The sequence below is a fragment of the Flavobacterium sasangense DSM 21067 genome (genome assembly GCF_000686885.1).
GTDB lineage: Bacteria > Bacteroidota > Bacteroidia > Flavobacteriales > Flavobacteriaceae > Flavobacterium > Flavobacterium sasangense.
This window is the reverse complement of record NZ_JMLU01000006.1, coordinates 57672-115342: the sequence shown is the minus strand read 5'-3', so window position 1 is coordinate 115342 and position 57671 is coordinate 57672. Positions and strand designations below refer to the sequence as shown.

50 protein-coding genes and 1 tRNA gene (2 of these 51 cut by a window edge) are annotated in these 57671 nt (G+C 32.2%); 25 read left to right on the top strand and 26 right to left on the bottom strand.

What is annotated here, in order from left to right:
- The 4 genes in view from BP92_RS0106640 to BP92_RS0106625 are tightly spaced (at most 54 nt apart) and all read right to left on the bottom strand, a layout consistent with a single transcriptional unit that may run on beyond the window.
- A protein-coding gene (locus BP92_RS0106640; protein WP_026725345.1) for an alpha-amylase family glycosyl hydrolase crosses the window boundary here: on the bottom strand, positions 1-1476 show its 5' portion. It extends 1413 nt beyond the left edge of the window; only the first 1476 of its 2889 coding nucleotides appear in the window; its start codon is at positions 1474-1476; its stop codon lies beyond the left edge, outside the window.
- Between the two features lie 54 nt (positions 1477-1530).
- Entirely contained in the window at positions 1531-2619 is a 1089-nt protein-coding gene (locus BP92_RS0106635; protein ID WP_026725344.1) for a SusE domain-containing protein, read from the bottom strand.
- 17 nt (positions 2620-2636) lie between these two features.
- Positions 2637-4187, bottom strand: a complete 1551-nt coding sequence (locus tag BP92_RS0106630; protein ID WP_026725343.1) for a RagB/SusD family nutrient uptake outer membrane protein — start codon at positions 4185-4187, stop codon at positions 2637-2639.
- A gap of 11 nt (positions 4188-4198) precedes the next feature.
- Positions 4199-7279: a SusC/RagA family TonB-linked outer membrane protein gene (locus tag BP92_RS0106625; protein ID WP_026725342.1), complete on the bottom strand. Its 3081-nt coding sequence runs from the start codon at positions 7277-7279 to the stop codon at positions 4199-4201.
- 224 nt (positions 7280-7503) lie between these two features.
- Here BP92_RS0106625 and BP92_RS0106620 point away from each other — a divergent pair, with 224 nt between their 5' ends.
- The 9 genes from BP92_RS0106620 (at position 7504) to BP92_RS0106580 (ending at position 20819) form a co-directional block, all read left to right on the top strand.
- Positions 7504-8526 carry a LacI family DNA-binding transcriptional regulator gene (locus BP92_RS0106620; protein WP_026725341.1) on the top strand — a complete coding sequence of 341 codons (1023 nt, stop codon included), beginning with the start codon at positions 7504-7506 and terminating at the stop codon, positions 8524-8526.
- A gap of 205 nt (positions 8527-8731) precedes the next feature.
- The gene (locus BP92_RS0106615) at positions 8732-10078 is read left to right on the top strand and encodes an MFS transporter (protein ID WP_026725340.1); all 1347 of its coding nucleotides are present in this window, start codon (positions 8732-8734) and stop codon (positions 10076-10078) included.
- A gap of 3 nt (positions 10079-10081) precedes the next feature.
- On the top strand, positions 10082-10732 hold the full coding sequence (pgmB, locus tag BP92_RS0106610) for a beta-phosphoglucomutase (RefSeq protein WP_026725339.1): 651 nt from the start codon (positions 10082-10084) through the stop codon (positions 10730-10732).
- 44 nt (positions 10733-10776) lie between these two features.
- Entirely contained in the window at positions 10777-13059 is a 2283-nt protein-coding gene (locus tag BP92_RS0106605; protein WP_026725338.1) for a glycoside hydrolase family 65 protein, read from the top strand.
- A 102-nt stretch (positions 13060-13161) separates the two neighbouring features.
- On the top strand, positions 13162-15276 hold the full coding sequence (locus BP92_RS0106600; protein WP_026725337.1) for a glycoside hydrolase family 97 protein: 2115 nt from the start codon (positions 13162-13164) through the stop codon (positions 15274-15276).
- 8 nt (positions 15277-15284) lie between these two features.
- On the top strand, positions 15285-17120 hold the full coding sequence (locus BP92_RS0106595; protein WP_026725336.1) for a glycoside hydrolase family 13 protein: 1836 nt from the start codon (positions 15285-15287) through the stop codon (positions 17118-17120).
- Entirely contained in the window at positions 17120-18058 is a 939-nt protein-coding gene (locus tag BP92_RS0106590) for an alpha/beta hydrolase (RefSeq protein ID WP_026725335.1), read from the top strand. Before BP92_RS0106595 ends, BP92_RS0106590 begins: the two co-directional genes overlap by 1 nt.
- Before the next feature lie 11 nt (positions 18059-18069).
- Positions 18070-19506, top strand: coding sequence for an alpha-amylase family glycosyl hydrolase (locus BP92_RS0106585; protein WP_026725334.1), 1437 nt, complete (start codon positions 18070-18072; stop codon positions 19504-19506).
- Positions 19507-19595: 89 nt separating this feature from the next.
- Positions 19596-20819 (top strand): BaiN/RdsA family NAD(P)/FAD-dependent oxidoreductase, encoded by a 1224-nt coding sequence (locus tag BP92_RS0106580; protein WP_026725333.1) that lies wholly within the window; start codon positions 19596-19598, stop codon positions 20817-20819.
- Here the strand turns inward: BP92_RS0106580 and BP92_RS0106575 are convergent.
- Together BP92_RS0106575 and BP92_RS0106570 are read right to left on the bottom strand one after the other, a co-directional pair.
- Positions 20797-22155: an LPP20 family lipoprotein gene (locus BP92_RS0106575; protein WP_026725332.1), complete on the bottom strand. Its 1359-nt coding sequence runs from the start codon at positions 22153-22155 to the stop codon at positions 20797-20799. The two genes, BP92_RS0106580 and BP92_RS0106575, sit on opposite strands and share 23 nt — an antisense overlap.
- Positions 22155-23789, bottom strand: coding sequence for a tetratricopeptide repeat protein (locus BP92_RS0106570; RefSeq protein ID WP_026725331.1), 1635 nt, complete (start codon positions 23787-23789; stop codon positions 22155-22157). The genes BP92_RS0106575 and BP92_RS0106570 overlap by 1 nt, the downstream gene beginning before the upstream one ends.
- A 158-nt stretch (positions 23790-23947) precedes the next feature.
- Here BP92_RS0106570 and BP92_RS0106565 point away from each other — a divergent pair, with 158 nt between their 5' ends.
- Complete coding sequence (locus BP92_RS0106565) at positions 23948-24532, top strand: hypothetical protein (protein ID WP_026725330.1); 585 nt, start codon at positions 23948-23950, stop codon at positions 24530-24532.
- Between the two features lie 66 nt (positions 24533-24598).
- Here the strand turns inward: BP92_RS0106565 and BP92_RS0106560 are convergent, their stop codons facing one another.
- Entirely contained in the window at positions 24599-25075 is a 477-nt protein-coding gene (locus BP92_RS0106560) for a TspO/MBR family protein (protein ID WP_026725329.1), read from the bottom strand.
- An 82-nt stretch (positions 25076-25157) separates the two neighbouring features.
- Here BP92_RS0106560 and BP92_RS0106555 point away from each other — a divergent pair, with 82 nt between their 5' ends.
- The 6 genes from BP92_RS0106555 (at position 25158) to BP92_RS0106530 (ending at position 30130) form a co-directional block, all read left to right on the top strand.
- Positions 25158-26234 (top strand): diphosphomevalonate/mevalonate 3,5-bisphosphate decarboxylase family protein, encoded by a 1077-nt coding sequence (locus BP92_RS0106555; RefSeq protein WP_026725328.1) that lies wholly within the window; start codon positions 25158-25160, stop codon positions 26232-26234.
- 46 nt (positions 26235-26280) lie between these two features.
- Complete coding sequence (locus BP92_RS0106550; protein WP_026725327.1) at positions 26281-27219, top strand: mevalonate kinase family protein; 939 nt, start codon at positions 26281-26283, stop codon at positions 27217-27219.
- The gene (locus BP92_RS0106545) at positions 27219-27845 is read left to right on the top strand and encodes a hypothetical protein (RefSeq protein ID WP_026725326.1); all 627 of its coding nucleotides are present in this window, start codon (positions 27219-27221) and stop codon (positions 27843-27845) included. Before BP92_RS0106550 ends, BP92_RS0106545 begins: the two co-directional genes overlap by 1 nt.
- A complete protein-coding gene (locus BP92_RS0106540) occupies positions 27832-28752 on the top strand; it encodes a geranylgeranylglycerol-phosphate geranylgeranyltransferase (protein WP_026725325.1) in 921 nt (306 codons plus the stop codon). The genes BP92_RS0106545 and BP92_RS0106540 overlap by 14 nt, the downstream gene beginning before the upstream one ends.
- Positions 28753-28780: 28 nt before the next feature.
- Positions 28781-29674: a pseudouridine synthase gene (locus BP92_RS0106535; RefSeq protein ID WP_026725324.1), complete on the top strand. Its 894-nt coding sequence runs from the start codon at positions 28781-28783 to the stop codon at positions 29672-29674.
- 96 nt (positions 29675-29770) lie between these two features.
- Entirely contained in the window at positions 29771-30130 is a 360-nt protein-coding gene (locus BP92_RS0106530) for a nuclear transport factor 2 family protein (RefSeq protein ID WP_026725323.1), read from the top strand.
- Positions 30131-30159: 29 nt separating this feature from the next.
- On the opposite strand, the gene dusB is transcribed toward BP92_RS0106530, so the two are convergent.
- Positions 30160-31155 carry a tRNA dihydrouridine synthase DusB gene (gene dusB / locus BP92_RS0106525; RefSeq protein WP_026725322.1) on the bottom strand — a complete coding sequence of 332 codons (996 nt, stop codon included), beginning with the start codon at positions 31153-31155 and terminating at the stop codon, positions 30160-30162.
- 157 nt (positions 31156-31312) lie between these two features.
- Between dusB and lepA the strand changes: the two genes are divergently transcribed.
- From lepA to BP92_RS0106505, 4 genes are all read left to right on the top strand, one after another.
- Positions 31313-33109 carry a translation elongation factor 4 gene (gene lepA / locus BP92_RS0106520; protein WP_026725321.1) on the top strand — a complete coding sequence of 599 codons (1797 nt, stop codon included), beginning with the start codon at positions 31313-31315 and terminating at the stop codon, positions 33107-33109.
- Between the two features lie 125 nt (positions 33110-33234).
- A complete protein-coding gene (locus tag BP92_RS0106515) occupies positions 33235-37524 on the top strand; it encodes a T9SS type B sorting domain-containing protein (RefSeq protein WP_150111880.1) in 4290 nt (1429 codons plus the stop codon).
- A gap of 60 nt (positions 37525-37584) precedes the next feature.
- Positions 37585-38850 carry a Y-family DNA polymerase gene (locus BP92_RS0106510; RefSeq protein ID WP_026725319.1) on the top strand — a complete coding sequence of 422 codons (1266 nt, stop codon included), beginning with the start codon at positions 37585-37587 and terminating at the stop codon, positions 38848-38850.
- Positions 38841-39278: a LexA family protein gene (locus BP92_RS0106505; RefSeq protein ID WP_026725318.1), complete on the top strand. Its 438-nt coding sequence runs from the start codon at positions 38841-38843 to the stop codon at positions 39276-39278. The genes BP92_RS0106510 and BP92_RS0106505 overlap by 10 nt, the downstream gene beginning before the upstream one ends.
- Before the next feature lie 52 nt (positions 39279-39330).
- Here BP92_RS0106505 and BP92_RS0106500 read toward each other — a convergent pair whose 3' ends face one another.
- From BP92_RS0106500 to BP92_RS0106470, 7 genes are all read right to left on the bottom strand, one after another.
- Positions 39331-41388 (bottom strand): peptidylprolyl isomerase, encoded by a 2058-nt coding sequence (locus tag BP92_RS0106500; RefSeq protein ID WP_026725317.1) that lies wholly within the window; start codon positions 41386-41388, stop codon positions 39331-39333.
- Positions 41389-41487: 99 nt separating this feature from the next.
- The gene (locus BP92_RS0106495; protein ID WP_026725316.1) at positions 41488-42753 is read right to left on the bottom strand and encodes a hemolysin family protein; all 1266 of its coding nucleotides are present in this window, start codon (positions 42751-42753) and stop codon (positions 41488-41490) included.
- Positions 42754-42760: 7 nt separating this feature from the next.
- Positions 42761-42949: a hypothetical protein gene (locus BP92_RS0106490; RefSeq protein WP_026725315.1), complete on the bottom strand. Its 189-nt coding sequence runs from the start codon at positions 42947-42949 to the stop codon at positions 42761-42763.
- A 47-nt stretch (positions 42950-42996) separates the two neighbouring features.
- Positions 42997-43557, bottom strand: a complete 561-nt coding sequence (gene lptC / locus BP92_RS0106485) for an LPS export ABC transporter periplasmic protein LptC (protein ID WP_026725314.1) — start codon at positions 43555-43557, stop codon at positions 42997-42999.
- Position 43558: 1 nt separating this feature from the next.
- A complete protein-coding gene (locus BP92_RS0106480) occupies positions 43559-44920 on the bottom strand; it encodes a tetratricopeptide repeat protein (protein ID WP_026725313.1) in 1362 nt (453 codons plus the stop codon).
- A gap of 19 nt (positions 44921-44939) precedes the next feature.
- Positions 44940-46205, bottom strand: coding sequence for a porin family protein (locus BP92_RS0106475; RefSeq protein ID WP_026725312.1), 1266 nt, complete (start codon positions 46203-46205; stop codon positions 44940-44942).
- Positions 46198-46932, bottom strand: a complete 735-nt coding sequence (locus BP92_RS0106470; RefSeq protein ID WP_026725311.1) for a type III pantothenate kinase — start codon at positions 46930-46932, stop codon at positions 46198-46200. The genes BP92_RS0106475 and BP92_RS0106470 overlap by 8 nt, the downstream gene beginning before the upstream one ends.
- 122 nt (positions 46933-47054) lie before the next feature.
- On the opposite strand from BP92_RS0106470, the gene BP92_RS0106465 reads away from it, so the two are divergent.
- The 4 genes from BP92_RS0106465 (at position 47055) to BP92_RS17015 (ending at position 48608) form a co-directional block, all read left to right on the top strand.
- Positions 47055-47127: transfer RNA gene (locus BP92_RS0106465), tRNA-Phe, on the top strand.
- Between the two features lie 260 nt (positions 47128-47387).
- Entirely contained in the window at positions 47388-47663 is a 276-nt protein-coding gene (locus BP92_RS0106460) for a hypothetical protein (protein WP_026725310.1), read from the top strand.
- A 179-nt stretch (positions 47664-47842) separates the two neighbouring features.
- Positions 47843-47995, top strand: a complete 153-nt coding sequence (locus BP92_RS17090) for a hypothetical protein (protein WP_160169118.1) — start codon at positions 47843-47845, stop codon at positions 47993-47995.
- A gap of 385 nt (positions 47996-48380) precedes the next feature.
- On the top strand, positions 48381-48608 hold the full coding sequence (locus BP92_RS17015; RefSeq protein WP_150111879.1) for a hypothetical protein: 228 nt from the start codon (positions 48381-48383) through the stop codon (positions 48606-48608).
- Positions 48609-48692: 84 nt separating this feature from the next.
- Here the strand turns inward: BP92_RS17015 and BP92_RS0106440 are convergent, their stop codons facing one another.
- The 4 genes from BP92_RS0106440 to BP92_RS16705 all read right to left on the bottom strand — a co-directional run bounded on the left by BP92_RS0106440 (position 48693) and on the right by BP92_RS16705 (position 51448).
- Positions 48693-49190, bottom strand: a complete 498-nt coding sequence (locus BP92_RS0106440; protein ID WP_026725307.1) for a hypothetical protein — start codon at positions 49188-49190, stop codon at positions 48693-48695.
- Positions 49191-49825: 635 nt separating this feature from the next.
- Positions 49826-50503 carry a hypothetical protein gene (locus BP92_RS0106425; RefSeq protein WP_026725305.1) on the bottom strand — a complete coding sequence of 226 codons (678 nt, stop codon included), beginning with the start codon at positions 50501-50503 and terminating at the stop codon, positions 49826-49828.
- Between the two features lie 17 nt (positions 50504-50520).
- Positions 50521-50955 (bottom strand): hypothetical protein, encoded by a 435-nt coding sequence (locus BP92_RS0106420; RefSeq protein WP_026725304.1) that lies wholly within the window; start codon positions 50953-50955, stop codon positions 50521-50523.
- A gap of 10 nt (positions 50956-50965) precedes the next feature.
- On the bottom strand, positions 50966-51448 hold the full coding sequence (locus BP92_RS16705) for a DUF1566 domain-containing protein (protein WP_051604410.1): 483 nt from the start codon (positions 51446-51448) through the stop codon (positions 50966-50968).
- A gap of 396 nt (positions 51449-51844) precedes the next feature.
- On the opposite strand from BP92_RS16705, the gene BP92_RS0106405 reads away from it, so the two are divergent.
- Complete coding sequence (locus BP92_RS0106405; protein ID WP_026725302.1) at positions 51845-52084, top strand: helix-turn-helix domain-containing protein; 240 nt, start codon at positions 51845-51847, stop codon at positions 52082-52084.
- On the opposite strand, the gene BP92_RS0106400 is transcribed toward BP92_RS0106405, so the two are convergent.
- The 7 genes from BP92_RS0106400 to BP92_RS15885 all read right to left on the bottom strand — a co-directional run.
- On the bottom strand, positions 52081-52263 hold the full coding sequence (locus tag BP92_RS0106400) for a hypothetical protein (protein WP_026725301.1): 183 nt from the start codon (positions 52261-52263) through the stop codon (positions 52081-52083). The genes BP92_RS0106405 and BP92_RS0106400 overlap by 4 nt on opposite strands.
- A 1-nt stretch (position 52264) precedes the next feature.
- Positions 52265-52888 carry a recombinase family protein gene (locus BP92_RS0106395; protein ID WP_026725300.1) on the bottom strand — a complete coding sequence of 208 codons (624 nt, stop codon included), beginning with the start codon at positions 52886-52888 and terminating at the stop codon, positions 52265-52267.
- A 108-nt stretch (positions 52889-52996) separates the two neighbouring features.
- A complete protein-coding gene (locus BP92_RS0106390; RefSeq protein WP_150111878.1) occupies positions 52997-53314 on the bottom strand; it encodes a hypothetical protein in 318 nt (105 codons plus the stop codon).
- A gap of 74 nt (positions 53315-53388) precedes the next feature.
- Complete coding sequence (locus BP92_RS0106385; RefSeq protein ID WP_026725298.1) at positions 53389-54855, bottom strand: site-specific integrase; 1467 nt, start codon at positions 54853-54855, stop codon at positions 53389-53391.
- A gap of 198 nt (positions 54856-55053) precedes the next feature.
- Entirely contained in the window at positions 55054-55968 is a 915-nt protein-coding gene (locus BP92_RS0106380) for a GYDIA family GHMP kinase (protein ID WP_026725297.1), read from the bottom strand.
- Positions 55968-57284, bottom strand: a complete 1317-nt coding sequence (locus BP92_RS0106375) for a hydroxymethylglutaryl-CoA reductase, degradative (RefSeq protein WP_026725296.1) — start codon at positions 57282-57284, stop codon at positions 55968-55970. The genes BP92_RS0106380 and BP92_RS0106375 overlap by 1 nt, the downstream gene beginning before the upstream one ends.
- Positions 57285-57329: 45 nt before the next feature.
- Positions 57330-57671, bottom strand: the 3' end of a protein-coding gene (locus tag BP92_RS15885; protein WP_026725295.1) for a PAS domain S-box protein. Its footprint extends 3999 nt past the window's final position; the window shows 342 of its 4341 coding nt (coding positions 4000-4341); its start codon lies off the right edge, out of view; it ends in the stop codon at positions 57330-57332.

Here is a 57671-nt window from a genome sequence, read left to right as displayed (position 1 = left end):
ATCGTTCATCCACATTCTTATCATTGGATTTCTTCCAAATGCATGATTGAAAGCAACATCAAGAATAACTGCGATACCATTTTGATGACATAAATCTACCAATTCTTTCAGTTTTTCTGGTGTTCCATAGAATTTATCTAAAGCCATATGAAAAGCGGTATTATAACCCCAACTTTCATTTCCTTCAAATTCCATAATAGGCATTAGCTCAATGGCATTAATCCCTAAATCTTTAAAATACTGAATTTTATCAATTACATCTTGAAAATTTCTATCAGCATCAAAATCACGAATTAATAGTTCGTAAACCACTAACTTATCTTTGTTAGGTTTTATAAAGTTAGTTACTTGCCAGTTGTACGGAGTTGCTCCAGTTTTAAACCAAGTTACTTCTCTTTCCTGTCCAGATGGATATGTAGGTAAATTTGGAAAAGTTGAATTTGAAATCCCTGTATCATCATAAGGAGATAATACTAATGTAGAGCATGGATCTGCAACTTTTACAAATGATGGGGAATTTGCAATAGGAGTTTGATCTACAACCCAATATTGATAGGTATTATTAACTCCAGGAGTTAAACCTGTAAGTTCTAACCAAAATTTACCAGTTATAGGATCTTTTTTCATTGCATAACTAGAATTTGGATTGTAGTTGTTAAAACTACCAGCAACATAGACAAAATCCTTACCAGGTGCTTCTAAAACTAAGGTGGCTCTAGTATTGTCTGAAGTGTTATAGTTGATTCCATTAACTAAATTTGCGGGAATGGCTTGTAAAGTACTTCCAGGATTAATAATTGCTGAAAATCTTCTTGTAATTGTAGAAACTCCTAGAGTTACTTCTAACTCATAACTAGTATTTGTTGTTATATTGGTATGATTAAACGTGTAGCTTGATGTTGTACTTGTATTAATGCTAGTTCCATTTGCTTTTAAGTTGTAAAAAGCATTTCCACCCGTATTGGTTGCAGTAATGTTTAGGTTACCTCCTGAGTTAATAATAGTAGCACTATTATTAGCAGGAGCAGTTAAGTTTACTTGAAAAGTACCTACATTAAAGATGAAATCTCCACAAGATGGAGGTAGTTTTAAAGTTTGACTTCCACTAGCATTTCTGAAAACCATTCCAAGTTTTTTGGCATTAGCTTGTTGAGTAGCATTTAAACCAAAGTAAGTACTAGGAGTTAATGTAATACTCCACGTGCCATTTCCGTTATTAGTCATTAAACCAACGCTATCGTCTTGCCCCCAGTTGCCTATAACGCTAAATCCAAACGCATTACTGTCATCTCCAATTCCTGCATGCATATACACTTTTGCAGGAGAAGTTCCTATTAGATTGCAAGATTGAGCAGCTGTAGAAACAGTAATTGTAATTTGATCTGTTACATTAAAACTACTTGGTGTAATGGTAACCTGAGCTTTGACAATAAAAGCTGTAAATAGTAATAATATTGAAAGTATTTTTTTTCTCATAGCTTGTAAATTGGAAAAAGGGCTGCTTTAAGGCAGCCCTTTTGTATTTAATAATTAAAGAGCGATTAACTCGTAAGTATATCTTCTTGGATTTGATAAGTCTAAGATGACTTTATAGTTTCCAGCAGCGCCAGAGAATGTTAAATCTCCACCATCTACTAAATAACCATCAGCATTTACAGTTCCTAAGTCAAAACCATTGCTCCAAGCATTATTTCCTCTGAATTTGAAATTCCCTGGAACTAAAGCAATACTAGCAATTTCTAATTTTTTAGTTGTTGGATTGTATGTGAAGTCAGTGTCTGAATCCCAACCTGTTGGAGTTGCGGCTCCTATGATACCCCAACTTACAGCAGTTGTTGAGTAAGTCATTCCATCAAGATTTTGAGCTGTAATAGCACCGGTATTTGCTCTTACTCTGTAATAACCTGCTATAGCAGTACAATTTGATTCTCCTGTTTCAGCTAAGATTCCTGAGAAATCACCATTGTCTCCATAATCAGGTCCGCCAGCGGGAGGGAAGTTAAATGTTCCATCAGCACTTTGAGCAACAAATTTAAACTCACCATCTAGCCAAACATATCCTTCAAAGTCAGTTCTTCCAAAATCTGAAGCTGCTATTAGAGGAGCATTTCCAGCATTCCAACCTTGATGATTACCAGCTACGGCAAGTTTTGGTAAATCTGTAGGATATGGAGTTACGGTAATAGTAACAACATTTGAATAAGCAACAACATCGTCGTTTGTTCCTAAAGACGATTTAATTCTTACATCTAAATCTCCAGCTGTATAAGGTACTAAACCAGCTGCTAAGGCAATTGTATTTAAAGACTCATGTGTGTAAGTATAAAAACGACTATTTGTTAAACCACCTGAAGTAATTACTGCAAATTCTGTATCTGCTAAAGAAAATTCAACCTCATAATTTATTTCAGTTTGAACACCATAATCAGCGTGATCCCAAACTAAAGTTGTTACTTCAGCTGATGGAGTACTACGATTTAAAATATATGAACTTCCAGTTAATGGAGTTAATAATTCTGGTCCGCCACTAGGGTTAATAATTGTTTGATCATCATTTTCACATGACACATTTGCTATAAATAAAATTGCTAATACACCTATTTTTAATAAATTTTTCATTTGATATACTTTTTATATTAATAACCTGGGTTTTGTGTTAGATTAGGATTTGCTTGTAATGCTGTTAAAGGAATAGGGAAAACATTATAAGTGCTTGGAATACTAGTGCCTGTTTGAGTATTTCCTTTCCAAGGCCATAAGTAAGATCCTCCAGTAAATTTACCAAAACGGATTAGATCACTTCTTCTGTGTCCTTCTAAGTTAAGTTCTCTAGCTCTTTCGTCAATTAAAAAATCTAGAGTTAATTGACCAGGAGTTATTGTTGATGCATTTGCTCTAGTTCTAACTGCATTAACATAATCAGTTGCTTGATTAATAGTTCCTCCAGAAGCTCCTCTTACAACGCATTCTGCAAACATTAAGTAGGCATCAGCTAATCTGAATAAAGGGAAATCTGTTCCAGAGAATACAGTAGGGGTTGATGCTGAAAAATAATTACTATTTCTAAATTTAACAGATGGATAACCATGTGTCCATTCTTTATAGTCTACCATTTCATATTGATGACCAGAGGTCCAAAACAATTGTGCTCTATCGTCAGTTGAAGTGCCTAAATCACCGAAAAGTCCATACCAAGATTTTGTTGCTCTGTGTCCAGCCCATGCATCATTCCCACCAGGATTTCCAAATGCAATAGTGTTCATAGTAGCACTATTCATACTTCCATTAACAATGTATGTAGTATTACCAAAACTTTGACTTACTAAAGCATCAGCAATTAGAGGGTAGATGATTTCAGGAGAAGTTCTATTGTCTCCTGAAAAGTTACTTACAAAATTTGTAGCAAGTGTATATCCACCTTCATCAATTACCTTTTTAGTATAAGTTAATGCTTCTGTATAGTGAGCAGTTCCTGTATACACTTCTGCGTTCAAGTAAAGTTTAGCTAATAACATTCTTACGACTGCTTTGTTTGCTCTTCCGTAATCGTTAGAAGTAGCGATTGAATTTTCAATAGCTAATAATTCCGATTCAACAAAATCAAATAATTGTTGTCTTGAAGCTTCTGGAAGTGGAGCAGATTGACCTACGTTTGCTTCCGTTACTAAAACTCCTTTTCCAAAACAATCTATCATGTAATAATATGCTAAAGATCGTAAAAAACGAACTTCACTTATTACAGATTGTTTATTAGGTACATCTACATTGTTTAAGACTAATAACAAGTTATTACATTGTGGAACAGTATAGTACACGCGATTATATAAATATCTGAAAAATTTGTTGTTTTCATCCCAATTTGAAGCTGTTGTTAATTGGTCTAAACCATTGTCTCCCCAACGGTTTTTCATTCCGTCAGCTGTAAATTCTTGAAGATTGATAATTCCTCTTAAGAATGGAGATTCTCCTGGGTCATCACTAATATCTGAACTTCCTGGGCCATTAGGACCTGAAAGTGCAAATGAGCCATATAGTTTTGACATAATTCCAGTGATAGCATTAGGGTCTTGTTGTAGCAATTGCTCTAAAGACAATTCTACTCTTGGTTCTGTATTTAAGTCATCGGTACAAGCAGATAACGAAGCAAGTAGCAGTACACTTAAACCAAATAATTTAATTCTTTTCATATTTCTTTTTATTAAAAGTCAAAGTTTAAACCAAATGTGAAACTAGTAGGTCTTGGATAAAAATTATTATCAATTGCACCGAAGTTTTCAGGATCTTGTCCTGTATATTTAGTTAAAATAAAAGGATTGTTTATTGCTCCATAAACTCTCATTGAAGAGTTTTTATAGAATTTGTTAAAACGGTAACCGAGAACAATGTTTTCACAACGTAAGAATGTAGCGTCTTCTAAGAAGTAATCTGAAAATGTTGCATTTCCGTTGTAGTTTTGAAATTGTATATCAGCAGCTCCATTATAAAAATCTAACACGTTCGATAAGCTATTTGAGTTTGTAGGAATAGATCTGTCAACCCAACCAGATGTTAATTTTCTTGCGTTATACACTTGTCCGCCTAATTGTCCTCTAAAACTAGAGCTGAAATCCCATTGTTTGTAGTTGAAGTTAATTCCAAAGCCAAAAGTCCAGTTTGGAGTTACAGCTTTATAATATCTGTCGTCATTAGTAATTACGCCATCAGCATTTCTATCAACAAACGCACCAGGAATAGCAGCGCCATTTCCATCATATAGTTGTTGGAAAACCCAGAAAGAATATGGTTGGAAGCCAACGGCATTTTGCGCAATGTTTACATTTGTTCCTGTAGGTAAACTTCCTCCAGCTGATAAAGTAGTTACATCTTTAAGATCTGTAATTTCTACATAACTGTAAGCTACGTTTGTAGCGATTTCTAAGTTGAAATTATCTGTTTTTACAGGTTTGAAATTTAAGCTTAATTCAAAACCTTTACTTTCGGTACTACCAACATTTTTTATAAAAGTATCAGATAAACCTTGTCCAGGAGGTAAAGGAACTCTTGCTAATAAATCAGTTGTTTCTCTTCTGTAAATATCAAAACTACCTGATAAGAAGTTGTTTTTGAATAAATCAAAATCAATACCTAAGTTATAAGTAGTAGTTTTTTCCCAAGTTAAATCTTCATTAAATACTAAAGCAGAGTAAAGATTTGAATTATCTAAATATTGACTATTATTGCTACCGATTGTAAACAATGGAGTTGATGGGTAAAATCCTACATTTCCTGTAATGTCTTGTTGACCAGTTTTACCAACTCCTAATCTAACTTTAACATCGTTAATGAAATTAATGTTTTTGATAAATTCTTCTTCTTTTAATTTCCACGCTAGAGCTGCAGCTGGAAAATATCCCCATCTTTTGTCTTCTCTAAATAATGAAGAACCATCTGCTCTCAAAGAAAGTGTTACAAGATATTTGTTTGCCAAATCAAAATTTGCTCTTCCAAAGAAAGATTGTAAATTTAATACGTTGTAATATCTGTTATTTGGATTGTTATCATTAGGTAGAATTTCTCTTACACCAGTTGTTTCATTATAACGATAAATTTCTTTATTACCATCGTTTTTAAAATTTTGGTAAGAATAACCTCCTTGAACATCAAATTTTGTTAAAAAGCCATTTAAACTTTTAGTATATACTAAATAAGAATCAAGTGTAGTGTTGGTCATGGTTTGATTTTCCTCGTAGTTTTTACCAGGATTGAAAACATAATCAGCTCCAGAGTTTATTACACGATATGTTGCCATAGCATTATTACTGAATCTTTCTTTGATTTGTGCTTCTGAAGCATCAAGACCTAAGTTTACTACCGCTCTTAATTCTGGTAAGAAATGCATTTTATAGTCAAATTCAATATTTCCAAGGAAACGAACCGCTCTTTCTGGTCTAGTTCTTTGCATTAATAATGCTACTGGATTATATTGTCCACTGATTGTGTTTGTTGGGTTTCCACTGCCGTCAAGAACAAAATCTTGATAATAGCCTCCAAATCTGTTTGTAGATGAGTTATCTCGGATTGGTTTAGTAGGGTCCATGTTAATCGCACCACCTAAAGCACCACCTTCATCAATTGCATTTTTATTAGTAAAAATTCCTTTTGCATTTGCATCAATCTTTAAATGATCACTAAAAACTTTAGGAGTCATTTTTAATGAATAACTCAATCTTTCATAATCATTGGTTTTAACTAAACCTTCATTTTTAGTATATCCAATTGAAGCTCTGAATGGAATTTTGCCATATAAATTAGCTTTTGCACTGAAGTTGTGATCAGTCGAAATAGCAGTTCTGTAGATAGCATCTTGCCAATCCGTGTTGTAAAGTATTCTTCCTTCAATTTCAGGAGTACTAGGGTCATCAGTAGCTGTAGTTGTAGGATCGTCAATTCCAAGGAAATTTGTGTACGATGGGTGATAAGTTTGAATGAAGTTTTTAAATTGTTCTCCATTCATTACATCAATTTTTTTACCTACTTTCCCAATCGTAACATTAGATGAATAGTTAAATTCTGGTGTTCCATTAGTCCCTTTTTTAGTTGTAATTATAATTACACCATTAGAAGCTCTTGATCCATAAATTGCTGTTGCAGAAGCATCTTTTAAAATTGTAAAACTTTCAATGTCGTTTGGATTGATTAAGTTTAATGGGTTACTAACACCAGCTGGAGTTGTATTGTCTACAGGTATCCCATCTATTACTATTAAAGGACTACTATTTGCGTTTAATGATGCACCACCTCTAATTCGGATGTTAGGTGAAGAGTCTGGTTGACCCCCATTATTTGTAATTCTAACACCTGGTGACTTTCCTACAAGTAATTGGTCTGCAGAAATAATAGCACCTTTATTGAAATCTTTAGTTGTAATTGATTGCAAAGATCCGGTGGCATCTTTTTTTGTTGTTGTCCCATACCCAATTACCACAACATCTTTTAATTCTTTTTGATCTTCTTTTAAAGTAATTGTGATAGTTTTCTGATTTTCATAAATTAGTGTTTCATCTGTGAAACCAATATAAGAAAATGAGATCTTTTCTCCTTTTTTGATGTTTGTTAAAGTGAAATTTCCATCAAAGTCGGTAGTAGTTCCATTAGTTGTGCCTGTGACTAATACGTTAACCCCTGGTAATGGCTGGTTGTTAGTGCCATCTAAAACAACTCCTTTGAGAGTGTTTTGTGCCAATAAGCCAAAGGGTAACATCAGTAGCAAAAGCAATAACTTTTTTTGCAGTGTTTTCATACAAATTGTTTAGGTTAAATTGTTTTTTAATCGCTTGTAAATTCACTTCTAATGTTAAATTTATGTAAAAATCTATACAAAAAAAATTGAGTTTTGCGAAAAACCTTTCGAAAACGTTTTCGTGTTGAAAACTTTATGGATTTGAGCTATTTTTTAGCATAATATTGCAAGACCCAAAAAAATAAGTTACATTTATTAAAAAATTATAACCGACTAAAATTCTTATGAGAAGAAAAGTTACTTTAAAGCAAATCGCAAAAGAATTAGATGTATCTATTTCAACTGTTTCAAAATCCCTTCGTGACAGCCCAGAAATCAGCGAAGATACTCGCTTAAAAGTACAAGCTTTTGCTAAATTATACAACTATAAGCCTAATAATATTGCGTTAAGTTTAAAGAATAAGAAAACTAAGACAATTGGTATTATCATTCCTGAGATTGTACATCACTTTTTTGCTACAGTAATTAGCGGAATTGAACAAGTGGCAAACGAATGTGGTTATAACGTTATTGTGTGTTTATCTGACGAGTCTTTCGACAAAGAAGTCATCAATATGGAAATGTTAGCTAATGGCAGTACTGATGGATTTATCATGTCGTTATCAAAAGAAACCCAACAAAAGAAAGATTTTCACCATCTTCAAGAAGTGATTAATCAAGGAATGCCTGTGGTGCTTTTTGATAGAATTTCTAATGATATTTTGTGTGATAAAGTAATTATAGATGACCAATTGGCAGCTTATGAAGCAACTAATTTCTTAATTTCAAAAGGATTGAAGAAAATCGCCTTACTAACTACAGTAGATTACGTTAGTGTTGGGAAATTAAGAACAGATGGTTATCTAAATGTTTTACACGATCACGGAATTGAGGTAGACGAAAGCTTAATAATTCGAATTGAAGATACTGAGCATTGCGATGAAAAAATTAATGAATTATTAGAAAACAAGTCGGTAGATGCTATTTTGGCGGTTAATGAGTTATTTGCTGTAACCGCAATAAAATTAGCGATGGCTAAAGGGATCAAAATTCCAGAAGATTTATCAGTTGTTGCTTTTACGGATGGAATTATCTCTAAATATTCCACTCCAACCATTACCACCATCAGTCAAAATGGTATTAAAATGGGAAGAAAAGCTGCCGAAATGCTAATCAAAAGGTTGGAATTAGAAGATGAAGAAGACGAACATTACAAAACCGAAATCATCGAAACGAATCTAATAATTCGAGAATCTACGAAATCGTGATAGTTGAGTTTAATTTATTGAAAATCAATTAGTTAAAATTTTAATTTACACTATTCGAATAAAAAATATTTGACAAAAAGCGATTATTTATTAAAAATAACCTTTTATATTTGTGAAATCAAAGCTTGTAAGTTCACTTCTAAAAACATAAGTTTTGATAAGTACATAGAACGCTTATCGATTTATTAATCAATAAATTACGATAATGGAAAAGCGTAAATTAGGTTTCTGGGAAATTTGGAACATGAGTTTCGGTTTTTTGGGAATCCAAATGGGTTTTGCCCTACAAAATGCTAACGCAAGTAGAATTCTTCAGCTCTTTGGTGCCGATGTTCATGAGTTGTCATGGTTTTGGATAATTGCTCCTTTAATGGGATTAATTGTACAACCTATAATCGGACATTATAGCGATAACACTTGGTCTAAATTTGGTAGAAGAAAACCTTATTTCTTAGCAGGAGCAATCTTAGCATCAGTTGGTTTAATTTTAATGCCGCAAGCCGAAATTTTCATTGCTTTCATGCCTGCTCTTTGGGTGGGTGCTGGAATGTTGATGATTATGGATGCTTCTTTTAACATTGCAATGGAACCGTTCCGTGCTTTGGTAGGAGATAATTTAAGAGCAGACCAACACACATTAGGTTTCAGTGTTCAAACTGCTTTAATTGGAATAGGTGCCGTGGTAGGATCATGGTTGCCTTATGTTTTAACTAATTGGTTTGGAATTAGTAATCAACCTTCAGAAGCTTCTGCAGTTCCACTAAACTTAATTTATTCTTTTATTATTGGAGCTATTATTTTAGTTGCTTCAATATTAATTACCATTTTCACAACTAAAGAATATTCTCCTGAAGAATTAGAACAATTTAGAGACGAGAAAGAACACAAAGAAGCTATTGGTGAAACCAATGAAGCCAAACTTTCAGATGTTTTTTCAGATTTTGCAAAAATGCCAGAAACGATGCGTCAACTAAGTTGGGTACAATTCTTTTCTTGGTTTGGATTGTTTGGAATGTGGGTTTTTACAACTCCGGCAATTGCCCAACACATTTATGGGTTATCAGTAGGTGATACTAAAAGTCCAGAATTTCAATCTGCTGGAGATTGGGTAGGAATTATTTTCGGAGTTTATAATGCAGTTTCTGCTGTAGTAGCATTTGCGTTGCCTTACATCGCAAAACAAATTGGACGAAGAAAAACACACGCACTTTCTTTAGTTTTAGGTGGAATCGGATTGATTTCTGTTTACTTTATGCCAAATAAAGAAGCTTTAATCTTCTCAATGATTTTAGTCGGATTCGCTTGGGCAAGTATTTTGGCTATGCCTTATGCTATTTTGGCGGGTTCTATTCAACCTAAAAAAATGGGTGTTTACATGGGAATTTTCAACTTCTTTATTGTAATTCCACAAATTATTAATGCTTTAATTGGTGGTCCTTTAGTGAAATACGTTTATAACGATCATGCTATTTATGCTATTGTTATGAGCGGTGTGAGTTTCCTATTGGCTGCCCTTTTGGTATTAAAAGTTAAAGATCAAAAAGATATTTAGACCATGAAAAAAGCATTCATATTCGACCTTGACGGCGTAATTGTTGACACGGCTAAATATCATTTTTTAGCTTGGCAAAAGTTGGCCAACCAATTAGGAATCGAATTTACGCACGAACATAACGAAAGTTTAAAAGGTGTAAGCCGTGTCCGTTCATTAGACATTATTTTAGAATTGGGAAATGTTCAAGCTTCCCAAGAAGATAAAAACAAATGGTTGGTTCAAAAAAATGAAGAATACCTTTCCTATTTAGTAGACATGGACGAAAGCGAAATTCTTCCAGGTGTACTAAAAGTATTGGAATATCTGAAAAGTAAAAACCAATTCATTGCTTTAGGTTCGGCAAGTAAAAACGCGCGTCCTATTTTAGAAAAAACCAATATCATGCACTTTTTTGATGCTATTGTTGACGGGAATGACGTTTCAAACGCAAAACCTGATCCAGAAGTATTTTTAAGAGCAGCACAATTGGTAGTAGTTTTAAATGAAAACGCTATCGTTTTTGAAGATTCAGTAGCGGGAATTCAAGCGGCTAATATTGCCAACATGATAAGTGTAGGAATTGGCGATGCCACCGTCTTACATGAAGCAAAGTACAATTTTAAAGATTTCACTTTTATTGATGAAGCCTTTTTATCGCAATTAATTGGTTAAGAAATTGACTAATTGACACATTAACAAATTGACATATTACAAAAATGAATCAAGATTATATACAACCCGACAATTGGTCGATTATTGAAGAAGGATTTGATGCAGAGCGAGTTAAATCTTCTGAAAGTTTATTTAGTATCGGAAACGGTGCTATGGGGCAACGCGCTAATTTTGAAGAACACTATTCGGGCAAAACGTTTCAAGGAAGCTACATTGCCGGAATTTATTATCCCGATAAAACAAAAGTAGGTTGGTGGAAAAACGGTTATCCTGAATATTTCGCTAAAGTATTAAACGCGCCAAATTGGATTGGAATTGACATTGAAATCAATGGCGAAAATTTAGATTTAGCCAAATGTCAGTCGGTTTCTAATTTCCGTCGTGAATTGAACATGAAAGAAGGAATTTATTATCGTTCTTTTAATGCCACTCTAGCAAATGGAATCGAAATCGCTGTAAAAGTACAACGTTTCTTATCATTAGATTTGGACGAAGTCGGCGTTATCAATTATGAAATAACGGCTTTAAATTCGGATGCAAAAATTGTTTTCAAACCTTATGTTGACGCTGGAGTTCATAACGAAGATGCCAATTGGGAAGAAAAATTTTGGGAACCAATAAGCGTAAAACATTCAGGAAACGAAGCTTTCGTAACGGCTAGAACTTTCAAAACACATTTTACAGCTACAACGTTTATGCAAAATAGTATTTTGTTAGAAGGTTCTAATTTGAGTGTTGCTCCAGTGAGTGTTGAAGAAACGAAAGAAAAGATTCAATTTTGCTATCAAGTTGCGGTTACAAAAGGGCAGTCGACTACTATTCAAAAAATTGGGGGTTACACCGTTTCAATGAATCATGAGGACACGATTTTAGCTGCTAAAAAAAGCATTGCAAAAGCATTAGAAATTGGCGTTGCTCAATTAACTGAAAACCAAAAAGAAGCTTGGGGTAAAATTTGGGAAATGAGCGATATTACTATTGATGGCGATGTAAAAGCCCAACAAGGAATTCGTTTCAATATTTTCCAATTGAATCAAACTTATTTAGGAAAAGATTCCAGATTAAATATTGGTCCAAAAGGATTTACAGGTGAAAAATACGGAGGTTCTACATATTGGGACACCGAAGCCTATTGTATTCCTTTTTATATGGCAACCAAAGACCAACAAGTTGCTAGAAATCTATTAGCTTATCGATACAACCAATTGGACAAAGCCATCGAAAATGCAGAAAAATTAGGTTTCAAAAATGGAGCTGCCTTGTATCCAATGGTAACGATGAACGGAGAAGAATGTCATAATGAATGGGAAATTACTTTCGAGGAAATTCATAGAAATGGTGCCATCGCTTTCGCTATTTTCAACTATTACCGATTTACAGGTGATTATTCCTATATTCCAGAAAAAGGCTTAGAAGTTTTAATCGGAATTGCGCGTTTTTGGCATCAAAGAGCTACTTTTTCAACATATAGAAATCAGTATGTGATTCTTGGTGTTACGGGGCCAAATGAATACGAAAACAACGTAAACAACAATTGGTACACAAATTATATAGCAAAATGGTGTATTGATTACACTGTTGAACAAATCAATAAAATTGAAAACGAATATCCATCGGATTATACCCGAATCATGAATAAAGTGAAATTATCACAAGCCGAAATTTCTGCAATGAAAAAGGTGGCAGATAATATGTATTTTCCTTATTCCGAAGAACACGGTGTATATTTACAGCAAGATGGTTTCTTAGATAAAGAATTGATTACCGTAGCGGATTTAGATAAATCGCAACGACCAATTAATCAAAAATGGTCTTGGGATAGAATTTTACGTTCACCATATATCAAACAAGCCGATACGTTACAAGGATTCTATTTCTTCGAAGATCATTTTACTAAAGAACAATTAGAAAAACATTTCGATTTTTACGAACCGTTTACCGTTCATGAAAGTTCGCTTTCGCCTTGTGTACATTCCATTCAAGCGGCTGTTTTAGGTAGAATGGAACAAGCGTATACGTTTTATTTAAGAACTTCGCGTTTGGACTTAGACGATTACAACAAAGAAGTCGAAGAAGGTTTGCACATTACTTCAATGGCGGGAACTTGGATGAGTATCGTTGAAGGTTTTGGTGGAATGCGTGTTAAAAATAACCAATTGCATTTTGAACCAAAAATTCCAGCACAATGGAAAGGCTATTCTTTCAAAGTGAATTTCAGAAACGCTATTGTAAAAGTAGAAGTAAAACAAGAAGGAACATACGTTTCTATTGAAGGAAATTCAGATGTGGATGTTTTTGTAAACGGAGAATCGCAATTAATAAAATAGTAAGACATGAAATCGCCATTAACAAAAAGTTTGCATAAGCAAACACCTATGATTAAAAAAGGCGATACCATATGTTACCGCTAAAAAATAAAATTTAAACATATGAATAAATATTTTGTTTCAGTATTAGTAATGGTTTTTTCGATTCTTGGGATGAATGCTCAAGAATTAAAATCGCCAAATGGGAATTTCAAGATGATTTTCGCTTTAGAAAATGATGGTACACCAACGTACCAACTTTTCATGAAAAACAAAGAAATCATCAAAAAAAGTAAGTTGGGTTTAGAACTTCAAAAAGATAAAAAGTCGTTATTAAATGACTTTAAATTGGTAAACGAAGTTCGTAACACTTTCGATGAAACTTGGAATACCGTTTGGGGTGAGGAAACCGAAATCCGCAACCATTACAACGAATTAGCGTTAACTCTGAAACAAAACGAAACGGAACGACAAGTAATCATTCGTTTTCGATTATTCAATGATGGTTTAGGTTTCCGTTACGAATTCCCTGAACAAAAAAACCTAACGTATTTTGTAGTAAAAGAAGAACGTACCGAGTTTGCTATGACTGGTGATCACACCGCATTTTGGATTCCTGGTGATTATGATACACAAGAATACGATTTTACAGAAAGTAAGTTGACTGAGATTAGAAAGTTATTCCGAGGTGCTGTTTCTGAGAATGCATCACAAAAACAATTTTCAGATACAGGAGTACAAACTTCTTTGATGTTAAAAACTGCGGACGGAATTTACATCAACATTCACGAAGCGGCATTAATCAATTATTCTTGCATGCATTTGAATCTTGACGATAAAAATTTAGTTTTTCAATCGCATTTAACTCCTGATGCTAAAGGAAATAAAGGACATTTACAAGCGCCATGTGTTTCGCCATGGAGAACGATAATTGCAAGTGCAGATGCTCGTGATATTTTAGCTTCTAGAATGACATTGAATTTAAATGAACCTTGTAAAATAGAAGATACTTCTTGGATTAAACCTGTAAAATACATCGGAGTTTGGTGGGAAATGATTACCGGAAAAAGCTCTTGGGCATACACCGATGAAATTCCATCCGTACAATTAGGAGTAACGGATTTCACCAAAGCTAAACCAAATGGTAAACACGCAGCAAATACCAAACACGTAAAAGAATATATCGATTTTGCTGCTAAACATGGTTTCGATGCGGTTTTAGTAGAAGGTTGGAACGAAGGTTGGGAAGACTGGTTCGGTCACGAAAAAGATTATGTATTCGATTTCGTTACTCCTTACCCTGATTTTGATGTAAAAGGAATTCACGAATATGCGAAATCTAAAGGTGTGAAAATGATTATGCATCACGAAACTTCTGGTTCAACTCGAAATTATGAGCGTCATTTAGACAAAGCATTTCAATTTATGAATGATAATGGATATGATGCTGCTAAAACGGGTTATGTAGGTAACATTTTACCTTTAGGCGAACATCATTATAGTCAATCGATTTTAAATCATTATCAATATGTGATTGAAAAAGCAGTCGATTATAAAATCATGATTAATGCGCATGAAGCGGTTCGTCCAACAGGAATTTGTAGAACGTATCCTAATATGATTGGTAACGAATCAGCTCGTGGAACAGAATTCCAAGCGTTTGGTGGTTCAAAAGCAAATCATACTACTTTATTGCCCTTCACGAGATTACTTGGTGGTCCAATGGATTACACACCAGGAGTTTTTGAAATGGATATTGCCAAATTAAATCCAAACAACAATTCACATGTGAATACAACCTTAGCGAATCAATTGGGATTATATGTGGTAATGTATTCGCCACTTCAAATGGCTGCCGATTTACCAGAAAACTACAATCGATTCTTAGATGCGTTCCAATTCATAAAAGATGTTCCTGTTGAATGGTCAACTTCGAAATATTTAGAAGCTGAGCCAGGTTATTACATCACCATCGCAAGAAAAGATAAAAATTCTAACAATTGGTTCGTTGGAAATTCAAACGGATACAATGCTAGAACATCCACTATTACTTTAGATTTCTTAGAAAAAGGAAAAAAATACGAAGCCATTATTTACGCTGATGCTGCCGATGCGGATTACAAAACGAATCCACAAGCTTACAAAATTTCAAAACAAAAAGTAAACAATAAAACTAAATTGAAATTAAGAACGGCAGCTGGCGGTGGCTACGCTATTAGTATTGTTGAGGTTAAATAATATAAGCTATGAAAAAAATAATTTTCTCTCTAATTACCTTATTCACACTTTCGCTTTCGGCACAAATTGATCGAATGGAACCACCGTTTTGGTACGAAGGAATGAATAAAAGCGAAATTCAAGTATTATTTTACGGAAAGAATATCGCACAAAATTCGGTACAAGTTTCTAATAATGTAATAATTACGAATGTAACTAAAACCGAAAATCCTAATTACCTTTTCGTGACAATTGATACTAAAAATGTAAAAGCACAAGAATTGCAATTTACGTTTACCAATGGTAAAAAATCTTTCAAAAGGAATTTCGAAATCAAAAAAAGAAAACCAAATTCAGCGCTTCGTAAAAGTTTTGATGCTTCTGATGTGATGTATTTATTGATGCCGGATCGTTTTGCAAATGGAAATCCAAATAACGATTCTTCGCCTGAATTACAAGAAAAAGCCAATAGAAGTTTACCAGGAGGAAGACATGGTGGCGATATTCAAGGCATTATCAATAACTTAGATTACATCAAAGAATTAGGAGCAACAGCAATTTGGAGCACACCAATGTGTGAAGATAACGACAAAGGCTATTCCTACCATACTTATGGTCAATCGGATGTGTATAGAATCGATCCGCGTTACGGAACCAATGAAGAATATAAAAAGCTTGCCGATGAAATGCACAAACGCGGCATGAAATTAATCAAAGATTATGTGACGAATCATTGGGGTGCCGAACATTGGATGTTCAAAGATATGCCAACTTACGATTGGTTTCATCAATTTCCAGGTTACAAACAAAGTAACTATCGCATGACCACACAATACGACACAAACGGTTCAAAAATAGACGCTAAATTATGTATGGATGGATGGTTTGTGCCAAGCATGCCCGATTTAAATCAGTCGAATCCTTTGGTGTTGAATTATTTAATTCAAAATGCGATTTGGTGGATAGAATATGCCGATTTAGATGGATTTAGAGTAGATACGTATTCCTACAACGATAAAGAAGGAATCGCAAAATGGACCAAAGCCATAACCGATGAATATCCTTATTTCAATATTGTAGGGGAAGTTTGGATGCACGATCAAGCCCAAATTTCGTATTGGCAAAAAGACAGTCCAATTGCTAAAATTCAAAGTTATAATTCCTACTTACCAAGTGTAATGGATTTTACATTGCATGATGTTTTTGGAAATGTTTTCAATGAGGATAGAGCGGATTGGAGCAACGGAATGATTAAATTTTACGAGAATTTCGTAAACGATTTCTTATATGCCGACCCAAATAATCTATTGATTTTCTTAGAGAATCACGATACTGGGCGTTTTAATCAAATTTATCAAAACGATTTCAAAAAATACCAATTAGGAATGACCCTTATGGCAACCATGAGAGGAATTCCGCAATTGTATTATGGATCTGAAATTGGAATGGCAGGAGACAAAGGAAAAGGAGATGCCGATATTCGTCAAGATTTCCCTGGTGGTTGGAAAGGCGATACTAACAATGCATTTTCTGCTAGTGGAAGAACAGCAGAGCAATCAAAATATTTCAATTTTTCAAAGAAAGTTCTGAATTGGAGAAAAAACAAAGAAGTCATTCATACTGGAAAACTAACGCATTACATTCCTGAAAATAATGTATATGTATATTTCCGTCACAATGACAAAGAAACGGTTATGGTGGTTATCAATAATGCTCCAGATTCTCAGAAATTGAATCTTACTCGTTTTCAGGAAAATATCAAATTGTTTACTTCTGGAAATGATATTCTTTCAGGAAAAACCATCGATTTAAAAACTGAATTAGCGATAGATGGAAAATCGGCAATGATTTTAGAATTGAAATAATGAAACAACTATTACTCTTTATATTATGCTCTTGTTTTGCTTTTTCTCAAAGTAAGATAACATCTTATGCTCTTGAAAATTCAGGAAAATTTGAAGGAAATATAGAAAGAGTAAAAAGTTTTCCATCAAAATATATTGTGCCAAGAACGGTTGATGTTTGGTTACCAAAAACCTATTCTAAAACAAAAAAGTACAATGTTTTGTATATGCATGATGGGCAAATGCTTTTTGATTCAACTAAAACTTGGAACAAACAAGAATGGAAGGTTGATGAAGTGGCATCCCAACTGATGCAAGAAAATAAAGTAAATGATTTTATTGTTGTGGCTATTTGGAACATTCCAAATTTACGTCACATGGATTTGTATCCAAAAAAACCTTACGAATCGCTTTCAAATGAGTTAAAAGAGAAAATTCAAATTGAAGCTAAAAAATCGCAATTTCCATTTGATGACAGCAAAATAAATTCGGATCACTATTTGAAATTTATTGTGGAAGAATTGAAGCCTTACATTGATAAAAAGTATTCGGTTTTTATTACTGCTAATCACACAGCCATTATGGGTTCGAGTATGGGAGGCTTGATTTCGATGTATGCTTTGTGTGAATATCCAAATGTATTTGGAAAAGCAACTTGTTTGTCAACGCATTGGATTGGATTTAGAGAATTTGAAAACAATCCCATTCCGGAATCTTTTTTCGCGTATATGGAAAAGAAATTACCCGAAGCTAAAAATCACAAAATATATTTTGATTATGGTACGGAAACTTTGGATGCTTTCTACTTAAAATACGAATATCGAGTTGATGAAATTTTAAAAGTAAAAGGATATACAGAAGTAGATTCTCAAAATTTAAAGTTTGAAGGTGAAAACCATTCCGAAGCTTCTTGGCAAAAAAGGATTCATATTCCGTTAGAATTTATGTTTGGAAAATAAAACTATAAAAAATGAAAAAAACAATCGTTACTGCATTAGCTGTTTTAACTTTGTTTAGTTGTAAAAACGAAACAGAAAAAACGGCAGAAAATTCAAAAACTGAAATCGCAAAATTTTCTCCTGAAGTAGAAGAAAGTGCTGTTATTTATGAAGTAAATATCCGTCAGTATTCGCCAGAAGGAACTTTTAATGCCTTTACTAAAGACATTCCACAGTTAAAAGAATTGGGAGTAAAAATCATTTGGGTGATGCCAATTTTCCCTATTTCACAAACGAAAAGAAAAGCAACAGGTGGTGATGATAGTAAGTTTGCTTCAGAAATGCCAAAAGAAGAACAACACAAATACTTAGGAAGTTACTACGCGGTTTCCGATTTCAAAAAAGTAAATCCGGAATTTGGAACAATTGAAGATTTCAGAAATTTAGTAAAAACAGCGCATGATAATGGCATGTATGTGATTTTGGATTGGGTACCAAATCACACAGGTTGGGACCACGTTTGGATCAAAGAACATCCAGAATATTACACAAAAAATGCCAAAGGAGAAATCATTGATCCAATCAATCCAGAAACGGGTAAATCTTGGGGTTGGTCTGATGTTGCTGATTTAAATTATGATAATAAAGAACTTCGCAAGGAGATGACTTCTGATATGTTGCATTGGATAAAGAACGAAAATATCGATGGTTTCCGTTGTGATGTGGCAGGAAATGTACCTTTAGATTTTTGGCAACAAGCTATTCCTCAATTAAGAAGAGAGAAAAATATTTTCATGTTGGCAGAAGCTTGGGAGCCAGAATTATTAAAAGATGGTTTGTTTGATATGGCATATGGTTGGGAAGCGCATCATACCATGAATAGAATCGCACAAGGCAAAAATACCGTGAAAGAATGGGATGCATATATTAAAAAGGTAAATAAAGATTATGAAGCGGATGATATTTTGATGAATTTTGTTGACAACCATGATGAGAATTCTTGGAACGGAACGATTAAAGGAAGATTAGGTAAAGGAGAAGAAGCGATGACAGCTTTGTCTTATGTGATGCCAGGAATGCCATTAATTTACAGCGGAAATGAATATGGTTTGAATCACAGTTTGAAATTTTTTGAAAAAGATTCAATTCCAAAAACAAAAGGAAAAGATTGGGAATTAAGAGCAAAATTAGGAAAGCTTAAAGCTGAAAATCCTGCGTTAAACGGAGGGAAAAATAAAGCGAATTATAGCCGAATCAAGACAGATGATGATACGAATGTTTTAGCTTTCACTCGTGAGAAAAACGGTAAAAAAGTAGTTTATATTGCGAATTTTTCAAGCAAACCAATTAATTCAAAAGTAGCGATAAAAGGAGATTTTACTAATTACATGACGGGAAAGCCAATGAGTTTAAAAGATAACGAAGTCATCACGCTACAACCTTTTCAATATTTCATATTAAACAATTAAGAATCCTTATAAAACAATACTTAAAGTCCTATTGCAAGTCGATAGGATTTTTTATTTTGAAATTACCGATATTTGCAAAAACAAATTCATTGAACTCAAATTACGACATCATTATAATCGGCGGAGGTGCTGCCGGATTTTTCACTGCAATTAATATTGTAGAGAAAAATTCAAAATTGAAAGTAGCTATTTTAGAACGTGGAAAAAGCGTTTTAGAAAAAGTGCGTATTTCTGGTGGGGGTCGTTGTAATGTTACCCATGCGTGTTTTGTGCCAAATGAATTGGTTAAATTTTATCCAAGAGGTGAAAAAGAATTAAAAGGACCATTTCATCAATTTTGCTCTGGAGATACTATTGAATGGTTCGAAAAACACGAAGTAGAACTCAAAATCGAAGACGATGGAAGAATGTTTCCCGTTTCTAATTCGTCTCAAACCATAATCGATTGTTTTTTAAAAGCCACTCAAAAATTAAAAATTGATGTTTTAACTGGGCAAAGTGTTCAGGAATTATATCAAGGTGAAAATTATTGGAAAATTTCTACGAATCAAGAGGTTTTTAGTTCCCAAAAAGTGGTAATGACAACAGGAAGTAATCCTAAGATGTGGGAATTACTACAAAATTTGGGGCATTCCATTATTGAACCTGTTCCGTCATTATTTACTTTCAATGTCAAAGATGTTCGAATCAAAGATTTGATGGGACTTTCCACTTTGGCTTCCGTAAAAGTAAAAAAATCAAAATTACAAGCATCTGGACCTTTATTAATTACGCATTGGGGCATGAGCGGCCCTGGAATTTTGCGTCTTTCGGCATGGGGAGCTCGAGAATTAGCAGATAAAAAATATCAATTTGCTATTCAAGTCAATTGGTTAAACGAAATTGATTTTGAAGAAGCCATCGATTTGTTGAAAAATATCAAAGAAGAAAATTCTAAAAAATTAGTTTCAAAATACGCGCATTTCGAATTGCCAAAACGTCTTTGGGAAAATCTTGTAAAAGCAGCAGGAATTACAGAAGAAACCAAATGGGCAGATGTGAATAAGAAACAATTGAATACGTTAGCTGAACAATTAACCAATGGCGAATTTCAAGTTAACGGAAAAAGTACGTTTAAAGAAGAATTCGTTACTGCTGGCGGAATCGACTTAAAAGAAGTGAATTTCAAAACCATGGAAAGCAAAATTTTACCCAATATGTTTTTTGCTGGCGAAATTCTAAATATCGATGCGATTACTGGAGGTTTTAACTTTCAAAATGCTTGGACAGGCGGATTTATTGTGGCTAATGCTATAACATCGATTGAACCATAACAGTATAATTTACCATTTTAATTTTATCCATCAACGATTGCAAAGCATCTTGTTCGGCTAGTTCAGTGCTAGAACCTATTCCGATGATGTTGTACAAGATTTCTTGATATACAATGTGGTTGCTAGAATTTGTAATTTTAATTCGGCTTTCTAGTTTCGTGGAAATTTTACCGTTTACTTGTAAGTTTTCAATTTTTTTACTTTCGATAGTAATGGTAAAATCTTTTTTTGCTTTTCTTGAAGCTAAGGTGAAATAATCAGCAGAAAAAATCTGAAACAATTCGTCTTCTAAGGCATTTAAATTTTTCTTAGATTTATCAATTAAAAATATATCTAATTCAATAACAGGTAATTGTTTTGCAATGGATAGTTCAAACTTTTTAGATTGATAATTTTCAAATATCTTTTGAACCACTCGGTTTTGACTTAAATTTTTAACTAAAGAGTACGTATCTAAAATTGCTGTGATTTTTTCCGAATTGTTTTTACTACAATTTCTCGGAATTACTAATGAAATTGTACCATTGCTTTCTGAAACCAAATCCAAACTTTGTCCTGGTTGCCAAGAATAAGAAATAGAAACAGGAATGTTGCTAAGTGTCTTGTTTTGCGATTTAATGGTTATAGATTCGATGTTGATGTCTTTTGGGTCAGCAGCATGTTTAATGTTCAGTTGTTTTACTGGAAACAATATTTCAATTTGATTTAAATTAGTGAAAATGGTGTTCATCAAAAGACTAACATAGGGCTTTTCTATCTGATTTTCAGTGTAGCGTAAATCTTCGTTTAAAAACTCACTAATATCTTCTAAGGCTAAAATTTGTTGTTTGATCGCTTCAGAAAAATCTTTTTCAGCAGTCAGTTTTTTTGCGTAATCAAATTTGAAAATCGAAGCTTCTAATGCTTTATTAATTCGGGCTTTTCTTAATTGTTGGTGTTTTTGTTTTGATAAACTTAAATAGGTGTAATAATAATTTTCAGTTTCAAAAATATCCACGATATCATAACCTTCTAAAAAAGCAGCACTAGAAACCATGCTGTTCATGCGATAAAACTCATTAAAAGTATCATCATATTGAAAAACGTTTAGCGAATTGTTACTAGAAACGGTAACCGAAATGCTATTTGAAATTTCAGTCAGCGCCATTTTTTGTGCTTTTTCTCTATAATCAGATGATGATTTTGGAGCCATACCAATTCCGATATAATTGAAATTACTCAAAGGAGTTTTGGAAACCCATTCTGGAGCATTTTCAGGAATTGTGGAATTGTTTTTAGAACTTCCACATGAGAAAAAAACAAAAAAACTAGTAAGTAAAACGATATATTTAAGCATTATTCTTCAGGGTTAAAAAGCAAAATTTCGGAAACAATTCGTTTTCTAAAATCGGTTAAAATGTTCTCAGCTAGAGATTGACTGTTAATTTGATCGCTAGTTTGGAAAAGCGCTTGCAAGTTTTTATAGTTCGATTCGTCTCTCATTATTCGGTCAGCAATGGTGCGCGTAGGATAAATCAGTTTATAGTTTGAATTATTATTTCGAGCGTATCGAATTTGTTTTTCATCATTTTTTTGGATGGTTTTTTGCATCAAAATTTTGCCTGTTGTAATTTCAACTAATCGATACGTAATGTTGGATTGTAACGTACTTCTTTTTTCATATTCTTTATACACTACTGATTTTTCAACAAGCGAATCGGAACCATTACGAGCCTTTAATTTTTTTACTTCTAATCCATTAACATCATAACTTCTAACAGGTTCGTCTTGTAACTGATATTGATTAATATGTATTGTTAAAACCGCTTTTGCATTTGTTCTTACATAAAAATTTTCTATATATCGCTTCAATTGTGTGTTGTTTTTGCTTGTCTCCGAAATATTATAATACGGAGAAGAAATGTCATTGCTCCCTTTAATGATTTTTACAAACGGATTTTTACTTGCTAAAATATCTTCAATAACCGCATTTTGAATGTTACTTTCAAAACCACTTGAGTTTCTTCCTCTATATGATTCTACAATAATTGGATATTCTGCACATACTAAAGCATCCGATTTTAACTCATCTGCATTTTTATAACTATCGAATCTTTGAATAATGTCATCCAATCCTAAATAAGCGGTTCTGCATTTTCCCTTCTTCAAATCTTTAATCGCTTTACGATAAATAGGTTCACTAGCAGCTTCACGATGAAGATTTTTTACATCTAAATAGTTGTTGTTGATATTTTTAACTTGCTCAAAAGCCAATTCTGCTTCTTTGAAGTTTTCTTGCATTAAATAATAACTTCCTTCTTTGTAACGCTCGTTTAATGCTTGTTGCAATTTGTTTTTTACGTCTTTATAATTAGCCTCACGAGTGTAAATTTCATTCCATTTATCATAAGCAGGCATGTATTTTTTTTCTCCAAAAAGTTGAATTCCGCTCAAATAGACAGGCTCATTTATGGCAATACTTAGTTGTTTTGGAGTGTCTTTGTAATTAGGGTTAAAACGAGAAATATCATTAAAAACACTTTCAGCTTCTGCGAATTTTTTCTCAGAAAGATATTTGATTCCTAAATCATATTGCCCCATTAAATATTGATCTAAGTTTTTGTTGTAAATCGCTTTCGTTTGTTGATCAATATCAAGATTTTTTGTGAAAGCATTTACTTGATTTACAAAACCATTCAGATTGTAATATTCATTTACAACACCTTCTTTATCTCCTTTTTCGTTTTTTGTGGCAATTGTGAAAGCTGTTTCAGAAATATGCAATTGAGCACTTCTTCTCAATGCGTTTTCAATTTCTGGAAGATTTGGTTTTCGGTATAAAACACCCAAATACAATTCTGAGGCTTGTTTGAAGTTGCCTAATTTTTCCATTTCAGCACCTTTTTTTAAGGTAGAGTTTTTTACACTACAAGAAATTATAAATAAGAATAAGAATACGATTAAATATTTTGGAGTAATGTTTATTTTCATAAATTGGCACGTATTTTGTAAAATGTGTTAAAGTTCAGTTGACAATTTTAAAACAAAAATAACAAACAAACGTTTTTTCGAGTTGTTTTTTTTGTTAATATTGACAAATCTTTCAAATTTAATACCAAAAATGAGTGTTTAACAATAATTATACAAAAATGAGAAAAATTACAAACATGAGAAATACAATTTTAGTAGGTTTATTAGTCCTTGGTGCAGCTTCTTGTAGAAGTAAAAAAGAAGAAAAACCAGTAGATGCTCCAAAAGGAGAAGTTAAAGTAGAAGTTTTATGTAGTGGACCAAAATACTTTACTGATAAAGATTTTTTTAGAGCTAATAGTGTTGGCGAAAGTCCAGATCAAGCAAACTCTAAAAGAATGGCATTAAGTAATGCGCGTTTAGAATTAGCAGGTCAAATAGAAGTAACATTAAAAGCAGTTATTGATAACTACTTTAACGATGTAAATTCTGGTGGAAAACAAGAATATATTGCTAAATATGAAGGGTTAAGCCGTGAGGTAATCAATCAGTCAATTTCTGGAACTAAAACAATTTGTGAGGAATTAACTAAAACAGCTGCAGGTAAATACAAAACATATATTGCAATTGAGTTAAATAACGCTGCTTTATTGAATACTTTAAACAATAGAATTTCTGCTGATGATCGTTTGAAAGTAGATTATAACTACGAAAAATTCAAAGAAACTTTCTATAAAGAAATGGAAGAAATGGGAAATAAATAATCCTTTTCAAAATATAAAAAAAGGCGATTTCAGTTTGAAGTCGCCTTTTTATTTTATAAATGTTGATTATCGATTTAACCAATATATCGTTCCAGTTAAAATTGTTGCAAACCCAACCCAAGACAAATAAGGAATCAATAAATAAGAAGCTCTCTTGTCTATTTGTTTGAAAACAAGATATGTTTCATAAATGATTAACCAAAGTAAAATGATCTCGATAAATGCTAATAAAATATTATTCAGTCCAAAGAACAAATACGACCATAAAGCATTTAAAAGAAGTTGTGCCGTAAAAAACAACAATCCTTTTTTTACCAATTCTTTGTTCGATTCTAACTTATTCCAAACCATTCCTGCAGCAATTCCCATTAGGATGAAAAGCATGGTCCAAACCGGTGCAAAAACCCAATTTGGGGGATTGAAAATTGGTTTTTCAATTGTTGGGTACCAGGTTTTTATACTAGATTGTGTTACATTACTAGATAAGTAACCAACAGCCAAACAAATGGCAACACAGTATATGATTTTAAGATATTTACTCATGTTTTCAATTTTATAGGCAAATTAACGAAATATCAAGGGAACAAATCAATCAAAATCGGTATTTTTGTCAAAATTTTAAGCTATGCTTACCGAAAAAGATTTTATCGCCAACTCATATAATTCTATTGAATCCGCTAGTTTCGAATGGAGCGCGCCTAGTAATATTGCCTTAGTGAAATATTGGGGCAAGAAAGAAAACCAAATTCCAGCGAACCCATCGATAAGTTTTACGTTAAACAATTGTAAAACAATTACGAAGTTGGAAGTAGTTAAAAAATTAGAAAATAATAGTTTTTCATTCGATTTACTTTTTGAAGGAAAACCAAAAGAAGATTTTAAACCAAAAATTCAAAAATTCTTCGAAAGAATCGAAAAATATTGTCCGTTTTTAAAAGAATATCATTTTAAAATCGATACCCAAAATACATTTCCTCACAGTTCGGGAATTGCTTCTTCAGCCTCAGGAATGGCAGCTTTGGCAATGAATATCATGAGTTTGGAAAAAGCAATTAATCCTTCAATTTCTGATGATTATTTTTACTCAAAAGCTTCTTTTTTAGCGAGATTAGGAAGTGGAAGTGCGTGTAGGAGCATCAAAGGCGAAGTAGTAGTTTGGGGTAATCATGCAGAAATTAACGGAAGTTCTGATTTGTTTGGAGTGGAATTTTCAGAAATTCATTCCAACTTCAAAAACTATCAAGACACTATTTTATTAGTGGATAAAGGTGAGAAGCAAGTTTCGAGTACCGTTGGGCACGATTTAATGCACGATCATCCATATGCCGAAAGACGTTTTGCTCAAGCACACGAAAATTTATCCCAAATAAAAGCAATTTTAACTTCCGGAAATGTTGAAGAATTTGTCAAAATTGTAGAAAGTGAAGCTTTGACGTTACACGCGATGATGATGACTTCGATGCCGTATTTTATATTAATGAAGCCCAATACATTGGAGATTATTAATAAAATTTGGAAATTCAGAAATGAAACGCAAATTCCTGTTTGTTTTACGTTAGATGCAGGAGCGAATGTTCATGTTTTGTATCCTGAGAATGTGAAAGAAAACGTGTTGCAATTTATTCAAGATGAATTAGTTGGCTATTGTCAAAATGGGCAGTATATTTGTGACCAAATTGGGAATGGTGCCAAATCAAAATAATTTTGTACATTTACTCATTGTTTACTGAAAAAGAAAACTGAAATTTATGAAAGGACCACTTTTTTACTCAAAAATATTACTTTTCGGAGAATACGGAATTATCCAAGATTCGAAAGGACTTTCAATTCCTTATAATTTTTACAATGGTGCTTTAAAGAACGATGGAAATTCGTCTGAAAGCGCTATTAAATCTAACGAAAGTTTAAAAAAATTCGTTGTTTACTTGGAGCAATTACAAGTTGAACAACCTAAGTTAGTAACTTTCAATTTAGAAGTTTTAAAACAAGATGTAAACAACGGAATGTATTTCGATTCGAGCATTCCACAAGGATATGGAGTAGGAAGTAGTGGTGCTTTAGTAGCAGCTATTTACGATAAATATGCGAATGATAAAATCACGGTTTTAGAGAATTTAACGCGTGAAAAATTATTGCAATTAAAAACGATTTTTTCTCAAATGGAATCGTTTTTCCACGGAAAAAGTTCAGGTTTAGATCCTTTGAACAGTTATTTGAGTATTCCAATTTTAATCAACTCAAAAGATAATATTGAAGCAACTGGAATTCCAACACAAAGCACACAAGGAAAAGGTGCGGTTTTCTTAATTGATTCAGGAATTGTGGGCGAAACAGCTCCGATGGTTTCGATTTTCATGGAAAACTTAAAGGATAATGGTTTCCGTACGATGTTAAAATCACAATTCATAAAATATACCGATGCTTGTGTGGAAAATTTCTTGCACGGCGACGTAAAATCGTTATTAGAAAACACCAAGCAATTATCAAAAGTAGTGTTGAACAACTTCAAACCGATGATTCCAGAGCAATTTCACCAAGTGTGGCAAAAAGGAATCGACACCAACGATTACTATTTGAAATTATGTGGTTCTGGCGGTGGCGGTTATATTTTAGGATTTACACAAGACTTAGATAAAGCAAAAGAATCGTTGAAAGACTATAAATTAGAAGTGGTTTATAATTTTTAATGGAATATTACATTGTTTTTTTAAAGTGTTTTTCTTTAGCTTATTTGTTTTTTTACAACAGTTGGAGTAAAGCCTTTTTTAAAAAAGAAATTTTCAACAATGAATTTTTAAATCCTTTAGAAAGTTCCTATTTTTCTTTTGTGGATAATGGTTTTAAGTATTCTAAAATAATAATTAAATATTGGAGTTTGCTTTCGTTGATTCTTTTGTTTGTTTTACTGAATTATGAATACCTATTACAGCTATTTTTATATCATACGATTGATAAAAACCAAGATGATAATTCTTTTTATTTTTCAAGCTATTTAGAGTTTTTTTTACCGTTCATTTTGCCTTTAGTGGGGTTGTTGTTTTTTATTAAAAGAATTTCAAATAGTTTTATTTGGGTTACAATTCTTTCATTAGTATTTTTAATTCCTTTAAACGAGTTATTGCTTATCGAAGTTTATAAATTAAGATACAATTACTTGATATACGATACCATTCCGAAGGAATTACAAATTAATTTTTGGAATTATTTTACAGATCCATTCGATTATTTGATTCCTTATTTAATTTGTATGATGATTTTGGTCGCAGTTGTTAAATTCATAAAAGAAAAAATAAGCAAAAATGCTCACCCGTAAATCCAAATTAGTCCTTACTAAAATCTTCAGCTTCTTTTCTGTGATTAGAGGATATAATATCTGGGTCGTGGCGTTAGCGCAATATCTTTCAGCAATATTTATTCTTGCTCCCGAGAAACGAGCGTTGGATATTATTCTCGATTGGCGTTTGTTTTTAATCGTTGTTGCTTCTACTTTAACCATTGCTTCAGGTTATATCATCAATAATTTTTACGATGCCAAAAAGGATTTAATCAATCGTCCTAAAAAAGCCATGATTGACCGTTTGGTGAGTCAGGAAACCAAGTTGAAAGTATATTTCGGAATTAATTTCATTGTTGCTTTATTGATGTTTTTCATTTCTTGGCGCGCGGTTTTGTTTTTTTCGACTTACATTTTTCTAATTTGGTTTTATTCGCATAAATTAAAAAAAATGTTCTTGATTGGTAACATCACGGCTGCTGTTTTAGCGGTTTTGCCTTTTTTTGGGATTTTGATGTATTACAAAAACTTTTATCACGTCATTTTTGCTCATGCGACTTTCTTGTTGTTGCTGATTTTAATTCGCGAATTAATCAAAGATTTAGAAAATATTGAAGGCGATTTAATAGCTGATTATAAAACCATTCCTGTTGTCTTTGGAGAGAAAATGGCTAAATCTATTATTTCGGTTTTAACGATTTCTACTTTAATTCCAGTTTATTTTTTAATTGAAGTTTATGATGTAGGTTACATGGATATTTACTTCTATTTAAGTTTGATTGGGTTGTTGTTTTTTGCTTTACTTTTATGGAAAGCAACTTCTAAGACGGAATATCTAAAACTTCATTTTTTATTGAAATTTATTATTGTTTCAGGTGTTTTTTGTATTGTTTTAATCGAACCATCAGTTTTAATTCACGGCAAAAAATTGATTTCCATATATTAGTTATATCTTTGCACAAATTGTTTATAATATGTCACGTCATCAAGATAATGATAAAAGTCGTCCAGGTTCAGGAAGACAAGGAGGTTACAAAAAAGATAGTAATTCAAGAGGAAATGCGCCAATTCGTAAAGCGCCTTCAAAGTTTAAAACGAAACCAGAAGCTGCTAAAGAAGCGCCTAAAGCTCCAAAATCTCCAAAAAAACCATCTAATCCAGATGAAATTCGTCTAAATCGTTATATTTCTAATTCGGGAATGTGTAGCCGAAGAGATGCGGATATTTACATTCAAAGTGGAAATGTAAAGGTAAACGGTGAAGTAATTACCGAAATGGGTTACAAAGTAAAATTAACCGATTCAGTACAGTTTGATGGTGTGAACATTACGCCAGAAAAGAAAGAATATATCTTATTAAATAAGCCAAAAAACTTTTCTACAGCAGGAGATGATTCGCAAGGTTCTGCAAATGTTTTAGATTTAGTTCGAAATGCAACTAAAGCCAAATTGCAACCTGTAGGAAGAATGGATAAAACCACAACCGGTTTGTTGTTGTTTACCAATGATACTGAAATTATCCAAAAATTTACTGCTCCTAACCAGCGTTCATCGAAAGTATATCAAGTTACTTTGGATAAAAACTTAAAATTTGAAGATTTAGAACGTATTCAAAAAGGATTAACGATTGATGACCACAGAGTTTATGTGGAAGAAATCACTTATATCGAAGATCAGCCAAAAAGTGAAATTGGTTTAAAAATGAAAACTTCAAACGTAAAAATCGTTCGTAGAATTTTCGAACATTTAAAATACGATGTTTTAAAAGTGGACCGCGTAACATTTGCTGGTTTAACTAAGAAAAATTTACCAAGAGGCGATTGGAGATTCTTAACGGAACAAGAAATAATCAACCTTAAAAATGCTTAAACGTATTTTTTGAAACACATAGGCACATTGGATTTTTTCTTTGTGCCTTTTTTATTTAGTAATCTTTGCGAACTTTGCGTTTTAATCTTAAACTTTATGCCAAATCAACTACAACAAATCGCCATTAAATGGTTCGATGCTTTCAATACCAAAAACTTAGAGAAATTATTAGAATTATACGACGACGAAGCCCAACATTTCAGTCCGAAATTGAAAATTCGTCAACCCGAAACTAATGGTTTAATCATTGGAAAAGAAGCTATGCGCGTTTGGTGGCAAGACGCTTTTGATAGATTACCAACATTACACTACAAAGTAACCTCATTAACCGCGAACACTGATCGTGTTTTTATGGAATACACACGTCAAGTAGCAGGTGAAGCCGATATGTTAGTAGCTGAAGTTTTAGAAATTAAAGAGGGAAAAATTGTGTTTTCTAGGGTTTATCATGGATAAAAAAAGCGACTTATTTAAGTCGCTTTTTTTTATTCTGAAAATGTATAATCCGCATACACCTGCTCAATCTCAGTAAATACATCCAATAATTGATTGATGCCATCTGTGGTAACCAATTTTTGTTTGTATTCTTTAAAACCGTGAATGCCTTTGAAATAATTGGTATAATGACGACGCATTTCGTTAATACCTAAACGTTCGCCTTTCCATTCGATACTCCAAATCAAGTGGTTTCTTGCGGCTTCAATTCGGTCGTTCATGCTTGGTGGTGCTAGTTTTTTTCCTGTGGCGAAATAATGTTTAATTTCATTAAAAATCCAAGGATAACCAATCGCAGCACGACCAATCATCATGCCATCTAAACCATATTTGTTTTTGTATTCCAATGCTTTTTCAGGTGAATCAATATCACCATTTCCAAAAATTGGCATTGTAATTCTCGGATTATTTTTTACACGTTCGATATGACTCCAATCAGAATGTCCTTTATACATTTGAGCGCGCGTTCTGGCATGAATGGTTAAAGCTTGCACGCCAATATCTTGCAAACGTTCCGCAACTTCATCAATATTAATAGAACTTTCGTCCCAACCCAAACGTGTTTTTACCGTAACAGGTAAACTCGTTCCTTTGATAACGGCTTTGGTTAAACGCACCATCAAATCAACATCTTTCAAAACGCCTGCTCCAGCACCTTTACAAACGACTTTTTTTACAGGGCAACCAAAATTAATATCCACCAAATCAGGTTGAACGGTATCTACGATTTTAGCACTCATTTCCATTGCCTCTTCATCACCACCAAAAATTTGAATTCCAACTGGGCGTTCGTAATCAAAAATATCCAATTTTTGTTTGCTTTTCATCGCATCACGAATCAATCCTTCCGAAGAAATAAATTCAGAATACATCAAATCAGCACCATGTAATTTGCATAAACGACGAAATGGTGGGTCGCTCACATCTTCCATTGGGGCTAATAATAAAGGGAAATCGGGTAGTATGATGTTACCAATTTTAGGCATGGTGCTTCAATTTTTTTGCAAAAATACAAATTTTTGTTGGTTTCAAGTTTAAGGTTTCAAGTTTCAGCCTTATAAATCAAAACTTTGCTTTATATTTGCAGATTAATTGTTCGAAAGAATTGCTATTGAAATTTGAACTTGACATTGAACTTGAAGAATGAAACACATTAGAAATTTCTGCATTATTGCACACATTGACCACGGAAAAAGTACGTTAGCTGACAGATTGTTGAGTGCTACACAAACCGTTTCGGCTCGCGAAGAAAAAGCTCAGTTACTTGATAACATGGACTTAGAGCGCGAACGTGGTATTACCATAAAAAGTCACGCCATTCAAATGGAGTACAAATACAAAGGAGAAGATTATATTTTGAACTTAATCGACACTCCGGGTCACGTGGATTTCTCGTATGAGGTTTCTCGTTCTATTGCGGCTTGTGAAGGAGCTTTGTTGATTGTAGATGCAGCTCAAAGTATTCAGGCACAAACGATTTCGAACTTATATTTGGCGTTAGAAAACGACTTGGAAATTATTCCAGTTTTAAATAAAGTAGATTTACCAAGTGCTAATCCTGAAGAAGTTAGTGATGATATCATTGATTTACTTGGTTGTGATTTAGAAGATATTATTCACGCTTCTGGAAAAACAGGTTTTGGTGTTGAAAATATTTTGGCAGCTATTATTGAGAAAATTCCAGCTCCAAAAGGAGATAAAGATGAACCGCTTCAAGCGTTGATTTTCGATTCACATTACAATCCTTTTAGAGGAATTGAGGTTATTTTCCGTGTTCTTAACGGAGAAATCAAAAAAGGTCAGAAGATTAAATTCATGGCGACTGGAAACGAATATTACGCGGATGAAGTTGGGACATTGAAATTAAATCAAGTTCCAAAAAATGTAATTTCGACGGGAGATGTTGGTTACTTAGTTTCTGGAATTAAAGAAGCTAAAGAAGTAAAAGTAGGAGATACAATTACCGATGCAAAAGAGCCTACTACAAATGCTATTCAAGGATTTGAAGATGTAAAACCAATGGTTTTCGCTGGAATTTATCCTGTAGATACAGAAGATTACGAAGACTTACGTGCTTCGATGGAAAAATTACAGTTGAATGATGCTTCGTTGGTATTTGCTGCGGAAAGTTCGGCTGCTTTAGGATTTGGTTTTCGTTGTGGATTCTTAGGAATGTTACACATGGAAATTATCCAAGAACGTTTAGAGCGTGAGTTTGATATGACGGTTATTACAACGGTTCCTAACGTTTCGTATCATGCGTACACTAAAAAAGAACCGGATACGATCTTAATTGTAAACAATCCATCCGATTTACCAGAACCTTCAAAATTAGATAGAGTAGAAGAGCCATATATCAAAGCTACGATTATCACAAAATCAGATTTCGTAGGAAACGTAATGAGTTTGTGTATCGAAAAACGTGGTTTAATTACAAATCAAACTTATTTAACTACCGAACGTGTGGAATTAAATTTCGATATGCCGTTAGCGGAAATCGTATTTGATTTTTATGATAGATTAAAAACAGTTTCTAAAGGATATGCTTCTTTTGATTACCATCCAATAGGAATGCGCGAATCAAAATTAGTACGTTTAGATGTATTATTAAACGCACAACCAGTAGATGCACTTTCGGCTTTAATTCACGAAAGTAATGCGTACAATATTGGTAAAAAAATGTGTGAGAAGCTAAAAGAATTAATCCCAAGACAACAGTTTGATATTCCAATTCAGGCTGCCATTGGTGCAAAAGTTATCGCTCGTGAAACTATTAAAGCTTTGAGAAAAGACGTAACAGCAAAATGTTATGGTGGAGATATCTCACGTAAACGTAAACTTTTAGAAAAACAGAAAAAAGGTAAAAAACGTATGCGTCAGGTAGGAAACGTAGAAATTCCTCAAGAAGCGTTTATGGCTGTTTTGAAGCTTAACGATTAGATAAAAACTAAATAATTAACTAAAAGTTTGAATATTTAATAATATTCAAACTTTTTTGCATTTAATAATAGTTGGTTTTTCTTTTTTAGTTATATTTATGTCAATGATTTAAACCCCCATAAATCTTGAGAAACTTATTTTTTATATTCGCCTTTTTATATTCAACTTGTTTGTTTTCACAAGGGATAACAGTTGATAATACTACAAATTCACCCGCACAATTAGTTGATTTGTTGTTAGGAAATTCTTGTGTTCAAGTTTCAAATATTTCGGTTTCTTCCACCCAAGCGGTTGCCTATTTTAATCAAAATGGTTCTAGTTTTCCTATTTCGGAAGGAATAATTATTAGAAATGGTGTGGCGACTTTTACACAGGGTCAATATTCTGGTGCTAATTTGAGTAGTTCTGTCACAAATTCAGGGGATGCTTTTTTACAAACTTTAAGTAATACTAATGGCGGAACAAGTTCAATTGTAAATGCCGAATTTTTAGAATTTGATTTTATTCCGCTTTCGAATAGTTTTAGTTTTAATTTCTTGTTTGCTTCTAATGAGTATGGTTTTTATCAATGTGAATTCAGTGATGTTTTTGCTTTTGTTTTAACCGATTTGTCTTCTGGAGTTTCAACAAACCTCGCTGTGATTCCGGGTACAAGTACACCAGTTTCGGTAACTACAATCAGAAATAGTACTTACAACGATCCTTCGAGTCCAAATAATAGTTGCGCTTCTGTAAATCCGACTTTTTTTGGAACATATAATGTTGGAAATCCAACTTCTGCTTTAAATATGAGAGGTCAAACTGTGGTTATGAATGCTTCTTCGGCGGTTATTCCTAATACACCTTACAAAATTCGATTGGTAATCGGGGATTATGCCAATACTGGTTTTGACTCAGCAGTTTTTATAGCGGCGGGAAGTTTTACCACTACTTTAGATTTGGGTCCAGATCAGATTATTTGTTCGGGTGATGAGGTTCTTTTGAATACCAATTTAGATAATACGTTTACTTACACTTGGTACGAAAATGGAAATCCCATTCCAGGGGAAACAAATTCTAATTATACAGTAACTCATGCCGGAACTTACACTGTTGAGGCAATTAGAGGTACTTGTGTAATTACAGATACAATCGTCTTTACCGATTTGGCTGTAACAAATCCGTCTGACTTGCTTACATGTAATACGGGAGCGGCAACATATAATTTTAATCTTACTTCAAATAATGAAGCTGCTTTAGGAATTGATACCACTATTTATGATGTTTTTTACTTTGAAACTCCTGCCGATATTGTTGCTAATAATCCAATTCCTAGTGCGAATTTGACTTCTTACCCAAGTGCAGGTGCTCAAACAATTTACATTAAAATATTTAATACGGTTTCAGGTAATTTCTGTGATGCGGAATATTCTTTTGATTTGATTGTTAACAATGCAGCGGTTGCAACTGCACCTAGCCCAATTTCAGTTTGTGAAGGGCAGGGAAGTACTAATTACACTTTTACTGCTACAACTACAAATGAGGTTTTAAATGGACAATCGCCAGCTAATTATACAGTTACTTATTATAATTCAGTTGGAGAAGCTTCTTCGGGAACAAATCCAATAACTTCTATTACAATTCCAAACGGAACCACTACGGTTACTGTTGGAATCCGAATTCAAGACAATTCTAATCCAATTTGTTTTGATGTTACATCGGTTACGATAACGGTTAATCCGTTACCATTAGTAGATGATATTCCAGATCCAATTGAATGTAGTCAATTTACTTTGCCAACGATTGTGAATGGGACCTATTATCTTTTACCAGGTGGTCCAACAACGCCAGGTCAAGTGCAATTTAATATCGGAGATATTTTAGTTGATGGTGGAACGTATTACATTTTTGCTGGACCAGATGCAAATGGCTGTACTAATGAATCTAGTTTTAATTTAACGTTGATTGACGAGTATGTTCCGCAATTAGATCATTGTGGAAGATTCGTGGTGCCAACTCCTCCTGAAAATATCGGTAATTATTATACACAACCAGGAGGTCCAACAGGTACTGGTGTTATTGTTCCAACAGGAACTGAATATTTGAATACAACAGCTGCGACGATTACCGAGACCTTGTATTATTATGCAGAGGTTAATGGGGTGTTTTGTAGAGATGAGCAATTTATTTTCTTTATACATCCAGTGCCATTGGTAGATGATCCTGCAGATGTTACAACATGTGATTCTTATGTTTTGCCACCATTAACTAATGGAAATTATAACACAGATCCAAATGGAGGAGGAACGGCTTTGAATGCAGGAGATGTTATTAGTGTTGCTGGGCCCAACTTCCCAGGAACCTACTATGTAGTTAATTCTTTAGCGCACACAACAAGTCAAGGTTTGCCAGGAACTTGTATTGAGTCGAATGATATTGTGATTAATTTAGTAGATACTACATTATTTTCTACGGTTTATGCGTGTTCTCAACAAGGGTATGTTCTGCCTCCAGTTACATTTGGAGGTTATTTTACGGGTCCTAATGGGTCAGGTGTTTCGGTAGATCCTAATATTCCAATAACATCAAACCAAGTGGTTTATTATTTTACAAACACCTCTGTTTTGCCTAATTGTACTAGCAATTTAAATTACAATATTGTTATTCATCCCACGCCATTAGTTGACAATATTCCAGATGGACCTCGATGTGGAGAATTTGTTCTACCTGTTTTGTTAAATGGAACTTATTACACATTGTCAGGTGGTCCGACAGCATTTGGACAGCAACAATTATTTGCTGGTGATATTATTGATTTATCTGGAACTCATTTAAATCCTGGAACTTATTATGTTTATAATGAACAAACATTTAATAATCCAGATGGTTCAGTTACATTATGTTCTAATGAAGATTCTTTTACCATAAGTATTAATCCATTTCCTGCTGCAGATAATATTATTGGTAGAACAGAATGTAATCCTTACACGATTCCAGCACCTGTAAACGGAACAATTTATACAGCACCAGGAGGTCCAAGCGGAGGAGGAACAGTTGTGTCTTCTTCTCAAACGTTTGATACCACGCAGACCTTCTATTTGTATAACATTGATACCACAACAGGTTGCGAAATCAATCGTCCTTTTACAATCACTTACAACGGTATTAATTTACCAGATTATCGAGATGAACTACATTGTGAATTTGAAAATTTTCAATTGCCAGCATTAACACATGTGGCGCCGACACCGTTTAATTATACCATTGGTTATTTTTATGATCCAAATGGAGTAAATCCTGTGCCGCCAGGGACCATTTTTAATACACCAAATACGACTACAACAATTTATGTTTACGCAGTAAACGGAGATAGAATTATCTGTACACAAGAAGATAGTTTTAATGTTGTTATTTCTGAAACACCAAATTTAGCTACTTTAGGATTGGTTTTCGATAACGAAGAATGTGGAACTTATGTGTTGCCAACGTTGCCAATAACAACTTATAACATTGGTTATTATTCACAATCGGGAGGTAATCCAGCAGATTTAATTACGAATTTAAATATAACAACTCCTGGAACGTATACCTATTATGTTTATGCTTCAGCAATTGGGAACCCAAATTGTAACGACGAAATTTCGTTCACATTCACAGTTCATCCTCTTTTGAACATAACAATTCAAGGTGGAATTATCTGTGTGGATTCTCAGACAGGTGATGTGTTACGAACCTTTACCATGAATTCAGGTTTAAATCCTGCATTTTTTACCGTGAATTGGTATTTGAATGGAACTTTAATGGGAACCGGTCCAAGTTATACCGCTTCGCAAGCGGGAGTTTATACGGTTGAATTTATTAAACTAACACCTGATGTAGGAGCTAATTGTAATTACAACACAACTACGGTAACTATTGTACAATCGAGTCCGGCTGTAGCTGATTTTACGGTAAGTACTCCGTTTGAAAACAATACTTTCATTACAGTGAATTTAACAGGTGGATTCGGAGATTATTTGTATCAATTGGTTTATCCAGATGGAAGTGTGACCGAATATCAATCGAGTAATGTGTTTGCTAATTTGCCAACAGGCGAATATTATGTGAATATTTATGATATTTTAGGGGGATGTAATCCAACAATTGTAGGTCCAATTTATATTATTAATTATCCTAATTATTTTACACCAAATGCAGATGGAGTCAACGATAATTGGAATATTTGGGATTTAAGCCATCAACCTGATGCAGTGATTAATATTTTTGATCGTTATGGTAAATTCTTGAAACAAATGTCGCCTGCTAGTTCAGGTTGGGATGGAATTTACAATGGTGAAAAGCTACCTTCTACGGATTATTGGTTTACGGTGGAATATTTGCCTCAGAATGGAACGACTAAACAAATTTTTAAAGCTCACTTTTCTTTAAAACGATAATTTATTAACATTAACAATTGACTCATTTCCTTTTTGTGAAAGTTGAAGTAACTTTACAAAATGTATGCTTTAGTTGATTGTAATAACTTTTACGTTTCTTGCGAACGTGTTTTTCAGCCTCAGTTAAATGGCAAACCTGTTGTGGTTTTGTCTAATAATGATGGTTGTATTATTTCGCGTAGTAATGAAGCTAAAGCATTAGGAATTCCTATGGGCGCACCTGAATTTCAATTTCGCGATTTGTTAAAGCAACATGATATTCACGTTTTCTCTTCCAATTATGCGTTGTATGGCGATTTAAGTCATAGAGTGATGAAAATCTTAGAAAATTATACGCCAAATGTTGAGGTGTATAGCATCGACGAGGCTTTTTTGAATTTTTCAGGAATGACAATTCCTGATTTCAATGCTTATGGTGCCGAAATCCAACACAGAATTTTGAAATGGTTAAGTATTCCAATCGGAATTGGTTTTGCGCCTACAAAAGCACTTTCAAAAGTAGCTAATAAAATTGCTAAGAAGTTTCCAGAACGCACAAATGGAATTTATGTTATCGATACCGAGGAAAAACGAATCAAAGCCTTAAAATGGACTAAAATTGAAGATGTTTGGGGTATTGGTTTTCGTTTGACCAAAAAAATGCAAGCGAAAAATATTAAAACGGCATATGATTTTACACTTCCGCATAACGAAGCCTTTATTCGCAAAGAAATGGGTGTTGTAGGAATGCGTTTGAAGTATGAATTGGAAGGGAAGTCAGTTTTAGAAATGGAAGAACCTAAAGCAAAAAAAAATATCGCTGTAACGAGAAGTTTCGAAAAAGATATTACTGATTTTAATGAACTCAAAGAGCGAGTAGTAACTTTTGCCAGTGTTTGTTCTGAGAAATTGCGTAAACAAAATTCCTGTTGCAATGCGGTTACTTTGTATTTGCGAAAAGATCCATTTAACGCTAATGGTGAAAAGTATAGTTTTTATCGCATGCAAACTTTATCTTTCCCTTCCAATACTTCTTTTTCAATTAGTCAAACCGCTATTATGATGTTGAAAGATCTGTATCAAGAAGGAACGGCTTATAAAAAAGCAGGTGTTATAGTTTCAGAGATTGTGCCTTCTTCACAACGCCAATTTAAACTTTTTGACGAAGAGAATCCAAAGTACCAAAAACTTATGGAAGTTATGGATGCGGTTCAGGCGAAAACTGGCGAACGTAAACTTCGATTAGCTTCACAAGATTTAAAACGCACTTGGAAAATGAAACAGAATCATTTATCCAATCGATATACTACGAATTTTAACGAATTACTAGAAGTAAAATGCAAGTAAATTCCAAAATAACTTTCTTCGTTCCTGATTTTGAAAATCCGATCGAAACCTCATTTATTTCGAGTGAAATTAAAGCGGGATTTCCTTCGCCTGCAGCTGATTTTGAAGAATCAAAAGTAAGTTTAGATCATTTGTTGATTAAGAATAAAGAAGCAACCTTTTATGCCAAAGCAAGTGGAAACTCCATGACAGGGGCAGGAATTGATGATGGCGATATTTTAGTAATTGATAGAAGTCTTGAGCCAAGAAATAATGCTGTAGCGGTTTGTTTTATTGACGGTGAGTTTACAGTAAAACGAATCAAGAAAACTGATGAAGCTGTTTTCTTAATGCCCGAAAATCCAAGTTATGCTCCCATTCAAATTAAGCCGCATAACGAATTTATAATTTGGGGCATTGTGACTTACGTTATAAAACAAATTAAATAAAAAAAGGCTATCACGATTTTCGGATAGCCTTTTTTATTATATGAAACTCTTCTTAGAAGTTAGCTCTGTTATCTTTGATCTCTGCTTTATCTTTTAAAGCTGTGTATGCTTTAGAGATAGCGTATGATTGATTTTGAGTTCTATCTTGAGTAATGTAAGTTGTGTAACTTGGTACTTCAGGTGCTTTAGTTACAGCTTTAGCTCTTACCATAAACATACCTGAGTTTCCTTCAATAACTTCAGAAGTTTTACCTGCAGCTAATCCAAAAGCTTTACCTACAACTTTAGGTTCATTGCCGATGTTAGGAATAACTGGCATTTTTAATGAAACTCCCATAGCAGGTTGAACAGAAGCTCCAGAAGCTTTTGCAACTGCTTCTAAAGAAGCACCACTCATTTTTTTCTTAATAATTTCAGCTTTTTTCTGATTTTTAATGATTGGTTCAACTTGTTGTTTTGCTATGTCAATTGGTAATAAACCACTTTCGTTTTTGTCTTTTAATTTTGCAATAACAAAACCTTGAGGAACTTCAAAACGTCTAACATCACCAATTTCTGTATCTTTATTGAATGACCATCTGATGATTTCTCTTTGAGAACCCACTCCTTGAACGTACTCGTCGAATCCTTTTAAGTTGGTAGCTGGTATTACTTCTAATCCTGCTTTTTTAGCTAAAGCTGCAAAATCTGTATTTTCATTAGCATCAGCTTCTAATTGACTTGCTTTTGTGTAAATAGCGTCAATAGTTGTCTCAGATGGTTGAATTTTTTGAGCTACAGTCCCCATTAGAACGGCATCATATTTATCGGTAACTTTGATTACGTGGAAACCAAAATCAGTTTCAACAACACCGATAGAGCCTACAGGATTATTGAATACGAAGTCATTAAATTTAGGTACCATTTGTCCTGGAGTGATATTGTCATATTCACCACCATTATTTTTAGATCCTGGATCGTCTGAGTTTGTCATTGCTAACATAGCAAAGTTTCCTGGATTTGCTTTTGCTTGAGCTAATAAGTCATTTGCTAAAGCTTGAGCTTCTTCTTTTGTTCTGGTTGCAGTAGATTGAGGAGCTCCTTTGTAAGCTAATAAAATATGACTAGCTTTAGCGCTAGCATTTCCTTTTTTAGCAATCATTCTAGAAATACATTGGTGTCCGTTGAAAACGTATGGTCCATAAACACCTCCAACAGGTAAATTGAATAATGCTTCTTGGTAATCAAGAGGTAAATCTTTTTTCGCTAAATAAGTAGAATCAAATTTAATATCTGAATTGGCATTTACAAATTCTCCAACATTTGCAACTGAGTCAAATTTTACTTTAACATCACCAATTGAAGATAACATTGCTTGTTCGTCTTCTTTTGATGGTTTGTTTTCTACTAAAACGAAATCAATACTTGTTGTATTTTCAGATTTGTATTTTTTAGGAGATTTTTTCATAAAGTCGATAATCTCAGCATCAGTAACTTTAACTTGATCATCATTTACAGTTGAAAAAGCAACAGTTACATATTCGAAATCTACTTTGTCGTTTTCTAATTTGTATTGGAATTTACCTTCTGCTTTGGTAGTGTAAACACCAGATTTTATCATAGTGTTGTACATTTGCTCTACAGCATATCTTTCAACATTTTTTTCAAACGCTTTCCATTCTATCCATTGAGATTGGTCTGGAGCATTTTTGATTCCCTTCAAAAATTCTTTGAATTTATTTTCGTCAAATTGACCAGCAGCATTCAAAAATTGAGGATTTTGAGCTAAGTTAGGATTTTGTTTGATAACGTTAATTAATTGTTCGCTACCAATTTTTAAACCTAATTTATCGAATTCTTCTGTAAGGATAATTCTTCTAACTTCTTGTTCCCAAGCGCTATTCATTGCTTGAGTAGTGCTAGTGCCTTGACCTTGTTTTTCAATGTTTGAAACATTTTGCATAAATTCTTGTGCTTCAATGTCTGTTCCGTTAACCGAACCTACATTGTTAGCTCCTGCGCTAAATGTGCCACTTTGAATTACATCTGCTAATACAAATGAAAACAATGCTAAAGCAATGATAATAATTAGGAAGAATGAACGTTGTCTAATTTTAGATAAAACTGCCATTTTTATTTGTGTTTAATTTTTTTCAGAGGGCGAAAATACAATTATCTATTTAATAATAAAATAGTAAAGTCATATTTTACTTCAAATTTTTAAAGATTTTTATCTTTTTTCTTCTTTTACCGAAAAACGAACCAATTCTATTTTTTTATTACTTGCCGAATGGATGATAATTTCAAAATTCTCGATTATGATTTTTTCTTCATTTGTTGGAATTTCCTTTGTGTGATTTACAATGTAACCGCCTAAAGTTGTGTACGAATCCGATTCTGGAATTTGTAAGTTGTACTTTTCATTTAAGAATTCAACTTCTAGTCGGGCAGAGAACAAATATGTGTTTTCTTCTATGATTTCGTCTATTAATTCTTCGTCTAAATCATGTTCGTCTTCAATTTCTCCAAAAAGTTGCTCGATAATATCTTCCACGGTTATGATTCCAGATGTTCCGCCGTATTCATCTAAAACTACTGCAATACTTTTTCTCTTTTTGGTTAGTAAATCTAAAGCATCTTTAATGTAAATTGTTTCTGGAATATATTCAACGGGAATCATTATACTTTTGATGGTTTTTGGTTTTTTAAACAGTTCAAATGAATGCACATAGCCTAAAATATCATCAATAGAATTTTGGTAAATAAGTAATTTTGAGTAGCCTGTTTTAATAAAATTTTCTTTAAGTTCAGCAACCGAATCTAATATATCAACACCGCTAATCTCGGTTCTCGGCGTCATAATATCTCTTGCTTTCAAATCGGAAAACTCAAGTGCATTTTGGAATATTTGAATTTCGGAATCGATTTCATTGTCTTGCGAAACATTGTTCATTTGTTCCGTAATATAGTTTTCTAATTCTACTTTGCTGAAATATTCTTTTACTTGATCGCCTGGTGTTTTAAAAAAGGTTCTTAAGATAATGTCTGAAATCCAAATGATAAATTTTGTTGGCCAAAAGAATAATTGATAAAAGAAATAACTTGGAACGGCAAAAAACTTAATAAAAGAATTGGCATAAATTTGAAAGAAAACTTTTGGTAGAAATTCTGCTGTTAATAAAATGATTGCAGTAGAAATTAACGTTTGAAGCAGTAATCCAATAAATGCTGTAAATTCAAAAAAGCCTTCTAACCAATTGATGATTAAATCTCCAGAATAAATACCATATACTACTAATACTACATTGTTTCCAAGGAGCATTGAAGTTATAAACTGTGAAGGTTTTTCTGTAAGTTTATTGAGGATAGAGGCATTAAAGTTTTGTTGTCTTTTCTCAATAGATAAATATACTTTGTTTGAAGAAACATAAGCGATTTCCATTCCAGAAAAGAAAGCCGAAAGTAGTAAGCAAATTACAATAATGGCTATCTCCATTTAATGTTTATTTTTTTTGGTATTTGTTGTGAAAATGTCTTCTAAAGAAAAACATTCCTACTGAAACACCAGCAATAATTAAACTTAAACCTATGTCACTTAATTCTTTTCCTTCTTGATATTTTCTAAAAGCATCGTATAGAAAGAAAACTGCAAAAATTAAATAGATATATTGGATAAATTTTAAGTATGTCATGGTAAATTAATTTTATCAAATGTAATAAAAAGGAGATTGAAAAACAATTATTTGTCAGTAGTGTTTACTTCGCCACTACTTTGTTGCATGTTAAAAATTTTAAAGTCTTTGCTGAAATCAACACCAGGTCCTTCTAAATAACCTCCTGCTTCGTCTGTGTATTTAAAGTGTTTTTCTGTAAAAAACCATTCGTTTTTTTGATCAAAATACAATTGAGAAGTTTCTAGTTTTTTACCATTTTGAGAGCTAATAATTACATTGCCTTGAAGATCAATGATATTCGTTTTTTTGTAGGAAATGGCGTAGTTTGCAACAACGGTGGTAGTATTTCCTTTATTATCAATTAATGTAACATGGATGCCTTTTGGGAACTCTGTAAATGGATTTGTGATGTTACTGTAATCTAACATTTTTGGACTTTTTAAAATAGATTTAATTTGTCCAGAATCGGTATACTTTAAATTGATGGTGTCGGCTTCTCCAGTAGGTATAAAACTTGTTTCACTAAGTTGTTGTACTTTTTTGATGTCGCTTTCACATGAAAAAAACATAGTCACGATAAAAATCGTGACCATGTTTAGAATATTATTTTTAATGAATAACTTCATTTTACAAATTTGGAACTACAATACTTTCTCCAACCCAACAGTTAAAGGCAACTCTTTGTCCAGCTTTTCCAGATTGGAAAATTTCTGTTTTAGATGGAGCAGCGGCTCTATAACTTGCAGCTGTTTTACTTGCAGTTGCTTTGATTGATGAATCAACTGCTCCTGCTTTATCACAGTATTGAGCAGCTAACCAGTACATAGCTCTTTTTTCAAATTGGTCATTTCCGCAATCATTGATGCTGCTTCCATAAAGTTGAGCAATCAATAAATAGGCTTTACCGAAAGATGGTTTTACAGATAATGCTTTTCTTGCATAAGTACGAGCTTGCACTTTGTTTGATTTGCTATACATTACTGCAATTCTGTAATATACATTTGCTTTTTTAGTATTGTCAGTAAATAAGTTAGCAGCTTGATTAAAATAATCTAAAGCTTTAGTAGTGTTTTTTCTTTGAATTTCCACTACACCTAACTGATACGCAGCGTCAGCACTCGGATTTAATTTATAAAGCGCTTCAGATATTTTTGAGAATATTGGGTCAGAATCACATCCTTTTACATCTAAACGATTTGCGGCTCTTTTTAACCACTCTTCATTCGTTTTGTTTAACTCAAATCCTTTTTGGTAAAATGGAATAAGTTTTTCACAAGTAGATAATTCTAGAACAATATTGTCCATGTCATTTCTAACATTTCCAAAAATTTCTAAACTGTTTTCAATTCTGGTTTTTCTAGCTTTCTCTTTGTCTGTTAAAGCTTGCCCAGCTTCTTCTTTTGTTAAAAAGCTATCATTTTCTTCAGATAATTCTTTTTCTTCCTCATCAAGTTTTTTTGAAATATCGTCATATTTATCAAATACTTGTTGTAATTCTACACCTTTGTTGGCTTTGTGGTTGTTTACTAAAATTTCGAAATAAACATACATCGCTTTTGCATACTTAAAGTTTGCATAGTCAGTTTTGAATGCAACATCTAATAATTGAAATACTTCATCAGTTGTTCCGACTTTGTTTTCAAACAAAACTAAACCTTTTTTCATTTTATTTCCAGCGCCATTTCCAGGAAAATATTGATCGTGCTCATCATATAATTTTAATAAATCACGAACGTATTTTTCTTTATCTTGTGGTGTTGTTGCTTTTTCAATTTTCATTTTAATAGCTAATTCACCATAAGAGTAAATGCTTTTATGGAAAGACGGGCAGTCTTTTCTTAAAGTTGTTAAATAATCATAACTTGCTACATCTTTCGCTTTTACTGAAGTAGCCATTAAGCTTAAAGTTTCAGTACAAGCTTCAGTGTTTTGTGCTTGAACAAAAAAACTAGCTGCTGCTATAAATAGTAAAGTTAATTTCGTTTTCATTTTTTGGGTGCTATAATTGTTAATTTATTTCTCTTTTTCTAAACCATAAATCATTTAACGATAATCCAATGTTAAGGTTAAAATAATTCTCTTGAACTAAGCCTTGTGATGTGGTTCCTTTTTTTCCAAATTCAAAGCCTAAATTAATTTTTGATAATCCAACTGGTAATCCTATTCCAAAAGTCATGCCATAATCGTTTATGCTTTCATTTCTTATAACAAGACCCGTGTTTTCATATCTAAAACCTGCTCTATAAATTACTCTACTGAAATAATTAGAGAAGGAATCGTGTTTAGGTACAAAATATCCACCTAAAGAGATTCTTGTTGAATTTTCAAAGGTTGCATTGTTAATGTCTTTAAATCGATTTCTTAACTTGCTGTTTTCTTGAAATGATATTTCTGCTCCTAAAAACCACTTTTTATCCATACCAATTCCACTACCAAAAGTGTATTTTGCTGGTATTTTCATTTTTTGATCTTCTACAGGTATATCTTGGGTTGGTAAACTAATTATTTCACCTCCATAAATATTATAAAATATTGTAGCAATATTTCTTGAGTTTTCTGAAACTAAAGTAGCTTCAGGACTGTAAACAAAAGAAGAATTAAGTTTTAATTTTTGAGATAAATTTCTTGAATAATAAACCCCTGTGTTAAATGAAAAGCCATTTATGTTGGAATTATTCTTTTCTCGTGTTCTAAGTTGTAGTTCGACAGGTGCATAAATAGTTTCAATAAATTGTGTTTCTACTACTCCAAAATTATAATTAATATTGAAACCGAAACTTAGTTTTTTATTTATTGCATAAGATGAGCCTATAAATAAGCGATTGATGTTTCCATTTCCTGTAGAAATTTTCGTTCTATCTGTGTTATCTACATCATTGTGAGAGTTGCTTTCGATTTTGTAACCCACGGCTGAATAAGGCATTAGTCCAAAAGAAACGCCAAATTTCTTAATTGGTAAGCCAACAGCTAAATAATTTAGATTAGTACGCTTAGCTTTTTCACTATTTCCGTTTGTTTCAAAAGTAGAAAAAGTTGAAGTAGATCCAATTGCGAAAGTACTAAACTTTATTTTTGAGTAAGAAGCTGGATTTAACAAATTGAAATGAATACTATCTGCAACAATTCCAATGCCTCCCATTGATCTAGCGTCTTCTGTACCTTTAAATTTAATTTCGCCAAGACCATAATAAGAATAAGGTGAAGCAGTATTTTCCTGACTCCATGAAACTATCGAAAATAATATACTAGCAAATACTATAAGTTTTTTAATCATTTTTTTCTGTGTATAGTGATAATAAGTTCAAACTCTCTAGTAAGAAATTTGAATTGGCAAATATGGTGCTTTTTAATCTTTTAGCCAAAAATTCTGCGTCTCCTCCTGTTAAAATTATTGTTAAATCTTGATTTTTAAGAGAATATTGTGAAATAAACCCTTCAATTTCAAAGAGAACTCCGTTAATTACACCGCTATGAATGGCACTTTTTGTACTATTTCCAATGATATCAAAATCTTCACTTAAAGATAATAACGGCAATTTTGAAGTGTAATTGTTTAAACTCTTGTATCTAATTTTAATTCCTGGAGATATTGCACCTCCTAAATATTGGTCTTCAGAATTTACAAAATCATAAGTAATACAGGTTCCGGCATCAATAATTAATCTATTTTGATTAGGATGCATCAAGGTAGCGCCAGCGGCTAAAACCATTCGATCTATTCCTAAAGTTTCGGGAGTCGAATATAAATTAGTGAAAGGAAACTTCGATTTGTGTGTGATTATTTCTGTTTCAAACTGGCTTTTGATAAAATTCACCATGTCTTCATCTAGTTTTCCGACCGAAGAAAGTATGATTTTTTGAAGATTAGAATATTTTTTAAAAATATTTTTAAAATTTTTTAGCGCTTCATTTGTTTCAAAAATAAAAAAGTCAACTTGCTTATTGTGTTCAAATACAGCAACTTTAATTCTTGAATTTCCAACATCGATTGTTAAAAGCATGGTTTTGTTTTATGAGGTGCAAATATACAAATTGATTTTTTTTATTATTTGTTTTGGAAAATATAAAAATCGTTCTATATTTGCACCCGCAATCAACAAGCAGTAATGCTCTAAATTGTAAAGGTACCTTAGCTCAGATGGTAGAGCAATGGACTGAAAATCCATGTGTCCCTGGTTCGATCCCTGGAGGTACCACACCATAAAACGTCTTAACTAATTGTAAATCAATGTGTTAAGACGTTTTTGTTTTTAGTAGTGTAAAACATTGTGTAAAACAATTTTCGATTTATTTTCAAAATTGGTAAATACGATTATATACATTGAAACCTTCTTTCAGGTCATATCAGCAGTAAAAAATCCACTTTTTTCAAAACCTCAACTTTATTCATAATATATATTTTATGGATTGAAACGATTTATTCGATTGTTTCAACTTTCAAAAAATAAAGTATATAATGAAAAAAAGAAAACACCTTCAAACGAACTTCTTTAAGTTTATTATTGAGAAATACAATAAAGAACTCCAAGACGAATTGAATGACGAGGAAACAAATGTTTCGGATGACGAACTTATTGACGACATCGACAATATCGAAGCTCCCGAAGAACCTAAAAGAAAATTAAAAGAGGATGACGATTTAGATCTTGACGAATTGATTGAGGAATACAACAAACTCTCCGAAAAATATAAGAATTTGAAAAATGATTATTCACTTTATAGCCGAAGATAAAAAACTTTATGATGTTGAAACCATTACAAGAATCCTAAATGTTTCAAAGTCAAAAGTTCAAAGAGAACTAAAAAAGCAACAACCGGAAATCATAAAATATAAGAATCTGTTTTTATATCCGGAAACTACTTTATTTGAGTTGATGGAAGTTATATTGATTGAAAAATTAAACAAGCAAAATGATTGACTGGAACAAGGTTCGGGATTATCAAGGTAAGATACAGATATACAAAGACAAATTGAATATCGAAAAAGATTTTAAGAAACGAGAAAAGTTAAAATTGAAAATTAAGATTGAGGAATTAAAAGCAAAAATTGAAAAACTAAATTAAAAAATGAGTTCTCACACTCTGGAATAAAAGTGAATCGAAAGCAATAAAAAGCAACACCAATAATTCAGTTTAGGACGGATGTTTTTATCCGTTCTTGGTTGAATTATATATAAAGTTAAAATTGATAATGGTTCTCCTTAAAAAGAATAACGCTCCCAAAACAACCCAAATGATCGAGGACGATATAAGATATAGTTTTTCCAAAATAACCTCCCAAAACGACCCTATTTACTCCATAACCATAAACAACACAGGTTGCAAAACCACCGAAGAGTTGAGGTTCATTTTAACCAATAAATTTTTCAACCGAATTTTCAAGGATTATAAAAACTCATTTGAAAAATTAAATTATCTTTTTGTTATTGAATATCCAACCAAGGTTTCTATGGGAAATCAAATCCCCGATAGTTGTGAGGTTCATACTCATATTGTTTTGGAAACCACCATTACACCTCAACATTTAGAATATTATATCCAAACCACATTTAGAAAACCCGACATTCATATTGAGGACATCACCAAGAGAAATGACAAAAACAATTTTGTAAATTACTTACTCAAACAAAAGGATTTATTTACCATTGACAATTACAACTACAAAATAAGGATGTAAAAAAGGGTTTAACAAAATTGCTAAACCCTTTTAAACCTTGTTGTAATTTCTATTACACATAACCAAAAGATTAAAATTAATCTATTACACTATCTTCCAAGTTGTTCCGTGGTTTTTTAATTTACTCACGTTAAACTTTACTTTTAATCTTCCTTTGTTTATTAAATCCTCAACATACACCGCATCAAAAAAATCGCATTTGTGATTTTTTTGGCTTAATTTGTTTGCTACTGAATTAATACTCCAGCAATCAAACAACATTGTTTGTCCGTCTAATGATACTGATAAATTTATCAGACCATTTTTAACCACTAGTTGTAAATCATATCCGTTATACTTAACAGATTTGTTCCCCGAGATAAATCTCGTTTTAAAAGTTCTTACCCCACCTTCAATAATCCCCAAGTTGTTTTTAAGATTATTGATATACCCGTTTTTTGTTGTTTTGTCCGGTCCCATTATAAAGGACTTAACAACAATTAGACTTTCGTCTATTACTCTTTTTCGTTTTTTCATTCCTCCCGAAATAAAAATCTTTGGATAAGTAGTAAAACCGCCATCGAAAATTGATGCTCCATTCATTTTTTATAGTTATTAATTTATTTATTGTTTCACATTTTATTAAAGCATAGAAATCCACCCTCGCCAAAAGCAAGTTTTTTAATTTTTTATTTGTAAAACTTTGAATTTTAACCTCTAACAGAAATTAATAGAGGTGTGTTTCTGATTTCTTTTGCAAAGATATATTGCACTTTATAATAAAAAAAATCGAAAAAAATTTGGAAATAATCAATCCCAGAATTCATCAAACTTGGTTGAAATGTTAAAGTTTTATTAAGAAAAAACAAGTCCCGAATGACGGGACTTTTCAGTTTAATTTTTTTTCAAAACCTCATCAATTTTTTTGTTCCTAACAAACGATTTTAGTAATTGGTGTATACTATCATATTCATCAATAGAAAATGTAAGGACAGCGTCCAAAACATCAAAATAATAGATCACCTCCCAATTATTGACTAAATCATTTTCAATAGTTCCATTCTCGAAGTTGATTAATAGTTTTTGAGTATCACAATCTGTAAAGATTTTAAGGAGTTGTTGAGGTTTAATTGTTTTGCCTCTTTTGTTGATTTTATATTTGACCCTCATTTTGTATATATAAAAAAGGTTGTCCAAAAGACAACCCAATTTTGCGAAACGTCAAAATTAACCTTTCATTAATTATTATCTGAATAGAAAAAATGTGGAAATTCTTTTTCTAAATCTTTAATAACTTTATCAAACGTTGAAGGGTCTAAATCTTCCAACCTCCAGATATTAGCACTACCAAGTCTGTATCCAAAATCAGGTTCAGCATCAGGCATAGATTTCGGTCTGGATTCTTCATTGATATTTTCATCAGAATATTCATCTAACACAACTCCGTCTTTAATATGCCATGCAGCACTGATAGATTTTCCATAAATATCTGTTTTATATGATTTGATAACCTTACCATTTTTATATTCATCATATTTACTAATACATAAGCATCCACCGTAAGTATTTGTTGAAATATTAAAACCATTTAATTCTTTACCATTATCATAAGTCATTTCTTTAGTGATATAGTATTTACCATTTACTTTTTGCTTTGTCATTTCACTAATTAAATAACCATTTTTATATTCTCTTTTAAGAATAATAGTATCATTTTGATCTTTATCAGCGCAAATCCCTGTAAAATTTTTATTTATCAAACTACCTGATTCATCCATTAAACTATTGCAAGGACAATCTGCAACTTCCTCTGTTTTAGCTTCTGATTCTGATTTTGTTTCTCCATTTTTACCACCGCAAGAGATTGTAAAAATACCTAGCATTATTAATGATGCTACTACTAATTGTTTTTTCATAATTGTTTAGGTTTTATTTATTTGTTTAATATGTAAAAGGTGTGATAAACTGCTCCGTATTGACCATGGAAAACATTAATTATTTTCTTTTTGTCTTTTGAAATATAATATTGTTGAAAACCAAATTCTCCCTCTCGTCTATCATTGTCCCTTGTGTAAACATCATAATCTTTTCTTTTTTCAAGTATTAAATCCTCACACTCATCTTTAGATAAAACTTGTTGCATTTTATTAAGTTCTGATACAACAATTTTGGTATCTGTAATGCTAAAAGAGTAAAATCGGTATTGGCTTGATTTATCACAACTCAAATAATCATTAGTGTTTAAAAAATCATCCAAAGCCGAACATTCGTATTTGGTATAAAGTTTTAGGTTTGGATTTTTTTTAACTTGAGCAAAACTCATTGAAGTTAAAAGGACTAATAAAAATGATAATGTTATTTTTTTCATACAGATAAATTTAATTTTTAACAAAAGTTCTAACTGGTCTTACATATAATTCCCAAGTTTTTTCGGTATCCATAGCGTTTAGATATAGATTGTTGAAATATCTGAAATATGCTTTTTCATATAGATTATCCGATGACCAATAGCATTTACCCTCGGCAAAATTTCCTATTTTTGATCTATTCAAGTAAAGAAGTTTTAAGTCATTCATAGTAGGTAATCTCCAACCTTTTCCGAGATTCACACAAGCTATTTTTGCATCTTCCCAATTTAATTTTCCAATATCACGTGTCATTATTTCAAGGTGTTCAATAATCACCGTTCTACCTACATCATTTGGGGTTAATTTATCAACCATTGGATTGTGTCCATTTGTTTCTTCGACTCCTTGAAAAGCTCCTTCTTTATATTCATCACTCAATTCGGTATCGTTATTTTGAGCGTAAGTGTTTAAGGTTATAAGCAATATGATTGTATAAAAAAATGTTTTTTTCATTTTATTGAATTTTGATATTCTATTTCTAATTTCTGTTTAAAACACAAACTGCACTCTATATAATATTCATAACTTTCTTTTACTCTATTGAAAACTATTGGTGCATCCATTTCACACTTCATAAAGGATAAGTATTCGTATAGACTTCTTTTGGAAATTCCAATTTTATTAGCGAATTCTGATGGTTTTCCGGTTTGTTCTATACAAATTAAATCGTGTATCCTTATTATTACTTTTATATTCAATCAAGTAAAATTTATGCAATACTAGTTTAACACGGTGCGAATACCCTGCACTATGTTAATTTGCATTAACAAACTTAAAAAATAAATCGGTTGTATGCAATACATTTAATACAATCCCTTAAAACAAACGGATTGAAAGTAATTTTCCGATATGGAAAAAAGAGCAAGAAAATCGGAGGTAAATCAAGAAGTTATACTCCTTGGAAAAAGAATTGAAGAGTTGATTAAATCCAAAAAACTAAAGACCCGTGAAGTCGCTCACGATGCCGATATGGACGTGGAAAATTTAAGGAAGTATATTAAAGGAAAGCAAGAAATGAAGATTTCTACAATGTTAAAAATAACAAGAGCTTTGGGGGTTTCGGTTGCCGAGCTGTTTAATTTTGTTTAAGATATAAAACTTGTAATCTCGCTTATTTTTTTACTGATATATTCAAGGTCTCCAACATAACCCCAATTAGATTTGTTCTTTTCAAAACTATTTTGATGTTTTTCTAGTTTTTGATTTAATATCGTTAAATCCTTTTCGATCTTGGTTTTTAATTCGTAGTATTTTGTTGAGGTATCCATTTTATTCTGAAATAAGTTTTTTAATTTTTTGAATCGTTCCGCTACTTTTATCCGTCAGTTTCATAGTCTTTCTAACCGAATATCCTTGTTTTAACAATTTAACAACGTCTTTGTGTTCTGTTAAAAGAGTTTCGGTATCTTTTTTGAATCCTTCTTTTCTGCCAACTTTCCCGCCATTTTTTCTATAACTCTCATAACCCGATTTTATTCTTTGACGGATTTGAGTTTTTTCCATCTCACTTACAGAAGTAAGAATTTGTATTAAAAATTGAGACATCGGGTTGATCTCACATTTATCATTCAATGTTTCGATATTGTGATTTTTAATATAAAGAGAAATACAATTTTCATTAAGCAACTGAATTGTTTTAAGAACTTCGATGGTATTTCTACCTAATCTACTTAATTCCCAACATAGGACTTTATCAATTTTATTCTTTTTGATAAAGTTTATCATTTTCATTAGTTCTGAACGTTCCTCATTTTTTTTACCTCCGGAAATCTTTTCTTCAAAAATAGAAACTACCTCATAATTCATATTTTTTGAGAATTCTAACAATTCTTCTGTTTGTCTTTTGTAATCTTGACTATTTGTTGAAACCCTAGAGTAAATAACCACTTTCATATTGTATCATTTTAATATTTTATATTACAAAGATACGAAAAGTGTATCATTAAACCATAACTTTATTGATTAAAATGATACACTTTGTGGTTTGGTACAATTTTTAACTTAACACCCTTTTTGGGACAGAATTTCAATCAATTGTTCTCTTGATCTATCTCTGTTTGAAATCAAACCTGATAACTTACTTTTATCTTCTTGAGAAATTATAGAATTATGTTCTTTAATTTTATGAAACATATACCATTCAATATAGGAATTGATAAAAGTATTTAATGGGTAAATTAAATCTGTTTCAGAATTTCTTATTTCATCATAAATTTCAAGGTTTGACTTTAAATCAAAATCTTTCAATTTTATACACTTTGCTACTCTAATAAGAGCGGAACGTACCACCATAGTAACGTCTTGTTCTGTAATATACATTTTCATAAATTTTAAATTTCAATAAAATTAAAAAAAATAAGAATATGATGTCAACACGTAAAAACACTTATTTTTTAGAAAATATTCTTAAAGGTTTTATTCAATTTGTCATTTTCTTTATGTACTCTTTCATCCAAAAACTCATTGATATAATGTTGAGTAGTTGATAAGTTTGCATGTCCTAAACTTTTTGAAATGGTATAAATATCTTTATCAGTACTTTCAATCATTAAACTTGTATAGGAATGTCTTGCTAAATGACTAGTGAGAACAACATCTAACTCACATTTTTCTTGTAATTTTTTTAAGTACTTATTATATACCGCTGTTTTAGAAGACATTTGATTAAATTGGTATTTTGATAAAGTATATTTTTCGGAAGTGAAATCTACATCTTTGAAAATCTCATTATCTAATATTGGGAAAATGAACTTTTTAAGGTTCGATTTTGAATATTCTACAATAGTAATTATCAATTTAGTAATTAATAATTCTTTATGTTTATTTAGTGTGTCATACCAGCTTTCTAATTCTTTTATAAACTTCTCATCACCATCAATAAACTTTTGAATATTCCCACTTCTAATCCTTTCGTATTTTTCTTCAATCTCTCTAAAATTCATTGTAAAATTCTCTTCTAGGACATTAAAATTAAACTTGTGATTGATAATATCTAAGCCTCTATTTGGTAAATAATCTGCAATTTTTAAAACAATAATATCATTAAAAGGGATTCTATGCTGTGTTTTTGTTTTTAGTTGATAAAAGTTAATTTCACCATCTTTGATATTTCCCCATCTCAAAGTCATTAAATCACTTACTCGCATACCTTGCGCAAATATTTGAAACAAGAAGTAATTTTTAATATTGTAAAGAGGATCTTTAACTCCAAAAGTTGTTTTGAAAATCTTTTCAATATCAATTCGTTTTAATGTTTTCTTCTCTACAGGTGAATACTTGTTTTTAACTAAAATAAAGGGATTGCTTTTTTGTTGATAGATTCCAAGTTTTACCCCTTGATTATATACACTTTTGAATGTCTTAATATATTTAATGCAACTATTATTTAGAATCCCTTTCTCTTTTAGGTAAGTTTCAAAATCTCTTATGAATAAAGGTGTGATTTCATCAAATAATAAATCAGTTTTACCTTTAGAACTTAAGTAATTGGATAAATGATAAAAACCTGTTTTTTGAGATTTGTACGAACCTAGTCTTTTTCTAGTAATTAAGTGCTCTAATTGATTTTTAAAAAAATTAATAAAGGAAACCTCTTCAATTAAAATCTTTTCGGCTTCAGGTGTTTTGTTTAATTGTTTAAGTTCGTTTATAGTGGTTTCTATTAATGAATTTAACCGCTCGTGATCAGGATGTGTTTTTCTAACTTCTTTTTTATCAGGATTCCAAAACTTTTCTTTTATTTTTTCTCCAAGAGTTTCATATTTGGATTTTCGGTCTGTAGTTATTCTTATTTGAATTGTACCAAAGTCATCAGAAGAATATTTTTTTTTCAAACAAGGAATATAAGTTGTCTTACCCATAAAAGTATAATTTTAAAAAACAAAGATAGTGTAAAACAAGTGTAAAACAAATATAGCCAAAATATGTTTTTACCAAAATTTCAAATCACTAATAATCAATGTATTAAAAAATATATCTTTATTAAAAGGGTTTCTGGAGGTACCACAAAAACCACTCATTTGAGTGGTTTTTTTGTTTTCCCGGTTTGTAAAATAGGATTATAAAATCATTTCTTTATAAGAAAGTACCACTGGATACCCTTTTTCTTTGAAATAATCTTTAGGATTGTCTTTAGAAATTGCCATTACAAAATCGCCACCCCAAGCACCTAAGCTTTTTATTACACCTTTAAAATCTGGAAAAAGTTTTTCTTTAATGGTTTCAATTTCTAAAACATCACTCATTATAATTTCATGTTTTTCCATTTGTTTGGCAAATTCTTTTTCTTCTTTACAATCTATGGTATCGTAAGTTATGGTGTTTATTTTTGATATTACGGCATTTACATGATGGTGTTTCGACATATAATTCGCAATTGCTAATTTGCTGCTTTGCTTCTGATTCAAATACACAAAATGAATGTTTTCTTTGAATGATGGATTGAAATGAATCGCTTTGAAATGCGGTGTTTCATTTTCTAAATGATATACTATTGGCGAATTAGATTTTGCACAAGCAATATCGTAACCACTTCCACCAAAACTTTTTTGTAACAATTCAAAGACATCAATGTTTAGCCAATCGCCAATGCTATTTATTAGAGTAGAAGAAGTGCCTAAACCCCAAAGTCTTGGAAAAGTTAAGTGCGTTTCAATTTCGTAACCGTCTTTTTCTAAAAACGATGCATTTTGAACAAAAGCTTGATGTAAAATTTCGATCAACGTATTTTTTACAGTGAAATTTTTATCAGTAATAATTTTTTGTTCTATTTCTTTGAACAAAATCACATCTTCAAACCAAATACTTTTATCCGAATCAAAACTTGTCCATTTAATTTGGTTGTTATTTCCTGATTTCACGATTAAGCTTTGTCCGAATTTTGTAGGCAATGCTAATGCTTTTGCGCCATCTAAAACAACGTATTCGCCTGTAATGAGTAATTTTCCGTTACTGTAAAAAGTTTGGGTTTCCATTAACTTCTAATTTTTTCCAAATAATCAACCACTAAACTATGCGAAACAGTTGTTTCTTTGAAATAATCTAAAACTTTTTGTTTCTCTTCTTTGGTAGCTTGATGTTGGTTTAAGATATTCATTAAATGCATTTTCATGTGGCCTTGTTGAATTCCTGTGGTCGTTAATGAACGAAGTGCTGCAAAATTTTGCGCTAATCCAGCGGCTGCTACAATTTGCATTAATTCTTCTGCCGATGGTTTTCCTAATAATTCCATTGAGAATTTCACTAATGGATGTAATGAAGTTAAACCACCAACTGTTCCCAATGCTAAAGGAATTTCCATCCAAAAAGTAAAAATATCATTCTCAATTTTTACATGCGATAAACTAGAATATTGTCCCGATTTACTTGCGTAGGCATGAATTCCTGCTTCAACAGCTCTGAAGTCGTTTCCTGTTGCTAATACTACGGCGTCAATTCCGTTCATGATGCCTTTGTTGTGCGTTACGGCACGGAAAGGTTCTACTTCGGCAATTCGAACTGCGGTTGCAAATTTTTGAGCAAATTCAGATGAATCGATGTTTTTATCATCTGAAAGTTGGTTTATCGGACAAGAAACTTCAACACGAACAAGGCAATTTGGTACAAAATTGCTCAGAATACTCATTACAATTTGAATGTTTTTTTCATCCGAAGTAAAATCGGAATATTCCTGCGCTTGATTTTCTAATGTTTTAGCAAATTGCTCTAAACACGTATTAATGAAATTCGCACCCATACTATCTTTGGTATTAAAAGTAGCATGTAATTGGTAATAATTTGGAATTTCATTGGTTTTATTTCTCAACTCGATGTCTAAAATTCCGCCACCACGCTTTTGCATGTTTTTGGTAATTTCTTTTGTGTCCTCGAAGAATATTGGTTTTATTTTATTGAAAAAATCAGTTAGTTTTTCTGAATTTCCATTGAAAAGAAAGTGAACTTGACCAATTTTTTCGGTATTGATAATGGTAGCTTTAAAGCCACCGCGTTCACCCCAAAATTTCGCTGCTTTTGAAGCGGCTGCAACCACGGAACTTTCTTCAATTGCCATAGGAATTGTGTAACTTTTTCCGTTGATGGTAAAGTTTGGCGCTACTCCGTAAGGAAGATAAAAGTTGGTTAAGGTATTTTCAATGAATTCGTCGTGAAGTCTTTGTAAATTTTCGTCGGAATTCCAATATTTAGTGATGCTTTCTTTTGCTTCTTCAGGATTTACGAAATACGTATTTGTAATCCAATTTATTTTTTCTTCTTTAGATAATTTTGAAAAGCCTTTAACATTTTGATTCATAGCGGTGAATTTTTTTTCAAATAGGAGGCAAAGATACTAATTGGATTAATTAGGAAGACTATTTATCCATTTAATTAAAGTGGTTTCAAATAAAATTTTATCAATTGGTTTAATGATAAAATCATTCATCCCAATTTCTAAACATTTTTCTTTTTCGCCCGTAATTATTCCTGCTGTAATGGCAATAATTATTGTATTTGGATTTGTTTTTCTAATTTCAGTTGTTGCTTCATAACCATTCATTATTGGCATTTGAATATCCATGAAAATGATGTCAGGATTGTTTTCTACTGCTAAATCAACGGCTTCTTGACCATTTCTTGCTTCGTAAATGATGCAATTTGGAACTTTGTTCAATATTAATGTTTTGGTCAACAACATGTTTAT

Coding starts and splice junctions, on each gene's coding strand:
- BP92_RS0106635 (WP_026725344.1), bottom strand. CDS start 2,619: ATGAAAAATTTATTAAAAATAGGTGTATTAGCAATTTTATTTATAGCA.
- BP92_RS0106630 (WP_026725343.1), bottom strand. CDS start 4,187: ATGAAAAGAATTAAATTATTTGGTTTAAGTGTACTGCTACTTGCTTCG.
- BP92_RS0106625 (WP_026725342.1), bottom strand. CDS start 7,279: ATGAAAACACTGCAAAAAAAGTTATTGCTTTTGCTACTGATGTTACCC.
- BP92_RS0106620 (WP_026725341.1), top strand. CDS start 7,504: ATGAGAAGAAAAGTTACTTTAAAGCAAATCGCAAAAGAATTAGATGTA.
- BP92_RS0106615 (WP_026725340.1), top strand. CDS start 8,732: ATGGAAAAGCGTAAATTAGGTTTCTGGGAAATTTGGAACATGAGTTTC.
- pgmB (WP_026725339.1), top strand. CDS start 10,082: ATGAAAAAAGCATTCATATTCGACCTTGACGGCGTAATTGTTGACACG.
- BP92_RS0106605 (WP_026725338.1), top strand. CDS start 10,777: ATGAATCAAGATTATATACAACCCGACAATTGGTCGATTATTGAAGAA.
- BP92_RS0106600 (WP_026725337.1), top strand. CDS start 13,162: ATGAATAAATATTTTGTTTCAGTATTAGTAATGGTTTTTTCGATTCTT.
- BP92_RS0106595 (WP_026725336.1), top strand. CDS start 15,285: ATGAAAAAAATAATTTTCTCTCTAATTACCTTATTCACACTTTCGCTT.
- BP92_RS0106590 (WP_026725335.1), top strand. CDS start 17,120: ATGAAACAACTATTACTCTTTATATTATGCTCTTGTTTTGCTTTTTCT.
- BP92_RS0106585 (WP_026725334.1), top strand. CDS start 18,070: ATGAAAAAAACAATCGTTACTGCATTAGCTGTTTTAACTTTGTTTAGT.
- BP92_RS0106575 (WP_026725332.1), bottom strand. CDS start 22,155: ATGCTTAAATATATCGTTTTACTTACTAGTTTTTTTGTTTTTTTCTCA.
- BP92_RS0106570 (WP_026725331.1), bottom strand. CDS start 23,789: ATGAAAATAAACATTACTCCAAAATATTTAATCGTATTCTTATTCTTA.
- BP92_RS0106565 (WP_026725330.1), top strand. CDS start 23,948: ATGAGAAAAATTACAAACATGAGAAATACAATTTTAGTAGGTTTATTA.
- BP92_RS0106560 (WP_026725329.1), bottom strand. CDS start 25,075: ATGAGTAAATATCTTAAAATCATATACTGTGTTGCCATTTGTTTGGCT.
- BP92_RS0106555 (WP_026725328.1), top strand. CDS start 25,158: ATGCTTACCGAAAAAGATTTTATCGCCAACTCATATAATTCTATTGAA.
- BP92_RS0106550 (WP_026725327.1), top strand. CDS start 26,281: ATGAAAGGACCACTTTTTTACTCAAAAATATTACTTTTCGGAGAATAC.
- BP92_RS0106545 (WP_026725326.1), top strand. CDS start 27,219: ATGGAATATTACATTGTTTTTTTAAAGTGTTTTTCTTTAGCTTATTTG.
- BP92_RS0106540 (WP_026725325.1), top strand. CDS start 27,832: ATGCTCACCCGTAAATCCAAATTAGTCCTTACTAAAATCTTCAGCTTC.
- BP92_RS0106535 (WP_026725324.1), top strand. CDS start 28,781: ATGTCACGTCATCAAGATAATGATAAAAGTCGTCCAGGTTCAGGAAGA.
- BP92_RS0106530 (WP_026725323.1), top strand. CDS start 29,771: ATGCCAAATCAACTACAACAAATCGCCATTAAATGGTTCGATGCTTTC.
- dusB (WP_026725322.1), bottom strand. CDS start 31,155: ATGCCTAAAATTGGTAACATCATACTACCCGATTTCCCTTTATTATTA.
- lepA (WP_026725321.1), top strand. CDS start 31,313: ATGAAACACATTAGAAATTTCTGCATTATTGCACACATTGACCACGGA.
- BP92_RS0106510 (WP_026725319.1), top strand. CDS start 37,585: ATGTATGCTTTAGTTGATTGTAATAACTTTTACGTTTCTTGCGAACGT.
- BP92_RS0106505 (WP_026725318.1), top strand. CDS start 38,841: ATGCAAGTAAATTCCAAAATAACTTTCTTCGTTCCTGATTTTGAAAAT.
- BP92_RS0106500 (WP_026725317.1), bottom strand. CDS start 41,388: ATGGCAGTTTTATCTAAAATTAGACAACGTTCATTCTTCCTAATTATT.
- BP92_RS0106495 (WP_026725316.1), bottom strand. CDS start 42,753: ATGGAGATAGCCATTATTGTAATTTGCTTACTACTTTCGGCTTTCTTT.
- BP92_RS0106490 (WP_026725315.1), bottom strand. CDS start 42,949: ATGACATACTTAAAATTTATCCAATATATCTATTTAATTTTTGCAGTT.
- lptC (WP_026725314.1), bottom strand. CDS start 43,557: ATGAAGTTATTCATTAAAAATAATATTCTAAACATGGTCACGATTTTT.
- BP92_RS0106480 (WP_026725313.1), bottom strand. CDS start 44,920: ATGAAAACGAAATTAACTTTACTATTTATAGCAGCAGCTAGTTTTTTT.
- BP92_RS0106475 (WP_026725312.1), bottom strand. CDS start 46,205: ATGATTAAAAAACTTATAGTATTTGCTAGTATATTATTTTCGATAGTT.
- BP92_RS0106470 (WP_026725311.1), bottom strand. CDS start 46,932: ATGCTTTTAACAATCGATGTTGGAAATTCAAGAATTAAAGTTGCTGTA.
- BP92_RS0106460 (WP_026725310.1), top strand. CDS start 47,388: ATGAAAAAAAGAAAACACCTTCAAACGAACTTCTTTAAGTTTATTATT.
- BP92_RS17090 (WP_160169118.1), top strand. CDS start 47,843: ATGATTGACTGGAACAAGGTTCGGGATTATCAAGGTAAGATACAGATA.
- BP92_RS17015 (WP_150111879.1), top strand. CDS start 48,381: ATGGGAAATCAAATCCCCGATAGTTGTGAGGTTCATACTCATATTGTT.
- BP92_RS0106440 (WP_026725307.1), bottom strand. CDS start 49,190: ATGAATGGAGCATCAATTTTCGATGGCGGTTTTACTACTTATCCAAAG.
- BP92_RS0106425 (WP_026725305.1), bottom strand. CDS start 50,503: ATGAAAAAACAATTAGTAGTAGCATCATTAATAATGCTAGGTATTTTT.
- BP92_RS0106420 (WP_026725304.1), bottom strand. CDS start 50,955: ATGAAAAAAATAACATTATCATTTTTATTAGTCCTTTTAACTTCAATG.
- BP92_RS16705 (WP_051604410.1), bottom strand. CDS start 51,448: ATGAAAAAAACATTTTTTTATACAATCATATTGCTTATAACCTTAAAC.
- BP92_RS0106405 (WP_026725302.1), top strand. CDS start 51,845: ATGGAAAAAAGAGCAAGAAAATCGGAGGTAAATCAAGAAGTTATACTC.
- BP92_RS0106400 (WP_026725301.1), bottom strand. CDS start 52,263: ATGGATACCTCAACAAAATACTACGAATTAAAAACCAAGATCGAAAAG.
- BP92_RS0106395 (WP_026725300.1), bottom strand. CDS start 52,888: ATGAAAGTGGTTATTTACTCTAGGGTTTCAACAAATAGTCAAGATTAC.
- BP92_RS0106390 (WP_150111878.1), bottom strand. CDS start 53,314: ATGTATATTACAGAACAAGACGTTACTATGGTGGTACGTTCCGCTCTT.
- BP92_RS0106385 (WP_026725298.1), bottom strand. CDS start 54,855: ATGGGTAAGACAACTTATATTCCTTGTTTGAAAAAAAAATATTCTTCT.
- BP92_RS0106380 (WP_026725297.1), bottom strand. CDS start 55,968: ATGGAAACCCAAACTTTTTACAGTAACGGAAAATTACTCATTACAGGC.
- BP92_RS0106375 (WP_026725296.1), bottom strand. CDS start 57,284: ATGAATCAAAATGTTAAAGGCTTTTCAAAATTATCTAAAGAAGAAAAA.